We start from the raw sequence: 57,671 nt of genomic DNA, 5'->3' as shown, positions 1-57,671 counted from the left end.
CACCCATTGCCCCCAAGCTGGCCGACAACACCGCCTTGCCTTCCTTCCCACCTTGTCGGAACCTGCCCTGATGGTTTTGCGCGGGCTGTTCCCCACGGGCTATGTCCAAGGGCTGTTTTGCGGGGGAGCATGCGGCCGCCTCCACGCCCGTAGCCCCCGCGCCGATCGGCGCAGGGGACATGGTCGGACGCCTTCGGCTGGTCCGCACGGCCTTGATTAGGGTTAGCGCAGGAAATTATCGGCCAGCAGATCGACAACTTCCTTCGTGCGGCCCTTCGCCACGGCTTTCGCGCCGAACAGCGCGGTCGAGGCTACCTGTGCCGCCTGGATCTTGGGGGGCATCACCAGTTCCATCCGGCTTGTGCGGACATCCAGAACCGCCGGGCCGGGCTGGGCCAGCCAGTCGGTAACCGCTTGCGGCAGATCCGTCGCAGTCTCGACACGCTGCCCCCACAGGCCGATCGCGCGGGCGACCTCGCCGAAATCGGGGTTTTCCAGATCGGTGAAGGCATCCAGCAGCCCTTCCACACGCTGCTCCATCTCGACAAAGCCCAAGGTCGAGTTGTTGTAGATCGCGATCTTGATCGGCACATTTTCCTGACGCAATGTCAGCAGGTCGCCCATCAGCATCGACAGACCGCCATCGCCACACATCGCGATGACCTGCCGTTCGGGATAGGCTTTCTGGATGCCGATCGCCTGCGGATAGGCGTTGGCCATTGTCCCGTGCAGCAGCGAGGTCAGGAAGCGCCGCTGCCCCTTGGCGCGGATCTGGCGCAGCATCCACACCATCGGGGACCCCGCATCGGCAGTGAAGATCGCATCTTCGGCAGCATGGGAATTCAGGGCTAGGGTCAGAGCCTGCGGGTGGATGAGGCTCGGGTCCGGTTCGCGGGCCTCGCGCCCGTATCCTTCGAGATCCTTATGGTATTGCTCGACCGCCTTGCGCAGCCAGCTGGTATCGGAATGCGGTGCGAGCTGCGGCAAAAGGGCCTGTACGGTGGCCGCCACATCCCCGACCAGCCCCAGATCAACCGGCGCGCGCCGTCCGATGGCGGCAGGGTCGATATCGACCTGCGCGATTTTTGCCGCATCGGGATAGAACTGCGTATAGGCGAAATCGGTGCCCAGACACAGCATCAGGTCGCAATGGGCCACCGCCTCCATCCCTGCGCGATTGCCCAGAATGCCGGTCATGCCGACCTGCCACGGGTTATCGGGTTCGATGAACTCTTTCGCGCGGGTCGTATGCACGATTGGCGCGCGGATTTTCTCGGCCAGCGCGATCAGCTCGGGACGGGCCTTGCGCGCCCCGATTCCGGCATAGATCACCGGACGCTGGGCCTGATCGATCATCTGTGCCAGCTCTGCAAGCTCGGTCGGAGCGGGCACGGTGACCGGCTGCGGGCGATGGACCGACCATGCCAGCGCATCCGACGAGGTTTCGGTGAACATGTCGCCATTGACGATAATCACCGCCAGCCCGTGCTTGGTCAGGGCCGCTTGGGCCGCCATTGCGGTAATCCGCCGCGCCTGATCGGGATGGTTGATCTTTTCACAGAAAACCGAGCATTGCTGATAGATGGCCTTCTGGTCGACCTCTTGCGGGAAGCCCAGCCCCTCTTCATTGCGGGCGATGTTCGAGGCGATCATCACCACGGGCGCGCCGTTGCGATGGGTCTCGAAAAGGCCGTTGACGAAATGCAGCGATCCCGGACCGCAGCTGCCTGCACACAGGGCCAGCTCGCCCGTCATATAGGCCTCGCCCCCTGCGGCAAAGCCGCCCACCTCTTCGTGGCGGACATGGACCCAGCGGATATCGGATTTGCGGATTTCATCGGTGAAATGGTTGATCGTATCGCCGGCCACGCCGTAGCAGCGCTTCGCGCCCGCGGCCTGCAAGGTCTCGGTGATAATCTTGGCAACGGATTTTGACATGATTGGTCCCCTAAGGCTGAAATCTGGCTTTAGAACGGGTGGCAGGGCATTCGGGTCCCGTCAGGAGGCTACACAAGCATGTGACGTTACGACGAAAAACGGCCAAGGAGCATTCGTGATGCCTTGCAAGGGAACAGAGTGCCCGGACTGGCGTTTGGCGCATAATTCAGAACGCGAGCGGGCATTGAGGAGAAGGTCGTGGCGGGTCGGTTGATTGTGATATCGAACAGGATACCCGCGGGGGATCCGTCTGGCGGGCTTGTCGTGGCGCTGCATGATGCGCTGCTGGCGCGGGGAGGGGTATGGGTCGGGGCCGATCCCGATCCGTCGGAGGAGGGGCGCGAGTGCCTGCACGAGCTGGGAGATGTTCCCTATCGCAAACGTGCGTTCCGGCTGAGCAAGACGGAGCGGCAGAACTATTATAGCGGATTTGCCAATTCGGTGCTTTGGCCGATCTGCCACCGGCGCACCGATCTGATCGAGATAAAATCCGAATATCGCGCCGATTATCTGGCGGTCAATCTGCGCCTCGCCCGCCTGATTGCGCAAGATCTTGCCCCGCAGGATGTGGTCTGGGTGCATGATTACCACTTCCTGCCGCTGGCGATGATGCTGCGCTCGCTGGGGGTCACTAACCGCATCGGCTTCTTCCTGCATATTCCGTTTCCCAATATCACCGATCTTGCGATCCTGCCCCGCCCCGAGGATTTTGCCCGCTGGCTGGCCAGCTATAATCTGCTGGGGCTGCAGACCCGTGGTGATGTGGCGCGCGCTTTAGAGATGTTCCGCGCCGATCCACGGGCGGAATTCCTGCGCGACGGAACCGTGAAATTCGACGAACATATCGTCACCGTGGCCTCTTTTCCGATCGGCATCGATTGTGACCAGATCGAAGCCACCGCCCGCCGCGCCGATCCCGGCCCGTTTGGAGCCGCCAACCCGCGTGAGCTGATTATCGGCGCGGACCGGCTGGATTATACCAAGGGGCTGCCGCATAAATTCGAGGCCTTCGGTCGCCTTCTGCAAGGACGGGTGGACCGCGATGCGCGACCGACCCTCCTGCAGATTGCCTCGCCCAGCCGTGCCGATGTGGCCGCCTATCGGCAGATTACCAATGATCTTCAGGCGATTTCGGGCCGGATCAACGGTCAGTATTCCGAGCTTGACTGGCAGCCTTTGCGCTTTGTGCACCGCTCGGTCGCGCGGGACCGGCTGATTGGTCTCATGCGCCGCGCCGAGGTGGGGCTGGTCACGCCTCTGGCGGATGGGATGAACCTTGTGGCCAAAGAGTTTGTGGCCGCGCAAGCCCCTGATAATCCGGGCGTGCTGGTGCTGTCGCGGTTTGCCGGTGCGGCAGAGGATATGAAAGGGGCGCTGCTGATCAATCCGCATGATCTGGACGAGACCGCCGGTGCGATCGATTACGCGCTGGCCATGCCGCTGGACGAACGGCGCAAGCGCCATGCGGATTGTCTGGCCGTGGTGCGGGACAGCCGGATTTCCGTCTGGACCGACAGGTATCTGGCGCGATTGGCAAGCTGCGTTCCGACCTTGGCTTTGTCCCGTCATCAGGCAGCTTCGGCCTGACTAGGCCAACGGCCAATCGGCGGCACGTCGCAGGCTGGCGGTAAAGGCGGCCTGCCGCGCCTGTGCAAGCTGCGGATCGGGCAGGCGCAGAAGATGCGCGGGGTGATAGGTGATCAGGCAGGGGGTGCCATCGGGCAGCGTCTCGATCTGTCCGGCGCGTTCAACAAGCCCCTTGCCGGTGCCGGTCAGAGAGGCTGCGGCGGTTGCCCCCATCGCCACCACCAGATCGGGCTTGATCAGCCGGCGTTCAAGATCGAGCCACCAGCGGCAGGCCTTGACCTCGCCCGCATTCGGCGCCTGATGCAGCCGCTGTTTGCCGCGCGGGGTGAACTTGAAGTGCTTCACCGCATTGGTCAGCCAGATCCGCTCACGGTCCAGCCCCGCCGCGCGGGCGCAGTGGTCAAAGAGCTGCCCTGCGGGGCCGATGAAGGGGCGGCCCTTCAGGTCTTCCTGTTCTCCGGGTTGTTCGCCCACCACCATCACCCGCGCCGAGGCCGGACCTTCCCCCGCCACCCCCTGCGTGGCACAGGGGCCAATCGCACAGCGGCGGCAGGCGTCCAGCGCGGGTTTCATCGTCGCAAGCGTGATCTCTGAGGGCAGCTCTTTCGGCGCGGGCCGCAAGCGGTCGGCTAGGGGCGCCTTGGGCGTGGGCATCGCGTCCTGCATGGCACGCGCCCGCGCAGGCGCTTGGCGGATCATCTCGGGGATCAGCTGCGCCTCGGGGAGGTTCTTCCAGTATTTGCGCGGCATCTCGGAGGTCATTGCCTTCACCATCAGCCGCGCGGGGTTGAAGATATGGGTGAAATAGGTGCGCCATAGCTCTTCGGTGGCATCCTCGGGCGGTGGGCTGCGGTCTTCGGTCTCGCTATAGCTCAGCTGGCCCGCCTCAAAGCGTGCGGTCAGGCTGGGGGTCGCGATCACCCAATCCATATCTCCGAAACGCTTGGCAAAGAACGGCGTCGCGGGTTCGACAATCGGGTGGTCGGGTTCGAACCATGCCGCAAAAGCACGGCGGTTGGCACTTTCGGCGGTGATCTCGCGGAAGCGCACGAAGGCATGCATCTTGTGGATGTCGCGCCGCACATGTTTGGCCTGCGCAATCAGCCTGTGAAGGGCAGGGTCCTCGCGGTCGCCCCAGCGCAAGTCCCCGCGTGAAAGCCGCAGCACGATGTCATAGGCGCGGGCAAAACGCTCGGGGTCGGAATGATGCAGGCCGCATTCGATTTCCGCCAGCGCCGCGCGGGGCAGGGTCAGGGTGACGGGGGCCGCCTGAGGCGCCGACATCCCGCCAAAAAGATCGGGAGCCGCATCGCCCACCCGCCAGAGCACCGCCTCGGCAGGCACGCCCCGCGCCGCCAAGCCCCGCGCCGTCTCGCGCCATGCGGCCACCGTGCCGATATGGGGCAGGATGACCTCTTCCATCAGAAGAGGCTCAGCTGTTCGGGCGGCGGCGCAAACCGCGCCCGCAGGTCCTGCGCGTCAAGGCTGCGCGAGGTCCAGCCGGGCAGGGTGATGAAGGGGCGCGCATGTTTCATCACGCAGCCGATCTTCACCAGCGTTTCATAGCGCAGCACCCCATGCCGACGCGCCGCCAGAATACGGTCCACCGAGCGCGTGCCAAAGCCTGGCACCCGCAGCAAAAGCTCTTTGGGCGCGCGGTTCACATCTACCGGAAACTGCTCGCGATGGGCCAGCGCCCATGCCATCTTCGGGTCCACCTCAAGGTCCAGCATCCCCGAGGGCGGCGCGATCTCTCCCGCCTCGAACCCGTAAAACCGCATCAGCCAATCGGCCTGATAGAGCCTGTGTTCGCGCATCAGGGGCGGGCGTTTCAGCGGCAGCAGTTTCGAGGCATCGGGGATCGGCGAGAAGGCCGAATAATAGACCCGCGACAGGTGATAGCCCGAATAAAGCCGCGAGGCCGAATGCAAAATCTCCCCGTCATGCGCCGCATCCGCCCCCACGATCATCTGCGTCGACTGGCCCGCAGGCGCAAAGCGGCCCGCACGGCGGCCCCTATGGCTGCGCTCTTTGGCGGCCTCGCGGCGGTTGCGGACCTCGGCCATGGCGGTGCGGATGGTTTGCGCGCTTTTCTCGGGGGCGTAATCCGAGAGGCCCTTATCGGTGGGCAGCTCGACATTGATCGACAGCCGGTCCGCCCATTTGCCCGCCTCGTCGATCAGCTCGGGGGCGGCATCGGGGATGGTCTTGAGGTGGATATAGCCGCGGAAGTTCTCCTGCTGGCGCAGCGTCCGCGCGATGCGCACCATATCTGCCATTGTGTCATCGGGGCTGCGGATGATGCCCGACGAAAGGAACAGCCCCTCGATATAGTTGCGGCGGTAGAATTCGACCGTCAGGCTGACGACTTCCTCGACGCTGAAGCGGGCACGCTCGACATGGCTGGAGGCGCGGTTGATGCAATAGGCGCAGTCATAGATGCAGAAATTCGTCATCAGGATCTTCAGCAGGCTGATGCAACGCCCGTCCGGCGCATAGGCATGGCAGATACCCGACCCGCCCGAGGAGCCAAGCCCTTTGCCGTCTGTCGACGACCGTTTCTGCCCGCCCGAAGAGGCGCAGGAGGCATCATATTTCGCGGCATCGGCAAGGATGGCCAGCTTGTCTGAGATCGTGCGTTTCACCATGATGTTCATCATATGTTCACACTGATGGACCGGCAAGGGAAATCTCGCGATGTCAGGAAGGGCGGCCGAAGCCGCCCGACAGTCTTAGGCCGCCTGTGTGATCGGTGCGTCTGCCGAACCAAGCCGGAACTGGCCCACCAGATCTTTCAGCTCATGTGCCTGCTGATCCAGTGCAAGGCAGGCCGCGCTTGTTTCCTCGAAGGAGGCGGCGTTTTGTTGCTGGGCACGGTCAAGCTGCCCCACCGCCGAGTTGATCTCGGAAATCCCCGAGGCCTGTTCATTGGCCGAAGAGGCGATATCGCCCATGTGATGCTCGATCACCTCGACCGATTTGACGATCGCGCGCAACGCATCGCCGGCACGGTTGACCAAGGCCACACCATTCTCGACCTGCACGCCGGATTTCGAAATCAGGGCGTTGATCTCCAGCGCGGCTTCGGAAGACCGCTGGGCCAGACCGCGCACTTCCGAGGCCACCACCGCGAAGCCGCGTCCGGCATCTCCGGCCCGCGCGGCCTCGACGCCCGCATTCAGCGCCAGAAGATTCGTCTGGAAGGCGATGTCGTCAATGACGCTGATAATCCGCGAGATATGGTTCGAGGAGTCACGGATTTCGTCAATGGCGGTGATCGTATCGCCTACAACGCCTGCGGTCTCTTTGGCGTTTTGTGCCGCATCCTTGACCAGATTATTGGCTTGGGTCGCGCTTGCGGAGGCGGTCTGGACCGAGACCGTCAGCTCGTTCAGGGCTGCGGCGGTCTGCTCCAGAGTTGCGGCGGAACGCTCTGTCTCGCGCGACAGGCCGGTGGCTGCACCGGTGATTTCCTGCACCCCGCCGACAATCGCATTGGCCGATTGGGTGATGGCCTGAACCAGTTCCGACAGACGCAGGACGGTATTGTTGAAATCCTGACGCAGCTGGTCGTAGCCTTGGGGGAAGCGTTCATGGATCATGACATCCAGATTGCCTTCGGCCAGCCCGCTCAGCGATCCTGCCAGACGTTTCACCACGGCCTCCTGCTCGGCAGCAAGGGCTGCGCGATGCTCTTCCTGACGGCGACGGTTGGCCTCTTCGGCCAGAATGGCCTGATGTTCGCGTTCCTGATCGGCCTGTGCACGTTCTTCGCGTTCCTCGCGCAGGCGGGCATCTTCCTGCGTGCGGCGTTCTCTTTCGATCTCGCGCTCCTGACGGGCCAGTTCCTGTTCGACCTCCAGCGCGCGTTTTTCCAGCAAGCCGTTGCGCAGGGCCTCGACGGCGGTGGCCATCTGTCCCATTTCGTCATGGCGATCCGTCCCCGGAACGGGGTGGTCATATTGGCCCTCGGCCAGCCCTTTGACGACATCCAGCATTTTCTGCATCGGCTTGCGGACAACGGTGCTGGTGGCCAGAGCGATCGTGGTCAGTGCCATCAGCAGGATCAGCAGGCCACTGAGGATCGAGGCCTTGATTGCGGCATGGACGGGGCCGGAAAAGGTCGCGGCGGGCACATCCAGCACGGCGGCCCATGTGCGGTTCATCCCCGGTGCCGAGAAGGGCAGAACCAGCCGCGTCGCACCGTCGGGCATATCGGAGATGATATGCATCTTGCCATCTTCCAGCGCGGCATTGACGGCGTCCAGACCCGCGCCCTCATAGGGTTTGCGCTTCTCGTCCGGCGTGGGGGCAACGACCCATTTCGCGCCGGCATCCAAGAGCATCATGCGCCCGCCCTCGAATGTATCGATAGCGCCCAGAATCGTGGAGAGATTGTCGAGCGTGATATCGGCCCCTGCCAGACCCACCATCGTGCCCTTAACCACAACCGGAATGACGACAGAGGTCAGCAGGATCCCCTTCTCTGTCAGATAGGGATCGGTGATCAATCCGCGTTTGGTCGAGGTCGGGCCGGCATACCATTGCGCGGTCGGATTGAGGCTATAGGTCTGGAAATCCATTCCGCCGCTGTCATTCTTGGTCCAGAAGGCGGCAAAGTCGCCTTTCTCGTTCCGGCCCTCCGTGCCGCTGGCCAGCCCGTCCAGCGTCCGGCCTTCCAGCTCGTTCATCCATGATGCGAAGATATCGTCATATTGCGGGGCCAGATCGTGCAGGACGGTGGTCAGGCCTTTGGTCGTGGCCTCGCCGGTTGCAAGATAGCCTGCAAGCGAGCTGGACAGGGCCGTGGCCGCAGAGGTGGCCTGAGTAATGGGAATCATGACCTGTTCTGCGGCACGGCGCGTCTTGATTTCGGCAAGGTTCATGACCTGATCATGCACCTTCCGCGTTTCCGACCATCCGCTAAAGACCGTATAGGCAAGAACAATCATCGTGATTGCAGTTCCGGCGGCCAAGATCAGCTTGCCCGAGACGGTTTTTATGACTCGCATTGTCTACCTGTATAAGAAACCTGTACGATAGACATGTGCTCCCAAAGCCCCAAACAACTGGTAAATGCGCGCATTCCTAAGCAGGATAATTTTCAGCGGGATTGCTAAATCTGTGCACAATTTTAGCCAGAGAGAGACCGGCTGCGCCAAAAGCGGTTTTCCGTGACATTTGCCTGCTGCCGCGATGAAAAAAAGGGCCGCATTGCTGCGACCCTTCGGCGTTTCTCCTCCGGCCTTGGTGCAAGGCCCGCGACGGACAGGATCAGTCCCGCTTTTCCCAAGCGCTGCGGTCGATATCGAGATCCGCATACATATCGGGGTCCAGAACCGGACGGTCGATGCCCGCCTTGAGCTGGGCGCGGAAGTCGCGCAGCAGCCGCATGGCCACCGGGAACAGCATCATGATCGCCAGCAGGTTGACCAGTGCCAGAACGCCCATCATCGGGTCCGAGAAGAAGAACACATCGGTCGCCCCCGGTGCCAGAGCGCCGATAAAGACGATGCCCACAACCGCCACACGCAGGATGGTGATCGCAATCGGGTTTTCCGAGAAGACCGACAATGCGTTTTCGCCAAGGTAGTAGTTGTAGATGATCGACGAGAACGCAAACAGCAGAACGGCGATGGACAGATAATATTGCGCCCAGTTGCCCAGCTCGCTGGTGACCGATTGCTGGGTCAGTGCCACGCCATCAATGCCTTCGGCACCCGGTACATAGACATCGCTCAAGAGGATCACGAATGCCGTGCACGAGCAGATCACGATGGTGTCGATGAAGACCGAGAAAGACTGCGTGATGCCTTGGCTGATCGGGTGGCGGACCTCTGCGGTGGCGGCCACGTTCGGCGCCGAGCCCAGACCGGCCTCGTTCGAGAACAGACCACGGCGCATACCCTGCATGATCGCGGCCCCCATACCACCGCCAACGGCCTGTTCGATCCCGAAGGCGTTCTTGACGATCATCGACAGCACATGCGGCACTTCCGAGATGTTGAGCACGATAATTACCAGCGCCATCGCCAGATAGCCAACGGCCATGATCGGCACGATCACGTCAGAGGCTTTGGCAATCCGGTGGATCCCACCGAAGATGATGATCGCGGCCAGAATGGCCAGACCGATGGCCGTCCAGGAGCGGGCGATATGGAAGCTGTCCAGCATCGCGCCGGCCACGGTATTGCCTTGGAACGCGTTGAAGCCAAAGCCGAATGCCGCAATCAGGCAGACAGCATAGATGCCCGCCAGCCATTTGTATTCCTTGCCCAGACCATGAATGATCGACAATGCCGGACCGCCGCGGAAGCTGTGTTCGCCGGTGCGGCGTTTGAACAGCTGTGCCAGCGAACATTCCACAAGGCTGGTGGCCATGCCGACAAGCGCCACGACCCACATCCAGAAGACCGCCCCCGGCCCCCCGAGCGTGATGGCCACAGCCACACCGGCAATATTGCCGCCGCCGACGCGCCCGCCGACCGAGACCAGCAGCGCCTCACGCGCCGAGATCTTGTCGGCATCCGCCGCATTGTTGGATTTGCGCAGCACACGGAACATCCGTCCAAAGAATTGGACCTGGACGAACCCGGTTGCCAGAGTGATGAAAACGCCAAAGACGACGAGAATGGGGATCAGAGACCACCCCCAAGTCAGATCGCCGATCTTGGTAAAGATCAGCTCTAGAAAATCCATGATATCCCCCTTTATTGCGCGCATAATTTCGATGTCGCGAATTTGGTGCAAACTAGGGATACGTGGGCGGATTGCTATGGTCTATCTTGCATCACGGCGACGCGAACGGATACATAAGTAGCGTCAACTAGCATAAGAGGTGGGCCTTGTCCCAAGATTTGCCACGGAACCTGCGCCTGTTATGCAGCTATCACGCTTCGATCGTCGCGGTGTGTCAGCAATTGGGGGTGAATCGGTCCCAGTTCAACCGCTACCTCACCGGAGAGACCTTTCCCTCCTTGCGGTCCATGCGCCGGATCTGCGACTTTTTCGGGGTCGAAGAGGCCGAGTTGCTGCTTGCGCATGGGCAATTCGTGGAACTGGTGCGGCTGCGGCCCCAAAGTACCGGCGTGCGGGCCGAGCGCGACATCGTGTCCTTGACGGCAGGCGAGCTGCGGATGCAGTCGGCCAAGGCGCTGGTGCCCTATCTCGGATATTATCTGACATGGTATAACTCCATGTCCCATCCCGGTCAGGTGCTCTGCGCGCTGTCCAAGCTGTATGACACACCTTTCGGCGTGAATATCAAAAGCGTCGAAAGTGTCGGGCGGCCGGGTGCGCGGAAGTTCACCTGTAAATACGAGGGGGCCTGTTTCCTGCTGGGCGACCGGCTGTTTATGACGGTGATGGAGACGCTGACCCGTAACGAGGTGATGCAGATCATCCTCTATCCCAGCTACAATAACCGGATCCGCTATCTTGGCGGTGTGGTCTCTGGCGTGGCGGCCCGTGCTCCGCGTCCGCCCTCGGCGACGCAGATGGTGATGGAATATCTGGGCAAATCGGTTGATCTGCGCGCGATGATGCGGCGCTGTTCGCTGTATTCTCCGCAAGATCCGCGTATTCCCGAAGAGGTGCGGCAGATGCTGTCGGGGGGCTTGCGGGCGGGCAGCCAGCTGGTGGAGGCCCCCGTCGTCTAGGCGGAATACAACCGAAAGGCGGTCCTTGCGGCACGCCTTTGCCGGTAGGGTGGTCGATTCCATCTATCTTTCGGCGCACGGGATCGTGTATGGCTGGGCACATGTTGATCCGTTTTTGGAAAATGCTTTTTATAACGGTCACTGTCGCAATGCTTGCGACGGTCAGTATCGGCTCGGCTTCGGCGATGGCGCCGGATCGGGATCTGCTGATCAAGGCACAGGCCGAAGCGCTTGGTCTTTCGGGGGATGATCTCTGCGGCGGGTCCGGCAAACCCGAGCATCGCTGCCCCTTCTGCCATCTTCTGCCCGATGTCGATCTGCCCGTGCTTGCGGCCATCCGCTGGAGCCGTGTGTTTCAGGCCCAATGGCTGGTGCCTGTCCAGTTCCGCACGGCCCCGCATAGCCGCGACCATGCCCGCATCCCCCGTGCCCCACCCGTGGCGCTGTAATCAGGGCCGCGGCCAGACCTCCGTCTGATCTTCCACCGGAACGCGGCTTTTTCATGCGCCATGCGTAGCCTTTCGCTGCGCGGTTTTTGGGATGTCCCGCATCTGTCGGGCGCGGGTGCGCCGCATGCGGATCTGAGACCGGATGACCATGTTCCATCATTCGACTGCCAAAGCGCTGCTGGCAGGCACGGCCTTATGGGCCTGTCCGCTATGGGCGCAGGAAGACCGGCCGATCCCGTTGGACGGGATTTCCGTCTATGCCGCCGACGAGGGGGCAGAGATCGACGGATATCATAGTCTTGCGATCTCCAGCGCGACGCGCACATCCACGCCGTTACGGGCCACGCCACAATCGGTTCAGGTGATCCCGTCCCAGATGCTGGCCGACCAGTTGCCCGCGCGTCTGGCCGAGGTGCTTTATAATGCCAGCGGCGCACAGGGCAGCGTGGCGCTGCAGACGCCCGCTTTCGAATCCACTCTGCTGCGGGGCTTTCCCGCCGAGATCTATAGCGACGGGATCACCAATTATATCAATGCGGGCGATGCCAATGCGCTTGCAGGGATCGAGAGGGTCGACGTGCTTAAAGGGCCCAATGCCATCCTCTACGGTGGAGGGACAGGCACGCCTCTGGGCGGTATCGTCAATCTGATCACGAAGAAACCCCAGCCGGACAGGTTCGCCACGGCGGCCCTGACGCTGGGCAGCGAGGCCCTCATCGCACCGTCTTTCGATGTGAATGCCCGTCTGGGCCAGATGGCGCTTTTCCGGATGACCGGTAGTGCCGCACGTTCGGGGGCGCAGACCGATGTGCTCGAGACCCGACGCTATGCGTTCAGCCCCGCGCTGACGCTGGGATATGGCGGCGCGACGCAGCTGACGGTTCAGGGCTATCTTTCGCGCTGGCAGCAGCAGGAATATCAGGGGCTACCGGCCACGGGCACGGTGACCGGCGGGTTTGCGCTGGATCGGGACCTGTTCATTGGCGATCCCGATATTCCCGAGAGCACGACCAGCACCCGCAAGCTGACCTTCACGCTGGACCATAGGTTCAACGAGACATGGAGCGCGCGGGGCCAGTTCCGGATCGGCAGGACCAAGGTGGAACAGATCACCCAGATCATCCTGTCGAATGTGCCGGATGCAGGGGATAGCCGCTGGTCGCTATATAATTCCTATGTGCCGGGCGAGCAGACCGAATATAATTTCAACGCATCGGTCGAGGGGCATCTGAGCACTGGCGCCGTCGATCATACGCTGCTGCTGGGCGTCGATTATGCGCGGATCAAAGACTATTCGCTGATGTATATGGATTATGCGGGCAGCGTGGATCTGACCGATCCTGTTGCCTGGCCCGCATGGACCATGCCTGCCAGTCTTGCAATGGGGGAAGGTCATGGCCGTTACACCACTGTCGGAGCCTATGCGCAGCTGCAATCGGATGTCGGAGCATGGCATCTGCTGGGCGGTGTCCGCTTTGGCTACCTCCAGACCGTCTACGAGTCCGAAGGCTATGGCCGCCGCGATAGCCTGCAGCAGGCCCGCTTGCTGCCACGGGTCGGCGCGGTGTGGGATCTGGCGCCGCAGGTGTCGGCCTTTGCCAGCTATAGCGAGGGCATGAAGGCCAATGCCTTCTATTTCTATTCCGACATGCCCGAACCCGAATATTCGCGTCAGGCAGAGCTGGGGGTGAAGTTTGACCAAGGGGCATGGTCGGGCAGCGTGGCGGCATTCCAGATCCAGCGCCGCAATGTTCCGGTGACCGATCCCGACGACCCCCTGATGCTGAGTTCGATCACCGAGGGGCAGCAACGCTCGCGTGGGGTCGAGGCCGATCTGGTGTGGCAGTCAGAGGGGCCTTGGCGTCTGGTGGCCAATTATGCCTATACCGCCGCTGTCCTGACAGCCGACATCCCCAATGGTGCCCGCGCAGGGTCTTCGCTGGCAGGGGTGCCACGACATTCGGGCGGGCTTTGGCTGACCTATGATCCGCGTGATCCGGCGGGCGAGGGCTGGCAGGCGGGGGTTGGCCTCCATGCGGCGTCTTCGGCCTATATCGACCTTGAAAACCTATATAAAACAGTAGGCTACGCTACGGTCAATGCCTCGGGAAGCTATACCCGAAACGGCATGACCTATGCCTTGGCCATCAAGAACCTGCTGAACCGCGATTACGACCTTCCGTTCTGGAAATATCTCGACGGGCGCGTCGCGCCGGGGCCGGAGCGGCAGGTTCTTCTGACGATCAGCAAGACCTTTTAACGAAGCGAGATCCCTATGACGAAACATTCCTCCAAGGCCGGAGCGCGCGCCGCGATCAGCCCGTTCTATTTCGCCGCATGGCGCTGGCATTTCTATGCCGGTCTGTTCGTGGTGCCTTTCCTGTTGATCCTTGCGGTCACGGGGATGGTGATGATGCTGGCCACCGCCTCGTCCAACCAGTTGGGCGATGTGCGCGATGTGGTGATTGCGGGTCCGGCCATGCCGGTCAGCCAGCAGGCGCAGGCGGCGCTGGACGCAATTCCGGGCGGGGTGCTGGACCAGTATGTGGCGCCCGAGGCCGCAGACCGCCCCGCGTTCTTTGCGATCCGCGACGGGGCGGCCATGATGTCGGTGGCGATCGACCCCTATACCGGCGATGTGCTGAACGCACAGGACAAGACCACCACCCTCTATGCCATCGCCAACCGCATTCACGGCACGCTTTTGCTGGGCGATACCGGAGACCGGATCGTGGAAATGGCCGTGTCGCTGATGATCTTGCTGATCGTGACCGGATTGTGGATGTGGCTGCCCAAAGCGGGGTGGCGCGCGATGGTGCCGAACATGCGCGCGCGCGGGCGCAATTTCTACAAGTCGCTTCATGCCAGCCTTGGCACTCTGGTCGCGGTGTTTCTGGTGCTCTTCGCGCTGTCGGGCCTGTCTTGGGCAGGGATCTGGGGCGGCAAGTTCATCCAGCCGTGGTCGTCGTTTCCGGCAGAGAAAACATGGAAGGGCACGCCGCTTTCGGGGCATAACCATGCCTCGATGAACCATTCGGGCTATCAGGACGTGCCTTGGGGGGTGGAGCTGGTGCCGATGCCCGCATCGGGCAGCGCGGCCGGAACCGAGGCGGTGCAGGGGCCGGTGACGCTTGATAGCGTCAGCGCATGGGCGCAGGCCAATGGCTTCCACGGCCAGTACAAGATCACCCTGCCCAAAGGGGAGACCGGTGTCTACACGCTGATGGCCGAGGTCCGTAACGAGGATGGCGTGATGCCGTGGCAGGACCGGACCACCCATATCGACCAGTTCACCGGACATATCCTGGGCGATATCCGCTATGCCGATTACACGCCGATGGCGAAGGCGATGGCTTGGGGGATCGGGCTGCATAAAGGGCTTGTCGGTCCGTGGAATTTCGCCCTGAATTTCGTCGTTCTTCTGCTGGTCATCGCGATCTGTGCCAGTGGCATCGTGATGTGGTGGATGCGCCGTCCGGCAGGGGCTGGCCGTCTGGCCGCCCCGCCCGTGCCGCGCGACATGCCGCTTTGGAAAAGCGGCATTCTGGTGGCTGTACTGATTGCGATCGCCTTCCCGATGGCGGGGGTCGCGCTGGCCTCGGTGATCGTGCTGGACGTCGTGCTGATTGCGCGCGTGTCCTTTCTCAAGCGCGCGTTCTCCTGAAATCTGTGGCGTCGCATCCTGCGGGGCCAAAGACTATTTTCCCAACTGATAAAGGATCTTCCTATGAAACTTGTTCTTGCAACTCTTGCCCTGATGGCTTCGGTCGGTCTGGCTTCGGCCCATGAGACCGCGATGGCGAAAGACGCGCAGGGCGCGGCATCGGGGGCAAGCGCCCAGATCGGGGCCATCACGCTGAGCGGCGGCTTTGCCCGTGCAACCCTGCCCAACCAGCCGGTGGGCGGCGGCTATGTGGCGCTGACCAATACCGGCACCAGCGATGACCGTCTGATCGCGGCCCAAAGCCCCGTCGCAGGGGAAGTGCAGTTGCATGAGATGGCCATGAAAGACGGGGTCATGGTGATGCGCCAGCTGGAAAACGGGATTGCGCTGCCTGCAGGCAAGACCGTCACCTTGCAGCCGGGCGGCTATCACCTGATGTTCATGCAGCTCAAAGAGGCGCTGGTGCAGGACAGCACCGTGCAGGTGACGCTCACCTTCGAACAGGCCGGAACCGTGACAGTGGATCTGCCGGTGATGGCGCCCAATGCGACAGGCGGGGCGGCACCGATGCATGGCATGACCCACGCGATGCCGAAAGAGGTGCAGTAGGATGTTCCGCAGCGGCGAACGTTTTGCACTGTTCATGACGGGCCTCGCGCTCGTCATGACCTTGGGGATGGTGGTCTATGACAAGGTGGTTCTGCCCAAATATCGCGCCGCGCAGGCGGCAGTGATGGGGCAGGGGGAATATGTCCTGCAGGCCACCGACGGGCAGGATTTCACCTATGACAGCCTCAAGGGCAGCCCCTCTGCGGTGTTCTTCGGCTTTACCCATTGTCCTGAGGTCTGCCCGACCACGATGGGCGATCTGGCGACATGGAAAGAGGATATTCCGGGGGCGACGGATCTGCGGGTCTATTTCGTGACGGTCGATCCCGCGCGGGACCGGCTGGACCAGCTGCGCGACTATGTCTCTTGGATCCCCGGTGTGATCGGTGTCACCGGCACGCAGGCCGAGATCGACAAGGCGATCAAGGCCTATAACGTCTATGCCAAGAAGGTCGTGTTTGACGATGGCAGCTACACGATGGACCATTCGGCCTTTGTGATGCTGTTCGATGAAAACGGGCGTTATGTCGATTCCGTGGTATATGGCGAGCCGCTGGAGGTCGCCGAGGCCCGTATCAAGAACCTCGTCGATGGCAATCCGCTGGGGCGGGGGTCGGTGCTGCCCAATGATCTTCTGGGTATCCTGTGCCTTGAGGCGGTCAAGATCTTCGGGGCCTGAACCGTTGGCGATGCCTGAACCGCTGGCGATGCCTGAACTGTTGGCGATGCCTGTGCCTGCTGCGTGGTGCAGGCCTTGGGATGTGGCGCGCCCGCTCCGCGCCCCCTATGTCGCGAAAGCGGATCTTTAGGGGCGCGGCACAGCCGGACGGGTCAGGGTGTGGCGGGTAAAGGCGCCACCACTCAGAGCGCGTCGAGGGCGGCTTTCTGTTCGGGGCTGAACCGCAATCCGGCGGCCGCGATATTGTCGCGCAGATGCGCCCTGCGCGATGTGCCGGGGATCACCAGAATATTCGGGCTGCGCGCCAGCAGCCAAGCCAGTGCCGCCTGTTGCGGGCTGACCCCCATGTCGGCGGCGATGCTGTCAAGCTTGGCCGATTGCAGCGGGGTAAAGCCGCCCAAGGGGAAATAGGGCACATAAGCAATGCCCTCTTCGGCCAGCGCATCGATCAGGGCGTCATCCTCGCGATGGGCCAGATTATACTGGTTCTGCACACAGATAACGGGGGCGATGTCGCGGGCGATGCGCAACTGCTCTGCGCTGACGGTGCTGACCCCGATATGGCCGATCAGCCCCTCGTCTTGCAGCGCGCGCATGGTTTTCATCGGGGTGGCGATGTCGTCTTCGGGGCCACCCATCCGCAGATTGACGATTTCCATCCGCTCCAGCCCAAGGCGCGTCAGATTGTCGAGCACCGACTGGCGCAGAAACTCGGCGTCGCGCCGCAGGTTCCAGCCGCCCTGTGCATCGCGCCATGCGCCGATCTTGCTGACCAGCACGAGGTTGCGGGGATAGGGAGCCAGCGCTTCGTGCAGCAGCGCGTTGGTGACATGGGGGCCGTAGAAGTCGCTTGTGTCGATATGGTCGATGCCAAGGGCCAGCGCCTCGCGCAGGACGGCAAGGGCTTCGGGGCGGTCCTTGGGCGGGCCCATCACATGCGGACCGGCCAGCTGCATCGCGCCATATCCCATGCGGTTCACGCTGAGCTGCGTTCCGGGAAAGGTAAAGCGGCCAGCGGCGGTGGCGAGAGTGGTCATGGAAGATCTCCTTTGTTGTGGCTCAAGACATGGCGCGCATTTGTCTGTTTGAAAATACAGGTCAGTCCGAATAGGCTGATCGGTATGGCGAACAATCTTGATGACCTCGGTGTATTTGTGGCGGTGGTGAAGGCCAAAGGATTCCGGCGGGCCGCGCGCCAGCTTGGTCTGTCCCCCGCCACTGTCAGCGAGACGATCTCGCGGCTGGAGGCGCGTCTGGAGCTGCGTCTGCTGACCCGCACCACCCGCGCGGTCACGCCCACCGAAGCGGGCGAGGCGCTGGCCCGCCGTGTCGCACCGCTTCTGGCCGAGATGGAAGACAGCCTGCATGCGGCCCGCAGCCAGAGCGGTGCGCTGCATGGCCGTTTGGTGCTGAATGTGCCGGGGGCGGTGATGGTGGATATCCTGCCGCCCTTGGTCGAGGCGTTCTGTGCCCTGTATCCGCAGGTCGAGATCGAGATCATGGTGGATGACCGCATGGTTGATGCGGTGGCCGCAGGATGTGATGCCGGTATCCGCTATGGCGAGGCCTTGGCGCAGGACATGATCGCGGTGCCCATCGGGCCGCGTCGGCAGCAAGCGGCGCTGGCGGCGGCACCGGCCTATCTGGCGCGGGAGGGGTGTCCGGCCCATCCGCGTGACCTTCTGCACCATGCCTGCCTGCGGGCGCGGTTCAGCAGTGGCGCGCTGGTGCCCTGGACCTTCGAGAAGGAGGGCGAAGAGATCCGCCTTGACCCGAAGGCGCGGTTGATCATCGGCACGGGCGGGTCGGCGGCCCTGATCGGCCATGCGGTTGCGGGGTTGGGAGTATGCCTGACCTTCCGCAACTGGCTGGAGCCGCATTTCAAGGCGGGGCATCTGGTGCCGGTCCTGCCCGCTTGGTGGGAGGAATTCGAAGGCCCGTATCTGTATTTCTACGGGCGCCGCCCGCCTGCCGCGCTGCGCGCCTTTGTGGATTTCCTGCGGGCGCAGCCGCCGGTGGCCGGCCCCTGATCAGGGCGCTCCCAGCAGATGCGAGATCTGGTCGGCGGCCCCCTTGAGCGCCATGCCCAGCGTGGAAATCTGCGCCGCCTTCGCCTCGGGGCGCGTGACCGAAAGCGCCAGTGCCGCCTTCACGTGCCGGCTATGATCGCAGATCGCCGCGCCAAGGCAGATCATCCCCTCGCGCACCTCACCATCATCCACGGAATAGCCACGGGCCTCCTGCGCCGGAAACACCGCCCTGAGGGCCGCCAGATCACGGACGCTGAGGCGGGTCAGAGGCGGGGGAAAGGTTCCGGCGAAGGTTGTGGCAAGCTCGGCTTCGGGCAGCGCGGCCAGCAGGATCTTTCCGGTTGCGGTGAAGGGGGCAGGCAGGCGCATCCCCACCTGAAAGGTCACCCCGAGGGGCTGATGGGCCTGCGAGCAGGCGATATAGACGACATTGGCACCATCGAGAATGGTCATGGTCATCGTATAGCCCCCCAGGATCCCCTGCTGGGCCTGAGGACTGTTGAAATAGCGGTGGAATGCCGAGGCCAGATCGGATTTGGCCACGAAGTCGCGGCTCCATGCCAGCGGGCGCGCACCGGTCTGGATGCGCCCCAGCCGGTCGCGATAGATCAGGCCAAGCTCTTCCATTGCGCTCAACAAACCGTGAAGTGTGCTTTTGGGGATCTTTAAGTCCTGCGCCAGACGTGCTGCGGAAACTTCTCCGCAAGCCTCTGATATATAGTCCAAAACGGCGACTGAACGGCGTAGGGCGGGCACGCTTGCTCCGCCTCTGGTTGTGAATGTTAGCGGTAAGGATGGCGGATTTTCTGTTGACGACACGCCAGACTCCTTCGCACAGTTAATATATGGAATTTGGTTCAATATATTGAACTACAGGAGGCGGCGCAATGATCAAACTGAACGATCCGCAGCTTCTGCGTCAGGACTGCCGAACTGGCGGGGCTTCGGGTGATCACCGGCCGTGGTCCATCCGCCCGTGGTCCATCCGCGTGGCCACCTGTTCAAGCGAGGTCGTGCGGGGCTGAGGGGCAGGCCATCCAAGCGGGGACGGGCAGGGGCCTGTGAGGGCATCGAAGGATATCTTGGGTTGACATATGTGTGCTTGGCCACCGGCCGGGCAGGTTTAATGGGGAGGATAGCATTATGACACTTACACCCTTCAGTTTCTCGACGGTGGGCGACATCCATCTGGAATGGGGCGGTGCGACGAAACTGGGCGAGCTGCTTGGCAGCCGGTTTCCGGCGCGCAATCTCCTGCTGATCACGGATCGCGGGCTGGTCAATGCAGGGCTGGTCAGCCCGATCCGTGAGGCGCTCGAGGCCGCAGGCTTCCGTGTGACGCTGTTTGACGAGGTGGTGGCCGACCCGCCCGAGGCGATCGTGCGCGGCTGCACCGAGGCCGCACGGGCCGAAGGGGTGGATATCGTGCTGGGGCTGGGCGGTGGCTCGTCGCTGGATATCGCGAAGCTGGTCGCGGTGATGATCGGCTCGGATCAGGATCTGTCGCAGATGTATGGCATCGGCAATGTCACAGGCAGCCGCCTGCCGCTGGCGCTTGTGCCCACCACCGCAGGCACCGGATCCGAGGTCACCAATATCTCGATCATCACCACCGGCGAGACCACCAAGATGGGCGTCGTCTCGCGCCAGCTCTATGCCGATTTCGTGCTGCTGGATGCCGAGCTGACCGTGGGTCTGCCGCAGATCCATACCGCGGCCACGGGAATCGACGCGATGGTCCATGCGATCGAGGCCTATACCTCGAAGTTCAAGAAGAACCCGCTGTCGGATGCGCTGGCACGCGAGGCGCTGCGTCTTCTGGGCGGCAATCTGATTGCGGCCTGTCAGGACGGCACCAACCGCGAGGCGCGCGAGAACATGCTGCTGGGCGCGATGCTGGCAGGGCAGGCCTTCGCCAATTCGCCGGTGGCGGCGGTCCATGCGCTGGCCTATCCGCTGGGCGGGCATTACCACCTGCCGCACGGGCTGACCAATGCGCTGATGCTGGGGCCGGTCCTGCGCTATAACGCCAAGGTCGCCGCGCCGCTTTATGCCGAGCTGGCCGATGTGCTGGGTGTCGAGGGCACGGGCGATGCCGCCACCCGCTCGCAGGCCTTCGTGGACCATATGCTGAAGCTCATGGATGACAGCGGGGCGCCGCGCCGCCTGCGCGATGTGAAGGTCACCGATAACAGCCTTGCCATGCTGGCAAGTGACGCAATGAAACAGCAGCGCCTTCTGGTGAACAACCCTGTCGAAGTGACAGAGGAAGTCGCTCTCGAACTCTATCGCGAAGCGTACTGAGTGCTTGTTGCAGGCGGGACCTTTCCCACCTGCCGCAGGAAAGCCCCCGCTTGCGGGGGAGGGTAACGGCCATTTCTATCAAGGGGGTCTTAGAATGACCGATGATATTCGTCTTTACATGTTCCAGAGCGGGTCTCTGAAATGCAAGGTCCATAACATCAAGATGAACGAGGGCGCGGGGGCGGATTATGCCATTCCGGTGCCGTTCTTCCTGATCACCCATCCCAAGGGGCATACGATCATTGATGGCGGGAATGCGGTGGAATGTGCCACCGATCCGCGCGGTCACTGGGGCGGGATCTGTGATGTCTACTGGCCCGAGATGACAGCGCAAGAGGGCTGCGTTGCCCAGCTGGAAAAGATCGGTGTGAAGCCCGAGGATGTGAAATACGTCCTGCAGTCGCATCTGCATCTCGACCATACCGGTGCCATTGGTCGCTTCCCCAATGCCACCCATATCGTGCAGCGGTCCGAGTATGAATATGCCTATACGCCGGACTGGTTCGCGGCGGGCGGCTATATCCGCAAGGACTTCGACAAGCCGGGGCTTGATTGGCAGTTCCTCGAAGGCACGGCGGATGACCATTACGACATCTATGGCGATGGCGTTCTGAAGACCGTCTTCACGCCGGGCCATGCACCGGGGCACATGTCCTTCCTTGTGACCCTGCCGCATTCGGGGCCGATGCTGCTGACCGTCGATGCCGCCTATACGACCGACCACTGGGAAGAGCGCTCGTTGCCGGGTTTCCTTGCCTCGACGGTGGATGCCGTGCGTTCGGTCAAGAAGCTGCGGGTGCTGGCCGAGAAGACCGGCGCGACCGTGGTTACGGGGCATGACCCCGATGCATGGGCCAACTTCAAACAGGCCCCCGAGTTCTACGGCTGAAGCTCGCCCCGCCCCTGCGGCCTATGTCTCGGGGGCGGGGGTATTTGGGGCGCTAACCACCACCAAAGTCCTATATCCAATGGCTCTGAGCAGGGTCACAGTTTGCCTATGTGGCGTGCTCTGATCCTTCTCTTTTTTCTGGCGGGGCCGCTTTATGCGGCACCGTTGACCCGTGCGGATCTGGCCCCGATGGTCCTTGCGCCCTACGAACTGGGCGAGGCGGTCAATGATCGCGGCGTCTGGTCCTTGCGGAATTCCGGCGGCGGCGAGGCCGGATATGTTTTCGAGACCGCACCGCTTGCGCCTTTGCCGGGATTCTCCGGCGCACCGATCAATATGCTGGTGATGCTCGACCTTGAAGGGCGGTTTCTGAATGTCCGGCTGATCGCGCAGAACGAGCCGATCTTTGTCTCGGGCCTTGGCGAGGCCCCGTTTCGTGCCTTTCTGGAACAGTATCGCGGTCACTCGATCAACGAGCCGCTGGTTGTCGGCACGCCCTATGGCGCGGGGGGCGCGGCCTCCGATAATGTCTATCTGGACGGGGTGACCAAAGCCACGGCCTCGGTCCGGATCGCGCATGAATCCATCCTTGCCGCCACGCTGGCGGTGGCACGTGAAAAGATGCAAGGCGTGGGGGCAGGGCCTGCGCCCGAACCCGATCTGGCGCATGACGAGCCGCTGGCGTGGCGCAGCCTGATGGAGCAGGGGCTCGTCGGGCGGCTGCGCGTGGCGGAACCGGCGCTGGATGCAGCCTTCAAGGGGACGAAATGGGCCGATGATGGCGGCGATCTGGACCCAGCGCGCCCCTATATCGACCTCTATGTTATCGACCTTGGTCCGCCCGCGCTGGCGCGTGCGGTGCTGGCACAGGACAGTCTGGACGAGATCGCCGATGTGCGCGCCCGCGCCCCCGACGACGAGTTGTATCTGCTGATCGAGGCCGGACAGCACGGGCTGGTCTCGCCCGATTTCGTGCGCAATACCGCGCCCGACCGGATGACGGCCACGCAGGACGGGCTGCCCTTGGCGTTACGTGATGCCGATATTCTGCCCGAACTGGCCGAGGATCTGCCTGCCTCTTTGCAGGACGCGACAAAAATGGTGCTGCGTCTGGACCGCCGTCTGGGCTTTGACCCGACCCGCCCGTGGGAGCTGAGCCTGCAGGCCATCCGTCTGCACGGGATGCTGATGCCCGAGGCGGGGTCGGTGCATTTTCCGCTGGGCCTGCAGACGCCCGAGCGGTTCTTCCTGCGTCCCTCTCCGCCCGAACGGCTGAGCCCCTTTGCCGAGGCCCTGCGCAACCGCGCCCCCGATCTGTGGCTGCTGGCCGGATTTCTGGCGCTGCTGATGGCGGCGCTTCTGGCACAGTCGCGCCTTGCGGGGCTGCGGGCCTATACGCCCGTGCGTCTGGCGATACTGGCATTTGTGGTCGGGTTCGTGGGGTTCTGGGGGCAGGGGCAGCTCTCGATCGTGACGGTCATGGCGGTGGCGCGCGGGCTGGTGGCGGGCGGGCTTGAGGTGCTGCTCTATGATCCGTTCGGGCTGCTGGTCTGGGCGGCAGCAGGGGCGGGCTTCGTGCTCTGGGGGCGGGGGTTTTTCTGTGGCTGGCTTTGCCCCTTTGGTGCCTTGCAGGAATTTGCGCACCATCTGGGCCGCCTGTTGCATCTGCCCCGCATAGAGCCGCCCCCCAGCCTTGCCCGCGCCCTTCTCTGGAGCGGTCCTGTCGCCCTTGCGGGGCTGCTTGCCACGGCTTTCGTGGCCCCCCAGCATGCCGAGACCATAGCCGAGATCGAACCGTTCAAGACGGCGATCACCATGCATTTCGCGCGTCCTTGGCCCTATGCGCTTTGGGCTGCGGGGTGGCTTCTGGTGTCGATGGTCTGGTTCAAAGGCTTCTGCCGTTCGCTCTGCCCTCTGGGGGCCATGATGCGGATCGGCGGGTTTTTGCGCCTGCGGCAATGGATCCCGCGCAGGCCCGAATGCGGCAGCCCCTGTCAGCTTTGCCGGGTGCGCTGTGCCTATGGTGCGATCAGCCCGCAAGGCAAGATCCGTTATTCGGAATGTTTCCAATGTCTTGACTGCGTCAAAATCCATGACGACCCGACGCTCTGTGTGCCACTGGTGCTAGAGGCGAAACGCGCAAGGAGGCCTTCATGAAGCGGCGGCGGTTTCTTCGGATTGTGGCGGGAATGGCGCTTTGCGGCGGGGCCGTGCAGGCGCAGACATGGCAGGGGCGGGCCTTCGGGGCGGATCTGCAGATCACGGCGGCAGGCGCTCTGCCTCTGGCCCGCATCCGCGAGGAGATTGCGCAGATCGAGGCGGTGTTTTCGCTTTTTCGCCCGAGCGAGCTGCAAGAGCTGAACCAGCGCGGCAGGGTCGCGGGATCGGCGCGGCTGCGCACCGTCCTTCATGCCGCCCGACAGGTGCATGCACAGACGCAGGGCGCCTTTGACCCCAGTATCCAGCCGCTCTGGCGCGCATTGGCCGAGGGGGGCGACCCTGTGGCGGCCCGCGCGCTGATCGGCTTTGACCGGCTGCGGATGGGCGCGCATGTGCGCCTTGGCCCTGCACAGGCGCTGACATTGAACGGCATCGTGCAGGGCTATGCCGCCGACCGCGTGGCCGAGCTGTGCGCGCAGGCCGGTCTGGGCCGGTGTCTGGTGGATATGGGGGAATTCCGCGCCTTGGGCGGGCCGTTCCATATCGGGCTGGAAGATCCGCAGGCCGGACGTCTCGGACAGCGCAGCCTGAGCCGTGGCGCAATCGCGACCTCGTCGCCTGCGGCGCTCTGGCTGGCGGGGGGCAGTCATATCCTTGGTCCGGCGGGGCAGAAACCACATTGGTCGACGGTCAGTGTGGAAGGCCCGAGCGCGATGATCTGCGATGCGGCCTCGACGGCCTTCGTGCTGATGGACCGTCACGCGATATCGCGCGCGGCCAAGGGGCTTGGCCTGCGCGCGGTCTCTCTGGTGGATATGGACGGGAACCTTGAGACGTTTAGGGTCTAGCGTTCTGGCGGACGGAAATCGGCCCCGTAAGATTTGAAGATGGTCGCGATCCGCCCATCCTCCAGCCCCGCCGCAATCGCATCATCCACCGCATAGGCCAGCGGGCGGTGCTGCATCGACAGCGCGGCCCCCAAGGTCCAGCTATTGCGCGCAAGGCCCAGAAGCGGCGGTTCGTGCACGGCCTCGTCGGGTTGCAAAGCGGCGTCTATCTCGGCGCGCGGTCCCATGACGGCCATCACCTCGCCCGCCTCGAGCCCCCTCATCGCGGCTTGGGTCGAGGGGTAGCGGTGCACCTTATCCGCTGTGGCCCCATGCGCCACCGAGGTCAGGAAAAAGTCGGAGATCGAGTCGTTTTCCACCCCCACCGGATCATAGCGGAAGACCGGCGGCGTCGGGCCTTTGTCGGGGTAATCGGCGGGCTTATAGGCGATCGCCAGACGGTCCACGGCATATTGACCCGTGAAGACCACCTGATCGAAGCGGCAGGCATAAGCGACATCATAGGGCGCATGCAGCATCAGGTCAGAGACATGGCCACCCACAACCGCCCCGCGATAGACATAGTTCAGCAGATCTGCATCCAGCGTCTCGCCGGGGGTCACCATGCGGATGCGCGCTGTCACGCCCAGTTCCTGCGCGATCAGCTGCGCGATCTCCACATCGATTCCCTGCGGCTTGCCGCCGTCTTCCCAAGACCACGGCGCGAAATCCTCGTACATCGCGACCTCGATCCAGCCATCCTCCCGAATCCGGTCCAGATCGCGCCCGATATCGCGGGCGAAGGTGTTTTGCAGCTTCTGTTCGGGGGCGACGCCCTCGCAGGCCGCATATGACGCCAGCGGCCATGCCGCCAGCGCCAAGGCGATCATCAGGCTCCGCCCCCGCATCGTCATTGCGCCGCCGAAAGGCCGATGGTCAGCAGTTCGGCCGCGTGTTTCTGGCTGGCCGGATCGTCGGTCAGGGCCTCTGCCGCACGGCTGACAGCACTATCGGCCACCGGTGCGCCCGAGAAGGTCTGCACCTTGCTGGCGATCTCGACCAGTTCCTCGTGCACGGGGCCTGCATCGGCCTTGCCGGCCATCAGGTCATCGCGGATCTTGTGCAGCCGGTCGGAATAGGGTTCCAGCGCGTCATCCTCGGGGCGGGTCTCGATATAGGTGCGGATCGCCCATCCGGCTTTCTGGCCCAGCACTTCGCCGAACGCGGGCATCTTGGTGGTGCCGTCTTGCGTATAGCCGTGCTGGAACCGCTCGACGAACCATTCATCGCCATATTCCTCGGCCTCAAGGAAGCGCAGATCGGGGGCAAGACCTCCCGACACCGCCCCAAGCCCGTGGCAACGTGCGCAGTTCTGATTGAAACCGGAATCCCCGATCCGCACAGCGGCGCGCCAGACCTCTTCGCCCGCGGCGTCGGCGCGATAGGGGTTCTCGGTCAGCCATTCTTCTCCCACATCGGGCAGGGCGTCGGTATTGATCGGTTGCGGTGCCACATCGCCATGCGCAAACAGCTGCACAGGCGTCAGAATTCCGGCAAAGACGATTGCCGCAAGGCTGCGGCGGGTCCGGCTATCAAGCATTTCTCTCTCCCTCTTGATGGCTGCTCGTCAGCAGATAACGAGACAAGGGACGGCTCCTCCATCCGACCTTCGTCGCGTTTCACCTTATCCTGCCCGAGAGCGGCATCGGCGCGTATTGTCCAATGGTCTAATATGTAAACCGGCCCTTAAAAAAGGCGCGTCCCAAAGGGCTTGGCCCGACGGGACGCGGGGCCTAGCGCGCTTTGGGCGGGCGGGTTCTGGCCGGTTCGAATCCCCAGAGCGCTAATGCGAAAAACACGGCGGCGGCCCCTGCTACGACCCCGAAGGACATGGCCGCGAACTGGCCGTAAAGCGCGAAGCGGATCAGCTCGACGGCATGGGTGAACGGGTTCAGCCGGCAGATGGTAGCCAGAACCGGCGAGGCCTCCTGCATCTTCCACACCGGATAGAGGGCGGAGGACAGGAAGAACATCGGGAAGATCACGAAATTCATCACCCCTGCGAAATTTTCCAGCTGGCGGATGCGGGCGGACAGAAACAGCCCGAGCGCCCCCAGCATCAATCCTGCAAGCACCAGCGCAGGCAGCGCGGCCAGATATCCGAGCGGTGGCAGGTGGATACCATAGAGATAGGCAATGGCCAGAAAGGCCGCAACCTGGACCAGACCCACCAGGGCCCCCGCTACCAGCTTCGCGCCCAGCAGGAACCAGCGCGGCCAAGGGGCGGTCAGCATCAGCCGCATGGTGCCGCTCTCGCGGTCATTGACAAGGCTGAGCGAGCTTTGCATGGCCGAAAACAGCAAGATCATCCCGCAGAGGCCCGGCGCGATATAGGTCTCGTAGGTGATATAGGTGCGGTAGGGCGGAATGATCGACATGCCCAGAGCCGCGCGAAAGCCTGCCGCGAAGACGACCAGCCAGACCAGAGGCCGGACCAGAGCGGCAAAGAACCTCTCGCGCTGGGTCAGAAAGCGGGCAAGCTCGCGCGTCATGATCGCCGCCGCGGCGCGCAGCGCGCTCATTGGAGGGCTCCGGTGCGGCTCAGGAACCAGTCGGCCAGCGGCACCCCACCCCTGAGGCGGCCCACCTGCCCCTCTGCCGCAACCTGCCCGCGATGCAGGAGCACCATCGTATCCGTATCGCGCAATTCGTCCACCAGATGGGTGGCCCAGAGCACCGTAATGCCGCTGGAGGTCAGGTCATGCACATAGGCGGTGATTGCGGCGCGGGCGGGGGCGTCAAGCCCGACGGTCGGCTCATCCAGCAGCAGCAGTCCCGGACGGTGGATCAGCGCGCGGGCAATTTCCATGCGCCGCCTATGGCCCCCGTTCAGCTTGCCGACTTTCTCGCCTGCCCGCTCCGCCATGCCAAGGCGGGTGAGCGCCTCTTCGATACGGGTCTCGCTTTCGCTACGGCTGAGGCCCTGAAGCGCCGCGAAATAGCGCAGATTTGCCGCCACGCTCCGGTCCAGATCATGGGTGGGTTGCTGGAAAACGACGCCGATCCCCGCCAAGGCCCTGCGCGGCGCGCGCCCCATATCCGTGCCCGCCACCTCGACCACGCCCGGACGGGGCCGGATCAGCCCTGTCAGCACCGACATCAGGGTGGATTTCCCCGCCCCGTTCGGCCCCAGAAGGGCGCAGAAACATCCTGCGGGCAGGGTAAAGCCGACCCCGTCAAGGGCCAGCTTCGTTCCCCAGCGGTGGCTGAGTCCGCTGACCTTCAGCGCGGGGTTAGTCGATGGTGATGTCAAGCCGCTGATCCTCGCCCGACGAGCCGGGAATGGACAAAGCATAGCTTCCCGGCGTGACCGCCACAAAGGTGATTTTCATTGTGCCGGGTTCATCGAATTCTACCGAGTTGAGGCCGGTGGGGCGGACTTCCAGCCCTTCGACCACGACCTCGTCGATCCAGACAGCATGAAAGAAATCGGCCCCCGACAGGCCGATCTCGCCCGACCCGTCCGAGGTGATCTCGACGGTGTAATAGCGGCCCGATTTCAGATGCCACGGCCCGCCCAGAGGCTCGCCAACCGAGAGCATCACCTCGGGCAGTTTGTCGCGATTGCCTGCCGCCATCAGACCCGCGGGCGGACCGGCCTCGTTGTCATCATCGGCATCGGCAAAGGCGGTGGTGGCCGAAAGGGCGGCAATCACTAGGGCAGAAAGGAAATAACGCATGGAAAACTCCTGTATAGGCTTGGGTCAGTCTGCAATCGGCTGGGGAGGGGTGGGGCGGGCTGCGGCCCCCCAAGGGAAACGGCCCACCTTGATCGTGGCTTTCGGTTCCAATGTGGCGACATCGATCACCGTCACATCGCCCGAAACGCCATTGGTGGTGAACAGCAGGGTTTCATCGGGGGAATAGGCCAGATGCCAGACCCGCCGCCCGACCATCAGATATTGCTCGACCTCGAAGGTTTTTGCATCCACGACAGCCACATGGTTGGCGGGGCCCAAGGCGATGAACACCTTGGTCTTATCGGGCGAGAACAGCATCCCCACGGGTTGCAGTTTTTCCGAGCGCACACCCGCAATGGCAAAGCGGATCTTGCCCTTCTCGGTCTTGGTTGCGGTATCGAAGATGCTGACCGTGCCGCCGATTTCCGAGCTGACCCATAACTCGGACCCGTCGGGCGAGAATTCGGCATGGCGCGGGCGTGCATCCACTAGCGAGTTGGCGACGATCTGATGGGTCGCGGTATCGATCCAATGCGCCATATTGGTGGTTTCCGATGTGGTCACCTGCACCTTGCCATCGGGCGAGATGCCCATGCCCTCGGGTTCGATTCCGACATCGATCTGGGCCACCACACGGCGGGTCTGGGTATCGACGACGGTGGTCACGGCGTCGTTTTCATTGGCGATGTAAAGCAGCCGGTCATCGGGGGCGAGCACGAATTGCTCGGGGTCTTCCCCCGAGGGCAGGTCATGCAGGATCTTGCCCGTTTCGGGGTCCATCACCTGTACGGCGTCGCTATCGGAGGCGCAGATGTAAAGCCGCTTGAAATCGCGCGAGAAGGTGATGCCGCGCGGGCGTTCGCCCGTAGGATAGCTGCGCACCACCTCGAGGGTCTGGACATCGATCACGCTGACCGTGTCATCGGCCTCGTTGGTCACCCAGATCTCGTCGGCAAGGGCGGGGCTGGCCGCAAGGGCGGTCGTCAGGAACAGGATGCGCAGCATTCAGCCTCCAAAAGCTTTGCAGAGGGTTTCGGGACGGTCGGTGCCAAGGGTGTCCATCTCGTTGGCGTGATGGAGAAACCCCTCGAAGGGGGCGGTCGCGATGACCGCGCGCTCTGTGACCAGTGGCAGGGGCTGGCGCATCTGGCCATCCCACGGGCGGAAGGAAAGCGGCTGGCCCAGAAAGCCCGCGATCCGTGCCTTATCGGAGATCAGATAGTCGCGCAGGCTGCGCGGGTCACCGGCACCGGAGCGGGTGCGGGCATCCGACACAGCGGCCACCGCCACCCATGCCGCGTAATCGGCGGCGCGCATGTCGCGACCGCTGGCCATGCGGAACCGGTCCTGTAGCTGTGCGGCCCCGTTTTGCTCGACCACACCGGCCCAGCCAAGCGGCTGCAACCCCTCGGAGCCCGCAATCGGACGCGGCAGCCATGTGTTATAGGGCAGATAGCGCCCGAAATCGCCGCGTTCATCGGCCACCAGCAGGATGTCATGCTCGGGCAGATCCTGCATGAACAGCGGCACCTCGGCGGCGGCAGAACGGCGCATATCAGCGGTCAGGGGCCAGTCCTTCTCGCCAGCCAGGGCCAGTCCGAACTTGCCCAAGCTGGTCTTGAGCGCTTCGGCAAAGGCTTTGTCTTCGGGATGCGGGCCGGTGACAAGCGCCAGCTTCGTCCAGCGTTTGACCACCAGTGCCTGCGCCAGCGCATCGGTACGCATTGCGACGGAAGGGGTGCTGTGCAGGATATTGGCGCGGCATTGCGTGCCACGAAGCGGCATGTCCTCGGCGCTGGTATTGAAGATCAGCACATCCTTTGCCTCGGGCAGATCCGCCAGCGCCAAGAGGTCTTCCGCCGGAGCGCGCGTCACCAATATCTGTGCCCCCTCGGCCAGAATCTTTTTCGCGGCGGTCAGAAACGGTGCGTCCGGCGCCACACGGGTTTCGTGAAGCTGCCAGTCGATTCCCAGAAATTTTCCTGTCTTTGTAATGTCTTCAAGGCTCAATCGGGCACCTGCGACGCCCAGATCATCGGGGTCACCGGCTAGATTGGATAAAACGGGGGGTGGCGTGACCTGACGTTCAAGCCAGTCAAGGCGCAGCACCTCGGCCTGCGCCGAAGCACATGCCAACCATGCAACCGCCACGGTTGTTAAAAATTTCATGTCTCTCTCCCTGAGGACACTGCATCTGCTCGGGTGGGCGGATGCAATAGGACTAAGGTCTAGGGCCGGGGGGCGGTGCGCCGTGTTAGCCTGTTTTGTGTCAAGGGAGGAAACCATGATGGCAGGTTTGCACAGGGGCTGTCTGGCCCTGCTTCTTGGGTCGTTTCTGGCCTGTCCCGCGCTGGCGGATGCCTTGGCCGAGGAGCCGGGCGGCGACCTCAATCCGCCCGAGATGAGCCTGGACCGTGTGCTGCGTGATACCGCGCGGGGCGAGGTCACGATGATGAATTGCGCCTCGGGCTATTTCATGACGAAATCCGGCGATCATGCTGCGGCGCGCGAGGTCTTCGGCCTATGTGCCGAGCGTGGTTGGACAGGGGCTATGACGTGGATGAGTGCGCTGGAGGATAATGGTCTGGGCGCCGTGGAAGATCCGGCGGCTGCGGCCGAATGGGACCGGCGCGCGGCTGAAGCGGGCGATCCGGTCGGGCAGTTCAACCGTGGTCTGGATCTGCTGCGCGGTCGGGGAGGTGTGCGCGACATTGCTCAGGGACAGGCGATGATCGACCGTGCGGCGCGGGCGGGCCTGCCACAGGCCCAAGAGCTGCAGGGCGCGCACTATGATTGGCGCGCGGTGACCCCGGATGCCGACGAAGCGCGCTATCTGCCACAGGGATAACAGCCAGAATCGCGACCAAAGTCGTATGCGGCCATTGATATGGATCAACCGTGCCGACCTGCAGCAGACCTACTTTCGAGACGGGTAGAAAGTAGGAGAATTGTCATGAAAACAAGCCTTGTTCTGAGTGCAATACTGGCAGCCGCTTGCGTGCAGGTCGCGCAGGCCGACACTACGGAGCGGATCAAGATCGACGCGGGGCATCAGTTCTTCGAGGCGAATTGCCAGCGGTGCCATTCGGTCGATGCGGATCGGGCAAGCTATGGACCGCTGCTGGAGAAGGTCGTGGGGCGCAAGGCGGGAAGCTATGGCGATTACCCCTATTCCGACGCTTTGAAACAGGCGAATTTCGTCTGGACGCCAGGGGCGCTGCGGGCTTGGATGGAAGATAATGACGCCTTCATTCCAGGCACGAAAATGCGTCATGTCGGCATTGTCGATCCGACGGTTCAGGACTTTATCGTAACCTATCTGAACAGTCAGTAACCCTCATCAGGGGCATGCGTGACGTCTAAGTAAGACCAATGGACAATATCCGCCCGTGTGCCCCTGTCCAATACTTCGGGAATGTCTGATCCGCCCTCTTTTTCCGAGGTGCGGACAGGACGACAGGGAGGACTACGCAATGAACCGTTTCGTTTTGGCCGCAGTGCTGGCCATTTCCTGCGGCTGGGCTTTGGGAGACGCTCAAGCAGGGGTTACCGAGGAGGATCTTCGCGCGGATCAGCAGACGGTGGGCGATGTGCTCACCAACGGGATGGGGCGCAATTTGCAGCGTTTCAGCCCGCTGGAAACGCTGAACCGTGACAACGTGAAAAACCTCGTTCCGGCTTGGGCATTCAGCCTTGGCGGAGAAAAGCAGCGCGGGCAGGAGAGCCAGCCGATCGTCTATGACGGGGTGATGTATATCACCGGCTCCTATTCGCGCCTTTATGCGATTGATATCCATACCGGAAAAGAGCTGTGGCAATATGATGCCCGCCTTCCCGAGGGCATTCTGCCCTGCTGTGACGTGATCAATCGCGGTGCGGCCATCTATGGCGATAATATCTATTTCGGCACATTGGATGCGCGGATCGTGGCGCTTGACCGGAAAACCGGCGATGTCGTCTGGAACAAGAAAATCGCCAATTACAAAGAGGGGTACAGCTATACCGCCGCGCCGCTGATCGTAAACGGGCTTGTCATCACCGGCAATTCGGGCGGTGAATTCGGGATCGTGGGCGAGGTGCAGGCGCGCGATGCGGAAACCGGCGAGCTGGTCTGGACCCGTCCGGTGATCGAAGGCCATATGGGCACGCTCAATGGCGAACCCTCGACCATGACCGGCGAGCTGAACGCGACCTGGCCGGGCGATATGTGGAAAACCGGTGGCGGGGCAACATGGCTGGGTGGCTCTTATGACGCCGATACCGATACGCTGATCTTCGGCACCGGTAACCCCGCGCCGTGGAACAGCCACCTGCGCAATGCGGGCACCCCCGTTGAGGGCAATAAGGGCGACAACCTCTACGCGGCGTCCCGCCTCGGCATCGACCCCAAGACCGGCGAGATCAAGTGGCACTTCCAGTCCACCCCGCGTGAAGGCTGGGATTTCGACGGTGTGAACGAGGTCGTGGGCTTTGTCGATAAGGATGGCAACAAGCGCTATGCGACCGCCGACCGGAACGGCTTCTTCTACATCCTCAACCGCGAAGACGGCAAATTCGTCGCGGCTTATCCTTTTGTGAAGGATATCTCTTGGGCCAGCGGGATCGATGAGACCGGTCGCCCGATCTATAACGAGCAGAATCGCCCCGGTGCGCCGGATACGGCCTCCGAGGATGGCAAGGGCCAGCAGGTCTTCTCGGTGCCCAGTTTCCTTGGGGGCAAGAACTGGATGCCGATGGCGTATAGCCAGCAGACAGGCCTGTTCTATGTGCCCTCCAACGAATGGGGCATGGATATCTGGAACGAGCCGATTTCCTACAAGAAAGGCGCGGCCTATCTTGGGGCAGGCTTCACCATCAAGCCGCTTTTCGAAAGCTATATCGGTTCGCTGAAAGCGATGGACCCGAATACTGGCGAGGTGAAATGGGAATATAAGAACTCTGCACCGCTCTGGGGCGGGGTGATGTCCACGGCGGGTGGCCTTGTCTTTACTGGCAACCCCGAAGGCGAATTCATGGCCTTCGACGCCGAGACCGGTGACAAGCTTTGGTCCTTCCAGACCGGTTCGGGCATTGTTGGCCAGCCGATCACCTGGGAGCAGGATGGCGAGCAATATGTCTCGGTGATTTCCGGCTGGGGGGGCGCCGTGCCGCTTTGGGGTGGTGAGGTTGCCAAGCGTGTGAACTACCTCAATCAAGGTGGCACCGTCTGGACCTTCCGTCTGCCCAAGCAAATGGCCGACGCCAAATAATCCACGCCTATGCGATGGCTTTCGCCGCGCCCGGGGGCAACCTCGGGCGCGTTTTCATGCGCGACAGGGGAAAAAGCCCGAAAACCGATATGTGCATATATAAACGCTTAGCGTGCTAATTTTGTATATTTAACATTCGGAGGAACACTCCTAGATAAGTCTTCAGAAAGAAACACAGCAGATCGCCCGCTTCACTCAGGGTGCTGACGATTTGCGGATCACTTGGAGATTGATCATGAAAAATATCGTTATTGCCGCAGTTGTCGCCCTTACCGCCAGTGCAGGGATCGCGTCCGCCGAGGGGGCAGGCCATGCCCAACTGGCGCAACAGCTTGGTCTGAACGGGGCCGACTTCACCACCGCCGAGTTGACCTCGATCGACGAGGCCCGCCGCGACGGCGACAACAGCACCGTGAACTACTTCCTCAACCACGATAACCGTGTCGCGGCTCCTGCGCAGGAAGTGTCTGCCGGTAAAGCACAGCTGGCTGCGCAGCTTGGCGTTGACCCGAGCAAATACACGCTGGCCGAGCTGGTGACGGTGGATAGCGATCTGCGTGACCACAACGCACAAGACGCGGCCTTCATCCTGTCGGGCGATGCCCGTCACGAAGTTACGCCGCTGCCGGTTCCCTATTTGGGCCAAGGCCGGGACCAATAAGGCCTTAGGTCCACACGCTGCACATCAGGAGATGTGCATCTCCAGTGAAGAAGGGCGGTCTGCTTGCAGGCCGTCCTTTTTCAGTTTTGCCGTGGCGTCATTTGCGTGGATCGCGGGGCGAGGGTGAATTTCCTCGGCCCTCTATGAAACTGATCGGGCTCTCGGGTGTTGGAACAGTAGCAAAGGCTCTGGCGCAGTTTCGGGTGCGGTTCGGGGCCAAGTCACTGTGCAAGGAGACCCCCCCATGAAAGACCACGATGGCGCAACCCAAGGCGCTTGCCCGTTTCGCGGAACCCGTATCGGGGGGGCAATCGGCTCCGAGCCGCAACTGGATCACTGGTGGCCCAACCGGCTGAAAGTGGAGCTTCTGCATCAGAATCCGGTGCAGGCCAACCCGCTTGGACCGGACTATGATTACGCCGAAGCGATCAAGGATCTGGATATTGCCGCGCTCAAGGCCGACCTGCGCGCGCTTTTGCATAGTTCGAAAGACTGGTGGCCTTCGGATTACGGGCATTACGGGCCGCAAATGGTGCGTATGGCGTGGCACTCGGCGGGCACCTATCGCATCGCCGACGGGCGTGGCGGTTCGGCCGAAGGGATGCAGCGTTTCGCGCCGATCAATTCGTGGTGGGACAATGGCAATACCGATAAATCCCGCCGTCTTCTATTGCCGATCAAGCAGAAATATGGGGCAAAACTGAGCTGGGCCGACCTGATGATGCTGGCCGGCACGCTTGCGTTAGAAGATATGGGCCTGCCGATCCAAGGCTTTGCCTTTGGTCGCGTGGATGCGTGGGAAGCAGATCGCGCCACATATTGGGGCCCCGAGGGGTGGAACGGCAAGCGTCCTTCGGAGGTCGGGCAAGGTCCGCTGGAAGGCCATCCGAACCAGATGGTCACCCGTGACCTGCGTTGGGAAGGGGATGTCCGGTCTGATCATTATGATCTCGAAGCGCCGTTGGCCAATGCCAATCAGGCCCTGATCTATGTCGATCCCGAAGGCCCCAATGGCAACGGGAATGCGCAAGACAGCGCCCGCGATATCCGCGAGACCTTTGCCCGCATGGCGATGAATGACGAAGAGACCGTTGCCCTGATTGCGGGCGGGCATGCTTTCGGGAAATCGCACGGGATGGTTAGCGCCGATGAAATCGGTCCTGCGCCGGAAGGGGCGCCGATTCAGGCGCAGGGTCTGGGCTGGCAAAACCCCGAAGGCCTCGGGTTTGCGCAATATACCATGACCAACGGGATCGAGGGCAGCTGGACCCCCGACCCCACGATGTGGGACAATTCCTATCTGGAAAACCTGTTCAAATATGAATGGAAGCAGGAGACATCTCCGGCGGGGGCCGTGCAATGGACCCCCGAAGACCCCGACGCGCCGAAAACGCCTGATGCGCATGTCGAGGGCCAGATGAATCCGCTGATGATGATGACATCGGATCTGGCGCTGAAGGTCGATCCCGAATACCGCAAGATCTGCGAGCGCTTTCTGGCGGATTTCGACTATTTCACCGATTGCTTCTCGAAGGCGTGGCACAAGCTGATCCACCGCGATCTGGGGCCGACCTCGCGCTGGCTCGGGCCGGAGATCGGCGGCACGTTCATCTGGCAGGACCCGACGCCCGAGGCAGAGTATCCGCCGATCAGCGAGGCCGATATTGCAGAGCTGAAAAAGACCTGCCTGACGACCGGAATTCCGCTGCGCGAGCTGATTGCTACGGCATGGGCTTCGGCCTCGACCTATCGCGATACCGACAAACGCGGAGGTGCCAACGGCGCGCGCATCCGCCTTGCGCCACAAAAGGATTGGGCGGTGAACAATCCCGCCCAACTCTCGCGGGTGCTGTCCGCATTGGAACAGGTAAAGTCCGACTTTGACGCCAAGGGGGCGGCCAAGGTTTCGATGGCCGATCTGATTGTTCTGGCAGGTTGTGCGGCCGTTGAAGCTGCGGCCAAGGCTGCGGGGCATGACGTTTGCGTGCCCTTCGTGGCGGGACGCACGGATGCCAGCGACGAATGGACCGATGCCGAGACCTTCGACTGGTTGCTGCCCGTGGTGGACGGGTTCCGCAATTACCGGCATCCGGGCATCCGCTATCAGGTTCCGGCAGAGCAGCTCTTCCTTGATCAGGCCGCAAAACTTGCGCTGACCGCGCCGGAATGGACGGCACTGGCCGGTGGGCTACGGGCGCTTGACCAGAATTATGATGGGTCGGAAACGGGGATCTTTACCCAGCGGAAGGGTCAGTTGACCAATGATTATTTCCGTGTGCTGGTATCGATGGACTATGCATGGCACCCGCAGGACGGTGAAGAGATGTTCGATATCCGACCGCGTGCGGGAGAGGGGGCATCCTATACCGCCTCGCGTTGCGATCTGGTTTTCGGCTCCAATAGCGAGCTGCGCCAACTGGCCGAATATTATGCCGCAGATGATGGCGAGGCCTATCTGGTGCGCGATTTCGTGAAAGCCTGGCACAAAGTGATGATGCTTGACCGTTTTGACGTTGCAAAAGAGCGCCGTCGGGCGATGGCGCTATGCTAAGCTTCTGAATCTTCCGCCATGTTGAAAATGCAGAGGAAACGGGCGCGAGGGTTTCGCGCCCGTTTTCCCTCAGCGGGAGTTAATAACCGCGCTGCATATCGGCCATATCGCCGCAGCGCCCGTCTTTGGCAAACTGGCGGATATTTTCGGCAATGATCCGGCTGCCTGTATCGGGATCGACCTGCGAGGCGATATGCGGCGTGACCGTCACATTGGGATGCGTCCAGAAAGGATGCTCTTCGGGCAGCGGCTCGATAGGGAAGGCATCAAGGATCGCATGGGCAATCTGCCCGTTGTCCAATGCGGCCAGCAGATCGGCCTCGTGCAAGTGATCGCCGCGCCCGCAATTCACCAGACAGGCCCCCTTTGGCAGGGCCTGAAATAGCGAAGCGTCCAGAATATGGCGGGTTTCGGGGGTGAGTGGCAGAAGATTTACTACGATTTCACAATCTTGCAGGAATCTCTTCAGGCCTTCGGGGCCGTGATGGCACGTCACTTGGGCGATATCCTTGGGGCTGCGGGCCCAACCTCTGGTCTCGAAGCCGATCTGCGCCAGCAGCGCTGCCGCCGCTGCACCCAGATTGCCAAGGCCAAGAATGCCGACTTTGCGCTGACCTGCGACCGGCGCCACAATCGGTGCCCATTTTGCCTGCTGCGCGCTGGCCAGCATTTCGGGCATGCCGCGATGGAGATTGAGCACCTGCATCGCCACATATTCCCGCATACGCTGGGTGAGATCCGACCCGATCGTGCGAATGACAGGGATCTGGCGCGGCAGTTCGGGATCTGCGGCAAGATGATCGACCCCCGCGGCCAGCGACACAATCGCCCTCAGGTTTGGCAGGCCAGCCAGAAAGCCGTGGGCAGGTTGCCATACCGCGGCATATTCCACCTGCGCCGCGTCGAACGGCTCATGGCCTGAAACCACCTCGGCCTCGGGCAGAACGGTCTGCAGCCGCGCCACCCATTTGGCACTGGTTTTCGGGCTTGGAAGATAGACGACGATGCTCATAGTGATCCCTGCTGTGGTATTTTCGCCGGATCAGAGCAAGAAAACCGCGCCAAGGCAAGGCGCGGTTTAAGGTGGTTAACGCCAACCCAATGCGGGCGCGACATGGGTCAGAAGGCTTTCAAGCACATGGGTGTTGTAATCAACCCCCAGCATATTGGGCACGGTGAGCAGCAGCGTATCGGCTTCGGCAATCGCCTCGTCCTGCCGCAGCTGGTCAATCAAGCGGTCCGGCTCATCCGCATAGCCCCTGCCGAATACAGAACGGGTCTGGTCGATAATGCCGATCTGGTCCTGATCTTTCGAGCCGTTCCCGAAATACATCCGGTCCTGATCGTTCATCAGCGCAAAGATCGAGCGCGAGACAGAGACCCGTGGCGCATGACTATGGCCGGCCTCTTTCCACGCGGCCCGATAGGCGCGGATCTGCTTGGCTTGCTGGATGTGGAAGGCCTCGCCCGTCTCGTCATCCTTGAGCGTCGAGCTTTGCAGGTTCATCCCCAGTTTCGCAGCCCATTCGGCGGTGGCATTGGAACCCGCCCCCCACCAGATACGGTTGCGCAAGCCCGGACTTTGCGGTTCCAGCCGTAGTAGGCCCGGCGGATTGGGGAACATCGGGCGGGGATTGGGCTGGGCGAAGCCTTCCCCTTCGATCATCTGCAAGAAAACCTGCGTATGACGGCGCGCCATATCGGCAGGGGTCTCGCCTTCGGCGGGCTGATAGCCGAAATGCCGCCAGCCATCAATGACCTGCTCGGGCGAGCCGCGCGAGATGCCCAGTTGCAACCTGCCGCCCGCGATCAGGTCGGCACTTCCGGCATCTTCGACCATATAGAGCGGGTTTTCATAGCGCATGTCGATGACGCCGGTGCCGATCTCGATGCTGGTGGTGCGGGCACCGACCGCCGCCAGAAGCGGAAAGGGAGAGGCCAGTTGACGGGCATAGTGGTGCACGCGGAAATAGGCACCATCCAGCCCCATCTGCTCTGCCGCGACAGCCAGATCGATGGATTGCAACAGGACATCCGACGCCGAGCGGACTTGCGAGCCGCGGTCGTTCGCCCAATGTCCGAAAGAGAGAAAGCCGATCTTTTTCATACGAGTGATCCTTCCGTTTCCCCTGCATGTAGGCGCGCGCAGGGCGGTGCCGCAAGGTTGCCGGATGTTCTCTCAGGCGCAGCCGATGTGCAAAGCGGGAACTGCGTTTTTCGCGCCTAGCTGGCCAGACGTTCGGGCGGGGCGAAAAATTCGACATCTCCGGGATCAATCTGGAAGGTGCCGATTTCCGCAGCAAGAGCCTCCGTTTCCGTCCGCAAGGTCGCGATGGCGGCATTGGTTTCTTCGAACATGGCGGCATTTTTCTGTGTGGTCTGATCCAGTTCCAGGGTCGCGCCGGAGATTTCATTGATGCCGATCGTCGTCTCCCGCGTGGCCGTCACGATGCTCTCGATCCGGCTACGGATGTCATGTACACCGCTGACGATATCCGCCAAGGCCGATCCGGTGGAGTTCACCATGGAGACGCCGCGCTGGACATCCGTGCCCGAGGTCGAAATCATGTTGCTGATCTCTTGCGAGGCATCAGCCGACCGCTGCGCCAACGCCCGCACCTCCGAGGCGACAACCGCAAAACCGCGTCCCGCCTCTCCCGCGCGTGCGGCTTCTACCCCCGCATTGAGCGCCAGCAGATTGGTCTGGAAAGCAATATCGTCAATGACCTGCAAGACGCGTTCGATCTGTGCAGACGAGCTTTCGATACTGTCCATTGCCGCGATTGCATTGACCACGATCTGGTGTCCGCGCTCGGCACGTTCGCTGATATCGCCAATGGTCTTCTGGGCCTCGTCAAGCGCTCGCGACGAGCTGGTGACCGAGGCGGACATCTCTGTCAGGGCCGAAGTCGTCTCTTCCAGAACGGCGGCATTCTTCTCCGATCGGCGCGCCAGATCGGCAGAGGCATCCGCGATTTCCTGCGTCGAGCTTTCGATGCGCTGCGAGGACGCGGAGATGGTCTGCATGGTCATCGAAAGGGCATTGGCGGCCTGATTGCTGGATTGCGCGACACGATGGAAGCTGCCGCGCAACGTATCGGGCATGCGATAGGTGAAATTGCCCTGTGCGAAGCTCCGCATCGAGGTTTCGACCTCGGTCATGCCCTGTTCGACGCAGCTGCCGATCTCGTTCAGGCCCTTGCAGAGTTCGGCCATCAGGCCCGTTTTGCCTTGGAGCGGAATGCGCTTGGTGAAGTCGCCTCTGGCGCAGGCCGTGACAACCTCGTTGATTTCTTCGGCAATCGCTTCATCTTCGGCCTGTTTCGCTGCGGCATGGGCAAGCTGTTGCTCTGCCGCAAGCTTTTCCTGCTCCAGAAGATGCTCGGCATGCTCCCGCTCCGAGAGTTCGCGCATCTGGGTCTCTTTGGCATGGGCCTCTTCCTGTCGCCGCGCGCGCAGGATGCTTTGACGGAAGGCTTCGATGGCGTCGTTGATCCGACCGAATTCGAGAATGGTCGTCTCCGGCATCTCGCTATCCATCTGACCGGTTGCCATCTGGGTCGCCCGTTGCGAGATATGGCCGACTTCCTGCGCCATTTTTGTGGAAATGCGGCGTGCGAGAAGCAGGATCATGCCACAGGCTCCAAACATCGCCACGATATTCAGCGCCAAGAGAACCGTTTGATGCCGGACAAACTCTTTTGCAGAGGCCATGATATCCGCAGAAATTCCGTCCTCGAAGGTCTTCAGCATGCCGATACGTTTTGTCGTGGCATCAAAGAACTCCTGCGCGGTCACGCCCTGGGTGCTTCGGGTTTCGGGATAGGCAAAGGCGATGTCGCGCAGACGCGCGACATCTGTGAATTCGGGGCTGTGTTCCAGCGTGTCCAGCTCGGCGGCTTGTGCCTGAGAAGAAAAATCGCGGAAAAACTCCAGGCCCATATCCTGCTGTGACACCAGTTTGTAAAGCGAGGCCAGTCGGGCCATGTCGAAGCTGCCCAAGGCAAAGCCGCCCGCACCAATGGCCCGTTCGATGCCGGCGCGTTCTTTTGTGGCCATGAAAGAGGTCAATGCCCCGAGCTTTTTGGCCAGCTCTGCGCTGATCGCCAGTTTGGAAAGCTGGCCGATGATGTTGATCGCATCCGCATTGATCGTTGTATAATGGCCAAGCGCTTCGGGTATGGGGAGTGTCAGGCTATCGACCTGCGCGCGGATCTTTGCACGTTGCGCGATTTGCGCCTGAAGATTGGCATAGCTTGCCGCCAGACGCGGGGTGAAGGTGCCGGCGAGGCGGTCGCCCATCTGTGTGAACGCTTTAAGGCGTTGATCCGTCTGGCCGCGCTGCGCTGCCAGCTCGTCTTTGAACAGGCTACCCTCGCTGCTGAGAAAGACGCTCGTCGCGCCCCGTTCCTTTTGCTGCTCGTGCACGAGATTGGACAGGGAGGACGCGAATTCCATGAGGGCGCTCAGGTTTCTGGCTTTTTGGCTGCTGGAAATCCGCTCGAAAATCATGAGTCCGGAAAGCAGGATCACGGCGAGAAGCGGGAGAACAAGCAGGCGCGAGATCTTCTGTTTCAAAGAGACATGGCGTTTCGGAGCTGACATCTGCGGATCACCTTTATTGGAGTGCTGTCAGCATTAGGCGCGATATATTAAAGTCCTCTTTCCCGCGCCGCGTGTATCAAAATGCCTCCGATTGCAGCATATTCCCCCTAAGCATTTGGAATAGAATGCAGCTTCGGGGGCTAATTTTGCTGCATCCGCGAGAGAAGCTAAAATGCAATTTATTATGTGATGCCGGCTTGGGTTGCCATATCCGGCCTGTCTTCCGGCAGGGGGGCGCGTGCGACGAGCCAGCAAAGACGGGCCAAGAAGAGGGGCCAAGAAAAAAGCCCCCGTATGACCGGGGGCTTTTGAGATTATTTGATCCCGCCGAAGCAGAGATTCTTGATTTCGAGATAGTCATCGCAGCCGTATTTGGAGCCTTCGCGCCCCTGACCGGATTGCTTGATCCCGCCGAAGGGAGCGATTTCCGAGGAGATGGCACCGGTATTGATGCCCACCATCCCTGTTTCCAGCGCCTCGCCCACGCGCCATGCACGTTTGAGATCGCCGGTGTAGAAATAGCTCGCCAGACCGAATTCGGTGTCATTGGCAAAGGCAACCGCATCGGCTTCGGTGTCGAATTTGACCAGCGGTGCCAAAGGACCGAAGGTCTCTTCCGAGGCCACCTTCATCTCTTGCGTCACCCCTGCCAGCAGCGTCGGCTCGTGGAAGGTGCCGCCCAGATTGGAGCGTTTGCCGCCCGTCAGAACGGTCGCGCCCTTGGACACGGCATCGGCAATGTGATCCTCGACCTTGGCCAGAGCCGCGGTGTTGATCAGCGGGCCGGTGGTGGTGCCTTCGGTGAAGCCATCGCCCAGCGTCAGCGCGCCCATCGCCTTGGCCAGCTTTTCGGCGAAAGCATCATAGACGCCTGCCTGCACATAGATGCGGTTCGCGCAGACGCAGGTCTGACCGTTATTGCGGAACTTGGCGATCATCGCGCCTTGCACCGCTGCATCCAGATCGGCATCGTCGAACACGATGAACGGCGCATTGCCGCCCAGTTCCAGCGAGATCTTCTTGACCGTGTCGGCCCCCTGACGCATCAGGATCTTGCCCACGCGGGTGGAGCCGGTGAAGGTCATTTTGGCGACCTTCGGGCTGTCGCACAGGGCTTTGCCGATGCCCGACGCATCCAGACCGGTGACGATGTTGAACACACCTGCGGGCACGCCTGCGCGCTCGATCAGCACCGTCAGAGCCAGCGCCGAAAGCGGCGTGAACTCGGAGGGGCGGGCCACCATCGTGCAGCCTGCGGCCAAGGCGGGAGCCAGCTTGCGGGCCAGCATCGCATTGGGGAAGTTCCACGGCGTGATCGCCCCCACAACGCCCACCGGCTGCTTGATCACAACCATGCGGATATCGGTCGCATGGCCCGGAATGAAGTCGCCATAAAGACGTTTGGCTTCTTCCGAGAACCATTCGACATAGGAGGCCCCGTACAGGACTTCGCCGCGGGCTTCGGCCCAGGGCTTGCCCATCTCGGCGGTCAGGATCGTGGCCAGATCATCGGCATTGGCCACCATCAGGTCATACAGCTTGCGCAGGATCGCGCCACGCTCTTTGCCGGTTTTCGCCGCCCAGGCCGCTTTCGCTGCGAAGGCCGCGTCAATCGCGCGTTGGGTGTCCTCGACGGTAAGATCCGGCACTTCGGCCAGTTTCTCGCCGGTCGAGGGGTTGTCGACCGTGAAGGTCTTGGCCGCAGCCACCCATTCGCCATTGATATAGGCGCGCGTCTCCAGCAGAGACGCGTCCTTCAGTTTTGCTGCGAGATCTGCGCGATCAAGCATTGGCCAGTTCCTTGGCGCCTTTCACGGCTTTCACCGCGTCGGTCAGGATGGTCATGGCTTCGTCGAATTGCGCATCCGGAATGGTGATCGGCGCGAGGAAGCGGATGACGTTGCCATAGACGCCACAGGTCAGCAGCAGCAGGCCGCGTTCCAGGGCTGCCAGACGGATCTTGTTGGTCAGCTCGGTGGCGGGGGTGCCGTCATCATTCATGAATTCTGCGGCAACCATGAAGCCCGGGCCACGCACTTCGGTCAGTTCCGGCACGATGGTCTTGAGCTCTTCCAGCTTGGTTTTCAGCTTGTCGCCCAGCAGGTTTGCACGGTCGCAGAGTTTTTCTTCCGCGATCACATCCAGCACGGCATTGGCTGCCGCGATGGCCAGCGGGTTGCCGCCATAGGTGCCACCCAGACCGCCGGGGCCTGCGGCATCCATGATTTCGGCGCGGCCAACGACGCCTGCGATCGGGAAGCCGCCACCCAGCGATTTCGCCATCGTGATCAGGTCCGCGGCCGATTCATGCTGTTCCATCGCGAAGACGGTGCCGGTGCGGGCGAAGCCGGTTTGGACTTCGTCTGCGATCATCACGATGCCATGCTTGTCGCAAAGGGCACGGATGCGGTTGACGAATTCTTTCGGTGCGGGCACGAAACCGCCTTCACCTTGCACGGGCTCCAGCACGATGGCGGCCACGCGGGCCGGATCGACATCGGCTTTGAACAGTTTCTCGATGGCATTCATGCTGTCATCGATCGACACGCCATGTGCTTCATAGGGGTAGGGCGCGTGGAAGACATCGCCCATCAGCGGACCGAAGCCGATTTTGTAGGGCGCGACTTTGCCGGTCATGGCCATGGTCATGAAGGTCCGGCCGTGGAAGCCGCCTTGGAAGGTGATCACAGCCGAGCGGTTGGTGTGAGCGCGTGCAATTTTCACGGCGTTTTCAAGCGCTTCTGCGCCGGTCGTTACGAAGACGGTTTTCTTGGCGAAATCGCCCGGTGCCAGGGCGTTGATGCGCTCTGCCAGACGCACATAGTTCTCGTAGGGGATGACTTGGTGGCAGGTATGGGTGAAGGCATCCAGCTGCGCCTTGACGGCCTCGATGACTTTCGGGTGACGGTGGCCGGTGTTCAGCACGGCGATACCGGAGGCGAAATCCAGCAGACGGTTGCCATCGGCATCCCAGATTTCGGTGTTTTCTGCGCGAACCGCATAGTGGTCGGTCAGAACGCCGACGCCACGGGCGAGGGCGGCTTTGCGGCGGGATTCGATGTCTGCGTTTGCCATGAGGGTGATCCTGTTGAGAAGCAATGATTGGAACCCAGCCTATCGGGATTTGGAAACTTAAAAAGTCTGTTTCTTGTTGCGGGTAAGGTGTTGTATACTCGTCATGAATTTGTAAGGTTTGATCAATGGTGAACACTCACAACACGACTTCTCAGGATAAGGAGCTTGGCCACAGGCTGCGCGTGATTCGAGAGCGTGCGGGGTTGTCGCAGCGCGCCCTTGCCAAAAAGGTGGCGGTGCCCAATTCGACTATCTCCTTGATTGAATCGGGAAAGATGAACCCCTCGGTCGGGGCTTTGCGTAAGATCCTTGACGGGATACCGATCAGCCTTTCGGCCTTTTTCGAATTCCAGCCCGATGCGGAACGGCAGATTTTCTATGAATCCGCCGAGCTGACAGAGATCGGCAAGGGGAAATTGTCGCTGCGCCAGATCGGCGGCACGCTGTTTGGCCGCGCGATGATGATCCTGCAAGAGACCTATGAACCAGGGGCTGATACGGGCCGTGTGATGTATGGCCACGAGGGCGAGGAGGGCGGGATCGTCATTTCGGGCCGTGTCGAGATCACCGTGGGTGAGGAACGCAAGGTGCTCGGGCCGGGGGATGCCTATTACTTCGACAGCCGTCTGCCGCACCGTTTCCGGCAGGTCGGGGCCGAACCCTGCGTCGTCATTAGCGCCTGTACACCGCCAACATTCTGACAGGAGAGGCGTTTTCTCGCCTTGTCGGGCCGCCTCCGCCTTCCATCCGCCGCCGTGGTCGTGCTGGAACCGGCCCATTCCCAGCTGCGGTTGCGCCAGTCGCAAACCTCCCGACAGTCGCAAAGCGCCTGTTGCTATATACCCGTCCGCGCGCTCCCTGTCGTCACGGCGCCCTGACCGGAAGATGCGTTGCCTTCGGACACAGAGCGGCACGGGCGGCGGCGGGTCAGGGGCCGTCGCAGATGGGGGCCTGCACCGTGGGCACCTGTCCGGCCTCGGCCATGAAGGCCCGAAAGCCCAGCCCGTCGAGGAAGATCACGCGGTAGTGGGCGTGGCCATTGGTCCACCACGGGTCGGGTCGGTCGATCTCGGTGATGAAGCGATGTGCGCAGGCCTGACCTGCACTATAGGCGATGCCCTCGGGCGAGGTGCCCGCAAGCGGCATATGGATATGGCCGAAGACGATATGGCGGATGCCCTGCGGGTGGGCGGCCAGCCGCGCCATCACGCGGCCCTCGTCATGCAGGCTGATCTGCCGGAAATGGCCGATACCGTCGTCCATCGGCGGGTGGTGGATGAAAATGGTGGGCGGCAATGGCCCCGCGCCTTGCAGCGCCTCATCCAGAAATTCCATCCGGTCCGGCCCGAAGATACCGCCGATGACGCCCGCCTCATGGGTATCCAGAAAGATCAGCCGCCCGAAATCCGTGTCCTGCCAGCCCTGCACATAGCCATTTCCGTCCAGCGGGTGCTCGGGGAAGGCGGCGATGAAATTCGGCCGGTCATCATGATTGCCCAGCATCAAGCGCACGGGGAAGGGCACAGGCGCCAAGATCTCGTGCAGAAGGTCATAGGCCTCTGGGTCGCCGTGATTGCACAGATCGCCGGTGATCACCATCAGGTCGGCATCCGCGTGGCGGGTCAGGATATCGTCAATCGCCGCGCGCATCTGCGCCTCGGGGTCCACCCTATTGGCCAATTGGCCTGCGGGCATCAGATGGGTGTCGGTCAGCTGGATGATCTTCATGGCTCTGCTTTCAAAGGTCATGCGGGAGGCCAGAGCCCCCCGCATAATGTGGGTCATTCCATCAGCGCGTTGGTCTGTTCGACGATCTGCTTGAGGCCCTCCTCGGGCGAGACCTCGCCGCGCATCACGGTGCCGATGATGTCACGCTGGGTGCGCCAGATACGGACCGAGTCCCCACCCGGATAGCCCGCCCAGGGCAGCGACTTGTCGGCCTGAAGCGAGGCGGTCTTCACATTGGGATGCTCTGCGTAATAGGGCGCGAGATAGGCCTCGCCGGTGGCGTTTTTGTTGGTCGGCAGATAGCCCGTGATGCGTACGATCACGTTCTGCGCCTCGGGGCCGGTGATCCATTTGAGATATTTCCACGCGGCCTCCTGCTTCGCCTTATCCTGCGTCAGGATCACCGCCGAATTGCCACCCGTCGGCACGCCGCCCTTTTCCTTGTCATCAAGCGGGAAGGTCGCGGTGGTCAGTGTGAAACGGTCACCCACAAGGCCCTCGATGGTCTGCACATGGGCAGGGGTCGAGACCATGAAGCCCGTCTTGCCTGCACCAAACTGCTGGCGCGCCTGATCCCAGTCGAAGGTAGGCGCATTGGCATCAACCGCCATCTGGCGGATCATCTTCAGCGCGTTCAGGCCGATCTCATTGTCGAAAGCCACCTTGCCGGTTTCCTCATCGACCAGCTTGCCGCCCTGTTCAAAGATCAGCGCCTGCCACAGCCAGTCATCCGGCCAGCCCGCGATATCATAGGCCATGCCGGCCATATCGGGGTGCATCTGGTGGATCTTGGCGCCAAGCGCGATCAGCTCGGGCATGGTGTCGGGCATGTTCTCAGGGTCGGCGCCTGCTTCTTTGACCAGCTCGGAATTGATATAGAGGATCGGCGAAGACGCATTGACCGGCAGGCCGTATTGCTTGCCATCGATCTGGCCAAGCGCCGCCATATTGGGCGAGTAGTTTTTATCGAGGAAAGACTGACCGCCCTCGGCTTCGATGAAGGGACCAAGATCGGTGATCTGGCCGCGCGGCTCCAGCGTATGGACCAGCTCGGCGGTCAGGTTATAGCCCGAGAAATAGACATCCGGCAGATCGCCGGTCACCGCCGAGCGCAGCACCTGCGCCTGACCGTCGGTGTAATTGGCGGCGGGCGCGAGGAAGTTGATTTTCACATCGGGGTTGTTCTTCTCGAATTCCTCGGCCAGCGGCTGATGGAATTTCGTAAAGCCCGGCATGTTATACAGCACATTCAGCGTGACCTCCTGCGCCATGGCGGGCAGCGCCATCAGCAAAGCGGCAGAGGTGGCAAGCCCCGTCAGAACGGTGCGGCGGGTGGGATACATGGGAAAACTCCGGTTCGGTTGGGAGGAAACAGGCTGGGTCATTTGACGCCCGCCATAGTGATGCCCGCGATGAATTGGCGGCGGGCAAGGAGGAAACAGACGACCATCGGCGCGGTGATCAGACAGGCTCCGGCCATGAGCGCACCGTAATTGGTGCCGGTTTCGGCATCGGCAAAGAACAGCATGCCAAGCGGCGGCGGCGCCAGTTCGGTACGATTGACCACGATCATCGGCCAGTAGAGGTCGTTCCAATGGGCGACCACGGAAAATACCGCGAAGGCCGCAAGCGAGGGCAGCGAGGCGCGCAGCACCAACCGCCAGCAGATTTCCATTTCCGAAAACCCGTCCAGACGCGCGGCCTCGATGATCTCGTCGGGATAGGAGCGGAAGGACTGGTGGAAGAGGAAGATCGCGAAGACCGACAGGAAGAACGGCGCCATCATCGCGAAATAGGTATTGAGCATCTGCGCCTTGGCCAGCCCCACGAAGAGAGGCAGCGCCAGCGCCTGCATCGGCACACAGAGGGCCGCCACAATTACCGACAGCAATATCTTACGGCCCGGAAAGCGCAGTTTCGCCAGCGCATAGGCACAGGGCACAGCCGTCAGCACCTGCACGATCAGGATGCCCGCGCAGACGATCACCCCGTTGAGCATGAAGCGCGCCATGGGCACCGAGGTCGCTGCCTGATGGAAGTTCTCACCGCCCGAGAAGTCCTTGGGGATCGGCCAGAGCGAGATGTCGAAAATCTCGGAAGGCGAGCGGATCGCGGTCAGCACCATCCAGTAGAAGGGCAGAAGCATCACCACAGCGCCAAGGCCCAGCACCAGATGGGGAAGGTATTTCGAGGCGCGCATCAGTAATGGACCTTCTTTTCAAGGTGGAGCGTCTGGCCGATCGACAAGACCAGCACGACACAGAGGAAGATCAGCGTCAGCGCCGCCGCATAGCCCGTGTTGGAATAATCGAACCCTTCGAGATAGAGCGCGTAAAGCAGCGTCTCCGACCCCGCACGGCCCTTGGTCAGCACGGCCACGGTTTCGAACACCTTGAAGGCGGAAATCGAGGTGGTCACCGTGACAAACATCGTCGTCGGCCCCAGCATCGGCCAAGTCACGGTGAGAAACCGGTCGATGGGGGATTTCGCACCATCCAGACGCGCGGCCTCATGCAGGTCCTGCGGAATGGCGGTCAGCCCTGCCAGAAACAGCACCATATTGAAGCCCACCACCTGCCACACGCCGATCAGCGCCATGGTCGGGATCAGAAGCCAAGGGGTGCCAAGAAATTGCACCGCGTCAAAGCCCAGCCATGTAATGACCGCATTCACCGGCCCAAGGGTCGGATGCAGCAGGAACTGCCAGACGGTGGCCATGGCAACCAGAGTGGCGGTCACGGGCAGGAAATAGGCAACTTCCCACAGCCCCCGCGTGCGCCTGCGCCCATGCACCAAAAGCGCCACGCCAAGCGCCAGAAAGATGCCGCAGGGAATAACAATCGCTGCATAAAGCACGGTATTCCAGAAGGCGCGCAGGAAGACCGGATCATGGAAGGCCTTGGTAAAGTTCGACAGCCCCACAAACTTCCAGCGGATCGCGCCCAGCTGGTAGTCGGTCAGCGAAAACCCCGCCAAGGTGATCAGCGGCAGGATATAGATCGCCAGCAGCAGCACGACGGCAGGCGCGGCAAAAAGCATGCCCTTGTTGATTTTACGGCGCGGGCGGGCGTAGCCGAGGTCTAGGACGCTCATGCCACCACCTGCTGACGTAGGCGCGGGGTCAGGCGCTGGCCATCCGCGCCGAAGACATGCAGCGCCTCGGGCGCAAAGCCCAGATGCACCTGCCCCAAGGGTCGCGGCAGAGAGGCACTTTGGCGCAGGGTCACCGAGAGCGTCTCATCGGCCAGCAGACAGCAGGTCACATAGCGGTCGGCACCATGGGTCTCGATCCGTGTGACGCGCGCAGAAAGCCCCGTGGCCGTCAGATGGATATCCTCGGCGCGCAGCCCCAAGGTCACCGGCCCCGCCTGACGGATACGCATATCCAGAACCTCGCCCAGCAGGCGCAAGCGGCCATCAGCCAGGCTTTCGGCGGGCAGCAGGTTGATGGTGGGCGCGCCGATAAACCGCGCGACCGTCAGATTGGCAGGGCGGCGATAAAGTTCATCGGGCGTGCCTAATTGCTCGATCCGGCCCTCGGACATCAGCGCGATGCGGTCGGACATGGTCATCGCCTCGACCTGATCATGGGTGACATAGATGAAGGTCGCGCCAAGACGTTTGTGCAGGGCGGCGAGTTCGTCACGCATATGGGCGCGCAGTTTGGCATCAAGGTTCGACAGCGGCTCGTCCATCAGGAAGGCGGCAGGCTGGCGCACCAAAGCCCGCGCAAGCGCCACCCGCTGGCGTTGACCGCCCGAAAGCTGCGCCGGTTTACGGTCCAAAAGCGCCGAGATCTGGAGCACCTCGGCGGCCTGTTCCACGGCATGGTTGATCTCGCGCAGGGTCTCGCGGTTGGCGGTCAGACGCCCGATCAGCGGCAGGCGGTCGATCAGCCGCAGCTTACGCATCCGCAGGGGCGTAGCGATATTCTGGCGCACCGACATATGCGGATAAAGCGCATAGGACTGGAAGACCATCGCCAGATTGCGGTCGGTCGGATCGGTGCCGGTGACATCGGCGCCATTGATCGCGACGCGGCCCTGATCGGCGCTTTCCAGCCCCGCGATGATCCGCAGAAGCGTCGATTTCCCACAGCCCGACATCCCTACCAGTGACAGGAACTCGCCCGCCTGAATGTCGAGGTCGATCCCCTTCAGCACCTTCGTTGTGCCAAATCCCTTGCCGATATTTGTCAGCGTGACGGATTGGGAGGTCATGTCATGTTCCTTTAACTCTGCTTGGGCCAGCAGATGGCGAGGCAAAGTGACACTCATGCTGAGGTTTTGTGAAAGATTTCCAACAAGCGGGCGGGGTTCGCGCGGCGGGGGATGGTTTGCGCGATGCTCGCAATTTTGGCGCGAGCGGTGCTTTTGCTACAGGCGCGCAAACTTGACCGAAGGCGGCAGGGGCGGGCCGATGATTGTCATATGCGGTCAAGTCTTGGCGGGGCAGGATGGGGTAATCTGTCACAGACGCTTACCGGAGGCCCTATGCCCAGCTACCGCCATATGATCGGATCCGAAACCTTCCGCTTCGACAGCCTGACCGCGCTTCTGGCGGCGGCCAGCCCGCAGCGCTCGGGGGACGAGCTGGCAGGGGTGGCTGCCGAAAGCGAGATCGCGCGGGTGGCGGCGCAGATGGCGCTGGCCGATCTGCCGCTGACCGAATTTCTGGCCGAACAGCTTGTGCCCTATGAGGAAGACGAGGTCACCCGCCTGATCTGCGACAGCCATGACCGCGCGGCCTTCGCGCCGGTGGCGCATATGACGGTGGGCCAGTTCCGCGACTGGCTGTTGTCGAATGAGGCCGATGGGGCGGCGCTGAAGGCGCTGGCGCCGGGGCTGACGCCCGAGATGGTGGCCGCTGTCTCTAAATTGATGCGCAACCGTGACCTTATCTCTGTGGCCCGCAAGATCGAGGTAATCACCGCTTTCCGCACCACAATGGGTCTGGCTGGCACGGTCTCGAGCCGCCTGCAACCCAACCACCCGACCGATGATCCGGCGGGCGTGGCCGCCAGCATCATTGACGGGCTGCTTTACGGCATTGGCGATGCGATGATCGGCATCAACCCCGCCACTGATAACGTGCCGCAGGCGATGGCGCTGATCCATTTGCTGGATGAGCTGCGCGAGCGTCACGCGATCCCCACGCAAAGCTGCGTGCTGACCCATGTGACCAATTCCATCGAAATCATCAATCGCGGCGCGCCTCTGGATCTGGTGTTCCAGTCGATTGCGGGCACGGAAAAGGCCAATCGCGGCTTTGGTGTCGATCTGGCGGTGCTGGCCGAGGCGCAGGATGCGGCGCTCTCGCTGAAGCGCGGAACGATGGGTCAGAATGTGATGTATTTCGAGACGGGGCAGGGGGCGGCCCTGTCCGCCGATGCGCATTTCGGCATGGACCAGCAGACGGTGGAAACCCGCGCCTATGCCGTGGCGCGCGCCTTCGATCCGCTTCTGGTGAATACGGTCGTGGGCTTTATCGGGCCGGAATATCTGTTTGACGGCAAGCAGATCACCCGCGCGGGCCTCGAGGACCATTTCTGCGCCAAGCTGATGGGCGTGCCGATGGGGTGCGACGTGTGCTACACCAACCACTCGCATGCCGATCAGGATGATATGGACGGTCTCTTGACGCTTCTGTCCGATGCGGGCTGCCGCTATTTCATCGGCGTGCCGGGGGCGGATGATATCATGCTGAATTACCAGTCGCTGTCCTATCACGACATCCTCTACCTACGCGAAAGTTTCGGCCTCAGGGCTGCGCCCGAATTCGAAAGCTGGCTTGAGGCGCAGGGCATCATCGACAGGGCGGGCCGGATTGCATCCACCCCCAACCGGCTGCTGGCGGAGATGACCCGTCCGGCCCTGAGCGCGTGAGGTCGGCCCATGAGCGATGATCTGACCCGCGACCCCTTTGCCCGCCTTCGCCAAGCCACCCGCGCCCGTATCGGGCTGGGGCGGTCGGGCGCGGGGCTGCCGACCTCTGCGCTGGCGTCTTTCCGGCTGGATGCGGCGCGTGCCCGCGATGCGGTCCATGCGCCTTTGGATGTGGGTGCCCTACAGGACGAGCTGTCCGGTTTTGACACGCTGGCGCTGGCCTCGGCGGCGGCCGACCGGTCTGTCTATTTGCGTCGCCCCGATCTGGGGCGCAAACTGTCGGACGAAAGCCGCAGCGCCTTGCGAGAGGGCGGCTATGATCTGGCCTTTGTGATCTGTGACGGGCTGTCTTCGGCCGCCGTGCAGGCCCATGCGGGCGCGACCTTGCGGGCCGCGCATGAGGCGCTGGCCGATCTGTCGATTGCGCCTGTGGCGATTGTGACCCAAGGCCGCGTGGCCGTGGGCGACGAGATCGGGCAGGGTCTGGGCGCCCGCATGGTGGCCGTGCTGATTGGCGAGCGTCCGGGGCTGACCGTGGCCGATAGCCTTGGCATCTACCTTACCCATAACCCGCAGCCCGGTTGCCCCGATAGCGACCGGAACTGCCTGTCGAATATCCATCTCAGTGGGGGGCAGACGCCGGTTCAGGCGGCCTCCAAACTGGCATGGCTGGTGCGCGAGGCGCGCCGACGGGGCCTGACCGGCACCAAGCTGAAGGAAGAAGCCCCCAGTCTGGCGGCTTCCGAGATCATGCCACTACCAGAACGACCAAAGGACTAAGGCCCGAACGGGTCCATAATAACCAAACAGGGAAAACATCATGTCAACTGGCAAAGCAGGGCTGTCAAAAAGCCTCAACGCCTTCCATCTCTGGGGCCTCGCCGTCGGCCTCGTGATCTCGGGCGAATATTTCGGCTGGAGCTATGGCTGGGAAAGCGCGGGCACGCTGGGCTTTCTGATCACCACGATCATCGTGGCGGCCATGTATACCGCCTTCATCTTCAGCTTTACCGAGCTGACCACCGCGATCCCGCGTGCAGGCGGGCCGTTTGCCTATGCCAACCGCGCCTTCGGTCCCACGGGTGGGGCCATCGCGGGCTTTGCCACGCTGATCGAGTTTCTCTTTGCCCCGCCCGCTATCGCGCTGGCGATCGGCTCCTATCTCAATGTGCAGTTTCCAGGGCTGGACCCGAAACTGGCCGCCGTTTGCGCCTATGTCATCTTTATCGCGCTCAATATCGCAGGGGTGAAGATCGCGGCGACCTTCGAGTTGCTGGTGACGCTGCTGGCGGTCTTCGAGCTGCTGGTCTTCATGGGGGTCGTCGCGCCCGCCTTCTCGGTGACCAATTTCGCAGCCAACGGCTGGGCTGGCGCCAGCGCGTTCTCGCCCGTGGCGATTGGTGGGATCTTTGCCGCGATCCCCTTTGCGATCTGGTTCTTCCTTGCCATTGAAGGCGTCGCTATGGCCGCCGAAGAGGCCAAAGACCCGCGCCGCACCGTACCGAAAGCCTATATCGCAGGCATCCTGACGCTGGTCTTCCTTGCCTTCGGCGTAATGATCATGGCGGGCGGCTCAGGCGACTGGTCGCAGCTGTCCAACCTCAACGACCCGCTGCCGCAAGCGATGATCCGCGTGGTGGGTGAAGGCAGCGGCTGGACCCATATGCTGGTCTGGCTGGGGCTTTTCGGTCTGATCGCGTCCTTCCACGGCATCATCATGGGCTATGCCCGCCAGATGTTCGCCCTGTCGCGCGCCGGTCTGCTGCCCGAGGTCTTCTCGAAGGTCCATCCGCGCTTCCATACGCCGCACGTGGCCACCATTGCAGGCGGGATCGTGGGCATCGTCGCGATCTATTCCGACAGCCTGATCTCGGTTGCGGGCATGTCGCTGACCGCCACCATCGTGACGATGGCCGTCTTTGGCGCGCTGGTGATGTATATCATGTCGATGGCCTCGCTGTTCCGTCTGCGCAAGACCGAACCCGATCTGGACCGCCCGTGGAAAGCCCCCCTGTTCCCGATCCTGCCGGCCATCGCGCTGGGTCTGGCCTGCCTCGCGATGCTGGCGATGATCATCTATAACTTCGAGATCTTCGTGATCTTCGCGGTTCTGATGATCCTCGGCACGACCACCGCCGCCCTGCTGCGCCGCAAGGAAACGGCCACGGCTACGGCGGGCGAATAAGCCGCCCTTGCAACGTCCGGACCGGAAAGATTGCCGCTTGCCCAAGATTTGGGCGAGCGGTTCAACTTTTGGACTTTAGTCGTATTTCGGCCTTGTAGATAAGGTGTGGGCGCATGGCCGTGATTGCGCTAGCCTGAGCCAAGGTTCATTCCGTCCGCGATATGGAGGGATTCAGATGCAGGCTCCGACACCTCAGGTTTTGGCCGCAGCGGCCACCGGAATCGACGGTTTTATCCGCCGTTACAAGCTTTGCCCCGACAGTTTTTTCGGCACATTGGGCTTTGCGCCGGAAACGGCGGGCCAGCCTATGAGCCGGATGGATCTGGACCTTTACTGCCGCATGATGGAACTGGGGGCCGAACGGTCGGGGGATGTGAATTTCGGACTGGCCTATGGGCAGGCGTTCACGCCGGAAATGCTGGGGCTGATCGGCTATATCGCCATAAATTCGCCGGATCTGGGCACGGCGGCGCAAAATCTTACGACCTATTTTCCGTGGCACCAGCAAGGCACCGTGACCGGCTGTCGCCAGCAGGGCGGGCTGACATGGATGAGCTATCGCATCGCGCCGGAGCGTGTGCATCTGCGCGATCAGGATGCGCTGGTCACGCTGGGCATGTTCTCTAACGTTCTGCGTCATGCGGCGGGGGCGGACTGGACGCCCGAACTGATCGAACTGGAACAACCCGAAACCGGCTCGCGTCAGGAAATAGAGGCTGCATTCGGCGCGCCGGTGCGCTTTGGCCGCCCCGCCAATGCGCTGGTTTTCCGCAGCGAAGACGGTGTGCGTGCCATGCCGGGGGCCGATGCCACCCTGCAGCAGCTTTTGCTGTGCAATCTGCGCGCCCTCAGCCTGCGCGAGAATGGCCCCAGCCTGACCGAGGAGGTGGCCGAGGTGATCCGCCTGCATCTGCGTGATGCGGAACTGGATCTTGACCGCCTGTCGGACCGGATGGGCCTGCCGCGCTGGACCTTGCAGCGCCGTCTGCAAGAATGTGGCACCAGTTTCGCGCGTCTGGTCGAAGAGACCCGCCGCGAACAGGCCTGCCGCTATCTGGAAGGGTCGCGCCTGTCGATCTCGCATATCGCGGCAGAGCTGGGCTATTCCGAACCCAGCGCCTTTGTCCGTGCGTTCCGCCGCTGGGAGAATACGTCGCCGTCGCACTATCGCAAGGCCTTCAACGCGTTGCGCCACTGATCTTCCCCGCCCCGCGCGCAAGAACGGATCGCCCTACCGGCGCGCTGTTTTTTGGGGCAGATCGTCTGTTATCACGCAAAAGCGCAATCGCCCGCTTTATCTTCGCCCCCAGCAGGGTTACATGGGGGCAAACATAAGGGAGAAGGTCATGGCCGACGATCTGATCAACAGCTTCATGAATGTGCCGGACGATAATGGCCGGTTCGGGATCTATGGCGGGCGTTTCGTCTCGGAAACGCTGATGCCGCTGATCCTCGATCTGGAGGCGGAATACGAGCGCGCCAAAGTCGACCCGACCTTCTGGGCCGAGATGGACGATCTGTGGAAGCATTATGTCGGCCGCCCCTCGCCGTTATATTACGCGCCCCGCATGACCGAAGAGCTGGGCGGTGCCAAGATCTACCTCAAGCGCGACGAGCTCAACCATACCGGCGCGCATAAGATCAATAACGTGATCGGCCAGATCCTGCTGGCCAAGCGCATGGGCAAGACCCGTATCATCGCGGAAACCGGCGCGGGGCAGCATGGTGTGGCAACGGCCACGGTTTGTGCCAAATTCGGTCTGAAATGCGTGGTCTATATGGGCGCGACCGATGTCGAGCGTCAGGCGCCCAACGTCTTCCGCATGCGTCTTCTGGGGGCCGAAGTGGTGCCCGCGACCTCCGGTCGTGCCACGCTGAAAGATGCCATGAACGAAGCGCTGCGCGATTGGGTGACCAATGTGCGCGACACGTTCTACTGCATCGGCACGGCGGCTGGCCCGCATCCCTACCCGATGATCGTGCGCGATTTCCAGTCGATCATCGGCAAGGAGGTGCGCTGGCAGCTGGCCGAGCAGGAAGGCGAGGGCCGTCTGCCCGATACGCTGGTGGCGGCCCTTGGCGGCGGGTCGAATGCGATGGGGCTGTTCTATCCGTTCCTGAACGACAAATCGGTGAATATCATCGGCGTCGAGGCGGGCGGGCACGGCGTGAACGAGAAGATGGAGCATTGCGCCTCGCTGACCGGCGGGCGTCCGGGGGTGCTGCATGGCAACCGCACCTATCTTCTGCAAGATGCCGATGGCCAGATCCTTGAGGGCCATTCGATCTCGGCGGGTCTCGACTATCCCGGTATCGGGCCGGAACATGCCTGGTTGCATGATACGGGCCGTGCGAACTATGTCTCGATCACCGATAAAGAGGCGCTGGAGGCGTTCCAGTTCTCCTGCCGTACCGAAGGCATCATTCCTGCGCTCGAGCCCAGCCATGCGCTGGCGCATGTCATGAAGATCGCGCCGACCCTGCCCAAAGACCATATCATCGTGATGAATATGTGCGGGCGCGGCGACAAGGATATCTTCGCGGTCGCCAAGCATCTGGGGTTCGATATCCAGACCGAACGCTAAGTCCGGACAGAGCATGCCCGAAGCCATGAGACCGGCTTCGGGCTTTTTCCTGCGGTGGCATGGTGCGCCTCTGCAGGGCGGGGCCTTGGCGCATGGCGCGACGGTATGGCCGCGCGTCAGTCTTTCTTTTTATTCTTTTTCAGTAGCTTCGTCGGATCGGCTGCGGTGGCCTTCGCAAGGCTGTCAGGGTCGAGCGCCGTCAGTTGCCGCAGCCAGATGTTGAGTTGCGACGAGATCTCGGCCAGCGCGGGCAGTCGCGGGTCTTCGGTGGCATGGGCGGCAAAGGCCTCGGCCAGAGGTTCGAACGTCTTGCGCTGGCGCTCGATCATCAGCTTGCGCAGCAGGGCCCAGGGATCCGCATCCGCCACATAGAAATCCTTCCGGCTGCCGGGGCTGCGGGCCTGCTGGACCAAGCCGATTTCCCGCAGCTCCTTCAGGGCGGTCGAGACATTCGAGCGCGAAATGCCCAGAAGGGTGACCAGATCATCTGCCGAGGGGTTCTGTGCCGCGCGCCAGATTGCCCCCAGACACATCGCGGCAGGTCGGCTCAGGCCAAGCTGTGCGGCATTGTCTGACAGGATGCGCGAAAGCGGGGGAAGGGAGGTCATGCGGG

49 protein-coding genes are annotated in these 57,671 nt (G+C 62.2%); 24 read left to right on the top strand and 25 right to left on the bottom strand.

The window, feature by feature from the left end:
- Nucleotides 1-222: 222 nt before the first annotated feature.
- On the bottom strand, nt 223-1,938 hold the full coding sequence (locus WDB88_RS15660; protein WP_339109958.1) for a thiamine pyrophosphate-dependent enzyme: 1,716 nt from the start codon (nt 1,936-1,938) through the stop codon (nt 223-225).
- Nucleotides 1,939-2,136: 198 nt separating this feature from the next.
- On the opposite strand from WDB88_RS15660, the gene WDB88_RS15655 reads away from it, so the two are divergent.
- Nucleotides 2,137-3,525, top strand: coding sequence for a trehalose-6-phosphate synthase (locus WDB88_RS15655; RefSeq protein WP_339109957.1), 1,389 nt, complete (start codon nt 2,137-2,139; stop codon nt 3,523-3,525).
- Here WDB88_RS15655 and WDB88_RS15650 read toward each other — a convergent pair whose 3' ends face one another.
- The 4 genes from WDB88_RS15650 to WDB88_RS15635 form a co-directional block, all read right to left on the bottom strand.
- Entirely contained in the window at nt 3,526-4,947 is a 1,422-nt protein-coding gene (locus tag WDB88_RS15650; protein ID WP_339109956.1) for a UdgX family uracil-DNA binding protein, read from the bottom strand.
- A complete protein-coding gene (locus tag WDB88_RS15645; RefSeq protein ID WP_339110051.1) occupies nt 4,947-6,170 on the bottom strand; it encodes a putative DNA modification/repair radical SAM protein in 1,224 nt (407 codons plus the stop codon). Before WDB88_RS15645 ends, WDB88_RS15650 begins: the two co-directional genes overlap by 1 nt.
- A gap of 87 nt (nt 6,171-6,257) precedes the next feature.
- Nucleotides 6,258-8,537: a methyl-accepting chemotaxis protein gene (locus WDB88_RS15640; RefSeq protein WP_339109955.1), complete on the bottom strand. Its 2,280-nt coding sequence runs from the start codon at nt 8,535-8,537 to the stop codon at nt 6,258-6,260.
- A 262-nt stretch (nt 8,538-8,799) separates the two neighbouring features.
- A complete protein-coding gene (locus tag WDB88_RS15635; protein WP_330629451.1) occupies nt 8,800-10,224 on the bottom strand; it encodes an alanine/glycine:cation symporter family protein in 1,425 nt (474 codons plus the stop codon).
- Between the two features lie 146 nt (nt 10,225-10,370).
- On the opposite strand from WDB88_RS15635, the gene WDB88_RS15630 reads away from it, so the two are divergent.
- The 6 genes from WDB88_RS15630 to WDB88_RS15605 all read left to right on the top strand — a co-directional run bounded on the left by WDB88_RS15630 (nt 10,371) and on the right by WDB88_RS15605 (nt 16,584).
- The gene (locus WDB88_RS15630) at nt 10,371-11,183 is read left to right on the top strand and encodes a helix-turn-helix transcriptional regulator (protein ID WP_339109954.1); all 813 of its coding nucleotides are present in this window, start codon (nt 10,371-10,373) and stop codon (nt 11,181-11,183) included.
- A 101-nt stretch (nt 11,184-11,284) separates the two neighbouring features.
- The gene (locus tag WDB88_RS15625; protein WP_339109953.1) at nt 11,285-11,632 is read left to right on the top strand and encodes a hypothetical protein; all 348 of its coding nucleotides are present in this window, start codon (nt 11,285-11,287) and stop codon (nt 11,630-11,632) included.
- Nucleotides 11,633-11,774: 142 nt separating this feature from the next.
- Nucleotides 11,775-13,892 (top strand): TonB-dependent siderophore receptor, encoded by a 2,118-nt coding sequence (locus WDB88_RS15620; protein ID WP_339109952.1) that lies wholly within the window; start codon nt 11,775-11,777, stop codon nt 13,890-13,892.
- A gap of 15 nt (nt 13,893-13,907) precedes the next feature.
- Entirely contained in the window at nt 13,908-15,296 is a 1,389-nt protein-coding gene (locus WDB88_RS15615) for a PepSY domain-containing protein (RefSeq protein ID WP_339109951.1), read from the top strand.
- 63 nt (nt 15,297-15,359) lie between these two features.
- On the top strand, nt 15,360-15,905 hold the full coding sequence (locus WDB88_RS15610) for a copper chaperone PCu(A)C (RefSeq protein WP_330629446.1): 546 nt from the start codon (nt 15,360-15,362) through the stop codon (nt 15,903-15,905).
- Between the two features lies 1 nt (nt 15,906).
- On the top strand, nt 15,907-16,584 hold the full coding sequence (locus tag WDB88_RS15605) for an SCO family protein (protein WP_339109950.1): 678 nt from the start codon (nt 15,907-15,909) through the stop codon (nt 16,582-16,584).
- A gap of 182 nt (nt 16,585-16,766) precedes the next feature.
- Here the strand turns inward: WDB88_RS15605 and WDB88_RS15600 are convergent, their stop codons facing one another.
- Nucleotides 16,767-17,621: an oxidoreductase gene (locus tag WDB88_RS15600; RefSeq protein ID WP_339109949.1), complete on the bottom strand. Its 855-nt coding sequence runs from the start codon at nt 17,619-17,621 to the stop codon at nt 16,767-16,769.
- An 84-nt stretch (nt 17,622-17,705) separates the two neighbouring features.
- Between WDB88_RS15600 and WDB88_RS15595 the strand changes: the two genes are divergently transcribed.
- The gene (locus tag WDB88_RS15595; RefSeq protein WP_339109948.1) at nt 17,706-18,614 is read left to right on the top strand and encodes a LysR family transcriptional regulator; all 909 of its coding nucleotides are present in this window, start codon (nt 17,706-17,708) and stop codon (nt 18,612-18,614) included.
- Here WDB88_RS15595 and WDB88_RS15590 read toward each other — a convergent pair whose 3' ends face one another.
- Nucleotides 18,615-19,370, bottom strand: a complete 756-nt coding sequence (locus WDB88_RS15590) for an IclR family transcriptional regulator (RefSeq protein ID WP_339109947.1) — start codon at nt 19,368-19,370, stop codon at nt 18,615-18,617. It lies immediately after the preceding gene.
- Between the two features lie 131 nt (nt 19,371-19,501).
- Here WDB88_RS15590 and WDB88_RS15585 point away from each other — a divergent pair, with 131 nt between their 5' ends.
- From WDB88_RS15585 to WDB88_RS15565, 5 genes are all read left to right on the top strand, one after another.
- Nucleotides 19,502-19,639: a hypothetical protein gene (locus WDB88_RS15585; protein ID WP_339109946.1), complete on the top strand. Its 138-nt coding sequence runs from the start codon at nt 19,502-19,504 to the stop codon at nt 19,637-19,639.
- Between the two features lie 118 nt (nt 19,640-19,757).
- Nucleotides 19,758-20,918, top strand: coding sequence for an iron-containing alcohol dehydrogenase (locus WDB88_RS15580; protein ID WP_339109945.1), 1,161 nt, complete (start codon nt 19,758-19,760; stop codon nt 20,916-20,918).
- 94 nt (nt 20,919-21,012) lie between these two features.
- A complete protein-coding gene (attM, locus tag WDB88_RS15575) occupies nt 21,013-21,807 on the top strand; it encodes an N-acyl homoserine lactonase AttM (protein WP_330629438.1) in 795 nt (264 codons plus the stop codon).
- A 108-nt stretch (nt 21,808-21,915) separates the two neighbouring features.
- Entirely contained in the window at nt 21,916-23,964 is a 2,049-nt protein-coding gene (locus WDB88_RS15570) for a 4Fe-4S binding protein (protein WP_339109944.1), read from the top strand.
- Nucleotides 23,961-24,815 (top strand): FAD:protein FMN transferase, encoded by an 855-nt coding sequence (locus WDB88_RS15565; RefSeq protein WP_330629436.1) that lies wholly within the window; start codon nt 23,961-23,963, stop codon nt 24,813-24,815. The genes WDB88_RS15570 and WDB88_RS15565 overlap by 4 nt, the downstream gene beginning before the upstream one ends.
- Here WDB88_RS15565 and WDB88_RS15560 read toward each other — a convergent pair.
- The 7 genes from WDB88_RS15560 to WDB88_RS15530 all read right to left on the bottom strand — a co-directional run bounded on the left by WDB88_RS15560 (nt 24,812) and on the right by WDB88_RS15530 (nt 30,703).
- Nucleotides 24,812-25,684 (bottom strand): transporter substrate-binding domain-containing protein, encoded by an 873-nt coding sequence (locus tag WDB88_RS15560; RefSeq protein WP_339109943.1) that lies wholly within the window; start codon nt 25,682-25,684, stop codon nt 24,812-24,814. The two genes, WDB88_RS15565 and WDB88_RS15560, sit on opposite strands and share 4 nt — an antisense overlap.
- Before the next feature lie 20 nt (nt 25,685-25,704).
- Nucleotides 25,705-26,394: a cytochrome c-550 PedF gene (gene pedF / locus WDB88_RS15555; protein ID WP_330629435.1), complete on the bottom strand. Its 690-nt coding sequence runs from the start codon at nt 26,392-26,394 to the stop codon at nt 25,705-25,707.
- A gap of 193 nt (nt 26,395-26,587) precedes the next feature.
- On the bottom strand, nt 26,588-27,376 hold the full coding sequence (locus WDB88_RS15550) for an ABC transporter permease (protein WP_339109942.1): 789 nt from the start codon (nt 27,374-27,376) through the stop codon (nt 26,588-26,590).
- Nucleotides 27,373-28,107: an ABC transporter ATP-binding protein gene (locus WDB88_RS15545; protein ID WP_330629433.1), complete on the bottom strand. Its 735-nt coding sequence runs from the start codon at nt 28,105-28,107 to the stop codon at nt 27,373-27,375. Before WDB88_RS15545 ends, WDB88_RS15550 begins: the two co-directional genes overlap by 4 nt.
- A complete protein-coding gene (locus WDB88_RS15540) occupies nt 28,088-28,534 on the bottom strand; it encodes a hypothetical protein (RefSeq protein ID WP_339109941.1) in 447 nt (148 codons plus the stop codon). Before WDB88_RS15540 ends, WDB88_RS15545 begins: the two co-directional genes overlap by 20 nt.
- 24 nt (nt 28,535-28,558) lie before the next feature.
- Nucleotides 28,559-29,539 carry a YVTN family beta-propeller repeat protein gene (locus WDB88_RS15535; RefSeq protein WP_330629431.1) on the bottom strand — a complete coding sequence of 327 codons (981 nt, stop codon included), beginning with the start codon at nt 29,537-29,539 and terminating at the stop codon, nt 28,559-28,561.
- Nucleotides 29,540-30,703, bottom strand: a complete 1,164-nt coding sequence (locus WDB88_RS15530) for an ABC transporter substrate-binding protein (RefSeq protein WP_339109940.1) — start codon at nt 30,701-30,703, stop codon at nt 29,540-29,542.
- Between the two features lie 115 nt (nt 30,704-30,818).
- On the opposite strand from WDB88_RS15530, the gene WDB88_RS15525 reads away from it, so the two are divergent.
- The 5 genes from WDB88_RS15525 to katG all read left to right on the top strand — a co-directional run bounded on the left by WDB88_RS15525 (nt 30,819) and on the right by katG (nt 36,995).
- Nucleotides 30,819-31,382, top strand: coding sequence for a sel1 repeat family protein (locus WDB88_RS15525; RefSeq protein WP_330629429.1), 564 nt, complete (start codon nt 30,819-30,821; stop codon nt 31,380-31,382).
- A gap of 105 nt (nt 31,383-31,487) precedes the next feature.
- A complete protein-coding gene (locus tag WDB88_RS15520; protein ID WP_339109939.1) occupies nt 31,488-31,868 on the top strand; it encodes a c-type cytochrome in 381 nt (126 codons plus the stop codon).
- 139 nt (nt 31,869-32,007) lie between these two features.
- Nucleotides 32,008-33,783, top strand: coding sequence for a PQQ-dependent methanol/ethanol family dehydrogenase (locus WDB88_RS15515; protein WP_330629425.1), 1,776 nt, complete (start codon nt 32,008-32,010; stop codon nt 33,781-33,783).
- A 235-nt stretch (nt 33,784-34,018) separates the two neighbouring features.
- Nucleotides 34,019-34,444, top strand: a complete 426-nt coding sequence (locus WDB88_RS15510) for a hypothetical protein (protein ID WP_330629424.1) — start codon at nt 34,019-34,021, stop codon at nt 34,442-34,444.
- A 244-nt stretch (nt 34,445-34,688) separates the two neighbouring features.
- Nucleotides 34,689-36,995 carry a catalase/peroxidase HPI gene (gene katG / locus WDB88_RS15505; protein WP_339109938.1) on the top strand — a complete coding sequence of 769 codons (2,307 nt, stop codon included), beginning with the start codon at nt 34,689-34,691 and terminating at the stop codon, nt 36,993-36,995.
- Between the two features lie 79 nt (nt 36,996-37,074).
- Here katG and WDB88_RS15500 read toward each other — a convergent pair whose 3' ends face one another.
- The 5 genes from WDB88_RS15500 to WDB88_RS15480 all read right to left on the bottom strand — a co-directional run bounded on the left by WDB88_RS15500 (nt 37,075) and on the right by WDB88_RS15480 (nt 44,675).
- On the bottom strand, nt 37,075-38,007 hold the full coding sequence (locus WDB88_RS15500) for a glyoxylate/hydroxypyruvate reductase A (protein ID WP_339109937.1): 933 nt from the start codon (nt 38,005-38,007) through the stop codon (nt 37,075-37,077).
- Nucleotides 38,008-38,082: 75 nt separating this feature from the next.
- Nucleotides 38,083-39,102: an LLM class flavin-dependent oxidoreductase gene (locus WDB88_RS15495; RefSeq protein WP_339109936.1), complete on the bottom strand. Its 1,020-nt coding sequence runs from the start codon at nt 39,100-39,102 to the stop codon at nt 38,083-38,085.
- A gap of 116 nt (nt 39,103-39,218) precedes the next feature.
- A complete protein-coding gene (locus tag WDB88_RS15490) occupies nt 39,219-41,600 on the bottom strand; it encodes a nitrate- and nitrite sensing domain-containing protein (RefSeq protein WP_339109935.1) in 2,382 nt (793 codons plus the stop codon).
- A 314-nt stretch (nt 41,601-41,914) separates the two neighbouring features.
- Complete coding sequence (locus tag WDB88_RS15485; RefSeq protein ID WP_330629417.1) at nt 41,915-43,390, bottom strand: NAD-dependent succinate-semialdehyde dehydrogenase; 1,476 nt, start codon at nt 43,388-43,390, stop codon at nt 41,915-41,917.
- The gene (locus WDB88_RS15480) at nt 43,383-44,675 is read right to left on the bottom strand and encodes a 4-aminobutyrate--2-oxoglutarate transaminase (RefSeq protein WP_330629416.1); all 1,293 of its coding nucleotides are present in this window, start codon (nt 44,673-44,675) and stop codon (nt 43,383-43,385) included. Before WDB88_RS15480 ends, WDB88_RS15485 begins: the two co-directional genes overlap by 8 nt.
- A gap of 125 nt (nt 44,676-44,800) precedes the next feature.
- Between WDB88_RS15480 and WDB88_RS15475 the strand changes: the two genes are divergently transcribed.
- A complete protein-coding gene (locus WDB88_RS15475) occupies nt 44,801-45,376 on the top strand; it encodes a cupin domain-containing protein (RefSeq protein ID WP_330629415.1) in 576 nt (191 codons plus the stop codon).
- A 226-nt stretch (nt 45,377-45,602) separates the two neighbouring features.
- Here WDB88_RS15475 and WDB88_RS15470 read toward each other — a convergent pair whose 3' ends face one another.
- Genes WDB88_RS15470 through WDB88_RS15450 form a run of 5 tightly spaced genes read right to left on the bottom strand, consistent with a single transcriptional unit; the run spans nt 45,603 to nt 50,623 of the window.
- Entirely contained in the window at nt 45,603-46,460 is an 858-nt protein-coding gene (locus WDB88_RS15470; protein WP_339109934.1) for a phosphodiesterase, read from the bottom strand.
- The gene (locus WDB88_RS15465) at nt 46,457-47,746 is read right to left on the bottom strand and encodes an ABC transporter substrate-binding protein (RefSeq protein ID WP_339109933.1); all 1,290 of its coding nucleotides are present in this window, start codon (nt 47,744-47,746) and stop codon (nt 46,457-46,459) included. Before WDB88_RS15465 ends, WDB88_RS15470 begins: the two co-directional genes overlap by 4 nt.
- Before the next feature lie 38 nt (nt 47,747-47,784).
- Entirely contained in the window at nt 47,785-48,603 is an 819-nt protein-coding gene (locus tag WDB88_RS15460) for a carbohydrate ABC transporter permease (RefSeq protein WP_339109932.1), read from the bottom strand.
- Nucleotides 48,603-49,496 carry a sugar ABC transporter permease gene (locus tag WDB88_RS15455; RefSeq protein WP_339109931.1) on the bottom strand — a complete coding sequence of 298 codons (894 nt, stop codon included), beginning with the start codon at nt 49,494-49,496 and terminating at the stop codon, nt 48,603-48,605. Before WDB88_RS15455 ends, WDB88_RS15460 begins: the two co-directional genes overlap by 1 nt.
- Nucleotides 49,493-50,623 carry an ABC transporter ATP-binding protein gene (locus WDB88_RS15450; protein ID WP_339109930.1) on the bottom strand — a complete coding sequence of 377 codons (1,131 nt, stop codon included), beginning with the start codon at nt 50,621-50,623 and terminating at the stop codon, nt 49,493-49,495. Before WDB88_RS15450 ends, WDB88_RS15455 begins: the two co-directional genes overlap by 4 nt.
- A gap of 273 nt (nt 50,624-50,896) precedes the next feature.
- Here WDB88_RS15450 and WDB88_RS15445 point away from each other — a divergent pair, with 273 nt between their 5' ends.
- From WDB88_RS15445 to trpB, 5 genes are all read left to right on the top strand, one after another.
- Nucleotides 50,897-52,288: an ethanolamine ammonia-lyase subunit EutB gene (locus WDB88_RS15445; protein ID WP_339109929.1), complete on the top strand. Its 1,392-nt coding sequence runs from the start codon at nt 50,897-50,899 to the stop codon at nt 52,286-52,288.
- A 9-nt stretch (nt 52,289-52,297) separates the two neighbouring features.
- Nucleotides 52,298-53,068, top strand: coding sequence for an ethanolamine ammonia-lyase subunit EutC (gene eutC, locus WDB88_RS15440; protein ID WP_339109928.1), 771 nt, complete (start codon nt 52,298-52,300; stop codon nt 53,066-53,068).
- A gap of 40 nt (nt 53,069-53,108) precedes the next feature.
- Complete coding sequence (gene eat / locus WDB88_RS15435) at nt 53,109-54,473, top strand: ethanolamine permease (protein ID WP_330629405.1); 1,365 nt, start codon at nt 53,109-53,111, stop codon at nt 54,471-54,473.
- A gap of 175 nt (nt 54,474-54,648) precedes the next feature.
- Nucleotides 54,649-55,671 (top strand): AraC family transcriptional regulator, encoded by a 1,023-nt coding sequence (locus WDB88_RS15430; protein ID WP_339109927.1) that lies wholly within the window; start codon nt 54,649-54,651, stop codon nt 55,669-55,671.
- Between the two features lie 148 nt (nt 55,672-55,819).
- Nucleotides 55,820-57,058: a tryptophan synthase subunit beta gene (gene trpB / locus WDB88_RS15425; RefSeq protein ID WP_330629403.1), complete on the top strand. Its 1,239-nt coding sequence runs from the start codon at nt 55,820-55,822 to the stop codon at nt 57,056-57,058.
- A 116-nt stretch (nt 57,059-57,174) separates the two neighbouring features.
- On the opposite strand, the gene WDB88_RS15420 is transcribed toward trpB, so the two are convergent.
- Nucleotides 57,175-57,666 carry a MarR family transcriptional regulator gene (locus WDB88_RS15420; RefSeq protein ID WP_339109926.1) on the bottom strand — a complete coding sequence of 164 codons (492 nt, stop codon included), beginning with the start codon at nt 57,664-57,666 and terminating at the stop codon, nt 57,175-57,177.
- Nucleotides 57,667-57,671: the final 5 nt, after the last annotated feature.

Source organism: Thioclava sp. GXIMD4216 (assembly GCF_037949285.1).
GTDB classification, from domain to species: Bacteria; Pseudomonadota; Alphaproteobacteria; order Rhodobacterales; family Rhodobacteraceae; genus Thioclava; species Thioclava litoralis.
This window is presented reverse-complemented; position numbering and strand designations above follow the sequence as displayed.

Coding starts and splice junctions, on each gene's coding strand:
- WDB88_RS15530 (WP_339109940.1), bottom strand. CDS start 30,703: ATGAAATTTTTAACAACCGTGGCGGTTGCATGGTTGGCATGTGCTTCG.
- WDB88_RS15595 (WP_339109948.1), top strand. CDS start 17,706: ATGGCGAACAATCTTGATGACCTCGGTGTATTTGTGGCGGTGGTGAAG.
- eat (WP_330629405.1), top strand. CDS start 53,109: ATGTCAACTGGCAAAGCAGGGCTGTCAAAAAGCCTCAACGCCTTCCAT.
- eutC (WP_339109928.1), top strand. CDS start 52,298: ATGAGCGATGATCTGACCCGCGACCCCTTTGCCCGCCTTCGCCAAGCC.
- WDB88_RS15615 (WP_339109951.1), top strand. CDS start 13,908: ATGACGAAACATTCCTCCAAGGCCGGAGCGCGCGCCGCGATCAGCCCG.
- WDB88_RS15490 (WP_339109935.1), bottom strand. CDS start 41,600: ATGTCAGCTCCGAAACGCCATGTCTCTTTGAAACAGAAGATCTCGCGC.
- WDB88_RS15480 (WP_330629416.1), bottom strand. CDS start 44,675: ATGGCAAACGCAGACATCGAATCCCGCCGCAAAGCCGCCCTCGCCCGT.
- WDB88_RS15515 (WP_330629425.1), top strand. CDS start 32,008: ATGAACCGTTTCGTTTTGGCCGCAGTGCTGGCCATTTCCTGCGGCTGG.
- WDB88_RS15540 (WP_339109941.1), bottom strand. CDS start 28,534: ATGCGTTATTTCCTTTCTGCCCTAGTGATTGCCGCCCTTTCGGCCACC.
- attM (WP_330629438.1), top strand. CDS start 21,013: ATGACCGATGATATTCGTCTTTACATGTTCCAGAGCGGGTCTCTGAAA.
- WDB88_RS15565 (WP_330629436.1), top strand. CDS start 23,961: ATGAAGCGGCGGCGGTTTCTTCGGATTGTGGCGGGAATGGCGCTTTGC.
- WDB88_RS15550 (WP_339109942.1), bottom strand. CDS start 27,376: ATGAGCGCGCTGCGCGCCGCGGCGGCGATCATGACGCGCGAGCTTGCC.
- WDB88_RS15580 (WP_339109945.1), top strand. CDS start 19,758: ATGACACTTACACCCTTCAGTTTCTCGACGGTGGGCGACATCCATCTG.
- trpB (WP_330629403.1), top strand. CDS start 55,820: ATGGCCGACGATCTGATCAACAGCTTCATGAATGTGCCGGACGATAAT.
- WDB88_RS15470 (WP_339109934.1), bottom strand. CDS start 46,460: ATGACCCACATTATGCGGGGGGCTCTGGCCTCCCGCATGACCTTTGAA.
- WDB88_RS15450 (WP_339109930.1), bottom strand. CDS start 50,623: ATGACCTCCCAATCCGTCACGCTGACAAATATCGGCAAGGGATTTGGC.
- WDB88_RS15660 (WP_339109958.1), bottom strand. CDS start 1,938: ATGTCAAAATCCGTTGCCAAGATTATCACCGAGACCTTGCAGGCCGCG.
- katG (WP_339109938.1), top strand. CDS start 34,689: ATGAAAGACCACGATGGCGCAACCCAAGGCGCTTGCCCGTTTCGCGGA.
- WDB88_RS15460 (WP_339109932.1), bottom strand. CDS start 48,603: ATGCGCGCCTCGAAATACCTTCCCCATCTGGTGCTGGGCCTTGGCGCT.
- WDB88_RS15600 (WP_339109949.1), bottom strand. CDS start 17,621: ATGACCACTCTCGCCACCGCCGCTGGCCGCTTTACCTTTCCCGGAACG.
- WDB88_RS15465 (WP_339109933.1), bottom strand. CDS start 47,746: ATGTATCCCACCCGCCGCACCGTTCTGACGGGGCTTGCCACCTCTGCC.
- WDB88_RS15635 (WP_330629451.1), bottom strand. CDS start 10,224: ATGGATTTTCTAGAGCTGATCTTTACCAAGATCGGCGATCTGACTTGG.
- WDB88_RS15445 (WP_339109929.1), top strand. CDS start 50,897: ATGCCCAGCTACCGCCATATGATCGGATCCGAAACCTTCCGCTTCGAC.
- WDB88_RS15560 (WP_339109943.1), bottom strand. CDS start 25,684: ATGATCGCCTTGGCGCTGGCGGCATGGCCGCTGGCGTCATATGCGGCC.
- pedF (WP_330629435.1), bottom strand. CDS start 26,394: ATGCTTGATAGCCGGACCCGCCGCAGCCTTGCGGCAATCGTCTTTGCC.
- WDB88_RS15495 (WP_339109936.1), bottom strand. CDS start 39,102: ATGAAAAAGATCGGCTTTCTCTCTTTCGGACATTGGGCGAACGACCGC.
- WDB88_RS15455 (WP_339109931.1), bottom strand. CDS start 49,496: ATGAGCGTCCTAGACCTCGGCTACGCCCGCCCGCGCCGTAAAATCAAC.
- WDB88_RS15570 (WP_339109944.1), top strand. CDS start 21,916: ATGTGGCGTGCTCTGATCCTTCTCTTTTTTCTGGCGGGGCCGCTTTAT.
- WDB88_RS15475 (WP_330629415.1), top strand. CDS start 44,801: ATGGTGAACACTCACAACACGACTTCTCAGGATAAGGAGCTTGGCCAC.
- WDB88_RS15640 (WP_339109955.1), bottom strand. CDS start 8,537: ATGCGAGTCATAAAAACCGTCTCGGGCAAGCTGATCTTGGCCGCCGGA.
- WDB88_RS15535 (WP_330629431.1), bottom strand. CDS start 29,539: ATGCTGCGCATCCTGTTCCTGACGACCGCCCTTGCGGCCAGCCCCGCC.
- WDB88_RS15510 (WP_330629424.1), top strand. CDS start 34,019: ATGAAAAATATCGTTATTGCCGCAGTTGTCGCCCTTACCGCCAGTGCA.
- WDB88_RS15620 (WP_339109952.1), top strand. CDS start 11,775: ATGACCATGTTCCATCATTCGACTGCCAAAGCGCTGCTGGCAGGCACG.
- WDB88_RS15625 (WP_339109953.1), top strand. CDS start 11,285: ATGTTGATCCGTTTTTGGAAAATGCTTTTTATAACGGTCACTGTCGCA.
- WDB88_RS15485 (WP_330629417.1), bottom strand. CDS start 43,390: ATGCTTGATCGCGCAGATCTCGCAGCAAAACTGAAGGACGCGTCTCTG.
- WDB88_RS15610 (WP_330629446.1), top strand. CDS start 15,360: ATGAAACTTGTTCTTGCAACTCTTGCCCTGATGGCTTCGGTCGGTCTG.
- WDB88_RS15500 (WP_339109937.1), bottom strand. CDS start 38,007: ATGAGCATCGTCGTCTATCTTCCAAGCCCGAAAACCAGTGCCAAATGG.
- WDB88_RS15525 (WP_330629429.1), top strand. CDS start 30,819: ATGATGGCAGGTTTGCACAGGGGCTGTCTGGCCCTGCTTCTTGGGTCG.
- WDB88_RS15520 (WP_339109939.1), top strand. CDS start 31,488: ATGAAAACAAGCCTTGTTCTGAGTGCAATACTGGCAGCCGCTTGCGTG.
- WDB88_RS15585 (WP_339109946.1), top strand. CDS start 19,502: ATGATCAAACTGAACGATCCGCAGCTTCTGCGTCAGGACTGCCGAACT.
- WDB88_RS15420 (WP_339109926.1), bottom strand. CDS start 57,666: ATGACCTCCCTTCCCCCGCTTTCGCGCATCCTGTCAGACAATGCCGCA.
- WDB88_RS15430 (WP_339109927.1), top strand. CDS start 54,649: ATGCAGGCTCCGACACCTCAGGTTTTGGCCGCAGCGGCCACCGGAATC.
- WDB88_RS15605 (WP_339109950.1), top strand. CDS start 15,907: ATGTTCCGCAGCGGCGAACGTTTTGCACTGTTCATGACGGGCCTCGCG.
- WDB88_RS15650 (WP_339109956.1), bottom strand. CDS start 4,947: ATGGAAGAGGTCATCCTGCCCCATATCGGCACGGTGGCCGCATGGCGC.